We start from the raw sequence: 57,125 nt of genomic DNA on the forward strand, positions 1-57,125 counted from the left end.
TGATCAGAAAGGCCCTCGCGCTCCAAATGGGTCGCTACTTTCTGCGCCCGCAACACGTTGTTTTTCCACAGAATCGGCGAAAGCGGAAGTTCGCTGCAGGTGCAAGTTCGCGAGGCCGATTTCGCAAAAGCTGCCGTTCCTTGATGAATTGGCCTCAGGAATTTTGCATTCGATCCGATTTCGCAAGGAGCTTGGTGTGTCGGATAACACGCCAAAACTAGAAACCAGCTTTTTCCGGGAAGCGAATGTGCGCTGCGGTGGCTAAAAAAGCAATGCAACCGAATTTGATATGCCTCGTCAGATGCCTTTGGCCATCTCTGACCAAAGATCGGCATATGCCATGAGCCGCTCCAATGGCAATGTTGTACCAAATCGGTCAAGCTCAGGTGAAAACGGTTTATCGCCCAGCAACATAGCTGCGCCGATGCCTGTGCCTGTGACGGCTGCGTTCGTAAATACTGGCCTGGCCGTTACAGCGTGCAACATGGCGAGGTATTCGGGGTTTCTTGCGAAAGGGCCTTCCACGATTGTGGAGCCGGAACTGTCGACCAGTTTCAGACAGGTGCCTGTCATCAAAGCCAGATAGAACGAAAGCGCGGCAGAGCGCTTGCCCGTTCCGATCTTGGGTTCACTGCCGTGCCATTGCATCTGCCGGCCCTGAAACGGTCCCGAGCTGGGTTCGACTGAGGGCAAGAGCATGCAGGCCTCATCCAGCACCGCCGATACGTCCGTCTTTGTTGGATCGACTTGCTTGCCTTGCTGGATCAGTTCGAACTCTCGTCCGCCCATAAAGCGTGCGCTGGCCACGGCTTGTTCGTGCGCGTTGACGTTGACGAGGGTGTCGCGAGCGGGATCCAACGAAACTGCCTTTCCGCTCAAAGACATAGCAATGACCCAAGTGCCGGTTGAGACGACAGACAAAGGCGCGTCTAGCGATGTGACGTAAGGATAAAGAGACGCGTTTGAATCGTGGATGCCGACGCACACCGGCGTGCCAGGTGCAAGGCCGGTGGCCTCTGCGATCTGGGGCAAAATTGGCCCTAAGATGTCGCTGGGGCGACGCACGGGTGCCAGTTTGCCGCGAATGCCGAGCTTGGCTGTCAGGTCGGAGTACGTCCCTTCATAAGGATTCCAAAGATCAGTGTGGCAGCCGATGGATGTCACGTCCGTCGCGGCCACGCCCGTCAGGCGGTGCCCCCAATATTGCGGGTAGGTCACGATCCGGGTCGTGCGGTCCTTGAGGCTCGGATCATTGGCAAAGAGCCAATGCAGTTGCGCGCCGATGTTCAGGCCACCTGCAAGCTTGGGCGATCCGGTTTGGGCAAAGTCGGGCTTGAGGGCGTCGTAAGCGGCGACGATTTCGGCAGGGTAAGTGTGCTCGTAGTCCAGTATGGGTGCTGCCAGTGCGTCAGTGGCATCCAGCAATGCAGCACAGGCCCCGTGGGTGGTTACCGAAATCGCATCGATACCGTGCTCTTTGTGGAATTGCGCCAGAGCATTCAAAAGAAATGCCCAGTGCCCCTCCACGTCATAATGCGGGTATGGCGGGCCGGGTTGGACGATGTTGGGGCGCGTGACGACCGCGATTTCTGTCAGGCGCTCCAAATCCACAAGCGCGAGTTTCGCGTTGGTCTTGCCGATGTCGATGACAGCGATGTGGCGCGGTGCGGTCATGGCATGTGAAACAGCGGCGTCAGCGGCACGGCAACGGGCGAGCTATCGTCGTTCGTTTCCATGATGTCGCCCATATAGGCCCACCATTTTTGCATGACAGGATGGTCTGGCAGCGCGTCCATGCCGTGATCGTCCTCGCGGGTCAGAACGCCAATCAGGTGGCCTGTTTCCTCATCCAGATGGATCGAATAGTCGCTGACACCCGCGTCGTGCACTAGATCAACAAGCTCCGGCCAGATCGCATCATGGCGGAGTTTGTATTCATCGGCCATCCCATCGTTCAGCCGCATACGAAAGACGTAACGCGCGCTCATGACTTGCGCCCTGCGGCGGCCATTGACCAAAGGCGTGGCAGGGCGATCACCCCGATCAGCAAAAGGCCGATGAAGATCGACATCACGATACCAGGCACGTTCAGCAGACCCAGTCCGAATGTCACAAGTCCCATCACGAAGGCTGCGATCACGACACCGGGGATCGTGCCGGATCCGCCAAGGATATTAACGCCGCCAAGGACAACCATTGTGACCACCTCAAGCTCCATCCCCGTTGCGATGCTGGGCCGTGTCGATCCAAGCCGCGACGTAAGGCACACCGCCGCGATGCCAGACATCAGGCCTGTTAACAGAAACAGGATGAACTTGACGCGGGCCACGCGAATGCCGCTGAACAAGGCGCCTGTCGGATTGTTGCCGATGGCATAGACGGCGCGGCCGAAGTTGGTTTTGTGCAGCAGCACGCCGTAGATGATTGCGATGATCACGAAGAGCAGCATCTCGACCGTGAAAACCCAATAAATGTAGCCCTGTCCGAACCACGAAAAGCTGGCCGGATATCCGCGGAAGGCGTCATCGCCAAGGATGATGAAGCTGATCCCGCGGAAAAGGCTCATGGTGCCGATGGTGACCACGATAGACGGCAGGCCAAGCCCGGTGACGAAGAACCCGTTGAAGGCTCCGCACAGCACGCCGACCGTAAGGCCGATGATGACGAGTTCGGGCGTGCCAGCCCCGTATTGCAGGGCAAGTCCCATCGCCGTGCTGGCCAGCGCGATGATTGATGCGACAGACAGGTCGATTTCACCCGAAATGATCAGCAGCGCCATCGCGAAGGCGATCATCGCTTTTTCGGTGAAATTGAATGTCGCATCGCTAAGGTTCCAAGCGCTCAGGAAATAGGGCGAGGCGAAGCTGTTGATCACGAAGATTGCGATGGCCACGGCCAACAACAGGGCCTCCCAGCTTTTGAAGATTCGCGCCGCGCGGCTGTTCAGGCGGTCGGGGACATGGCGGGTTTGGGTTGCGTCCGTCATTGTGTGGCCTCCGCCTCTTTGAGAATAATTCGGCCTTTGTTGCGGCCCGCACGGGCGTTAAAGGCCACGGCAATCAGGATCGCGCTGCCCGAAATAGCGAGCTGCCAGAAGGGCGAGATATTCACGACCGGAAGCGCATTTTTGACGACCCCGAGGAAGATAGCGCCCAGCACTGCGCCGCCGACAGAGCCGACTCCGCCAGCGATGGAAATGCCACCGATGACACAGGCGGCCACAACCTCAAGCTCAAAGCCGCCCGCGATATCCACGTAGGCCACGGCAAATCGCGACACCCAAAGGTATCCGGTCAGTCCGGCCAATGCGCCCGATACCACGAAGGCCCAAAACTGCGTCTTACCCACGTCGATGCCGGTGTAGATGGCCGCATGCGGGTTACCGCCCACCGCAAAAATGGACCGTCCGAATTGTGTCCGCGCCATCATGATCCCGAACAGGATGATCGTGATGATCGCGGCCCATGACAACACGGGCAGACCCAATAGAACCATGCGTGGGTAGTCGGTGAAGGCTGGCGACATCTCGTGAGAGTTCACCCATTTTCCGTCTGAAATCAGGAAGATAATGCCCCGAAAGATGGTCATGGTGCCAAGGGTCACAACGATCGGTGGGATTGCCAATTTCCAGACCAGCACCCCGTTGATCGCCCCCATGATCGCCCCCAGAAGGATGGCAATTGCAATGATCACAGGGATCGGCAGGCCCGGCATCGCGACGTTGATCATCGCCACCGCCATGCCCGTCAAAGCAAGGTTCGCGGCCACAGACAGATCAATGCAGCGGGTCAGGATCACGACCATCTGCCCCAGCGCAAGGATGATCAGCGGGGCTGTATCGTTGAAGACATTAGCCAGATTTGTCGGCGTAACGAAGCCGGAGAAGCGCGACGAGATCAGAAGGAGAAGCACCAAGATGGCGCCGCCCAAAATCGTTTCGCGTACGGGGATTAAACGGGTCATGCTGCCGCTCCGTCAGTTGTGATGCCCGCGGCGTGGCGCACAAGGGTTTCAGGGGACAACTCGTCCGTTGTCAGTTCGGCGGCGATACGCCCGTCACGCATGACGATCACGCGGTCTGACATGCCGATGATTTCGGGGATTTCAGAGCTGACCATGATGACGGACAGGCCCTGCGCGGCCAGCTCGGACATGAATTCATGCACGGCGGCCTTAGAGCCGATGTCGATCCCCTTGGTGGGTTCATCCAGAATGATCACCTGAGGCTGGGTCGCCAGCCATTTGGCGATGACAACCTTTTGTTGATTGCCGCCTGACAGATTGCCGACGTCTTGATCAAGGGCTGCGGCCCGAAGGTCCAATCGCCGCGAATACTCGCGCGCCAGCTTGAATTCTTCGGCGAGCTTCAAAAAACCACTTCGCGACGTCTTACCCAAGGATGGCAGAGTGATGTTCTGGAAGATCGGCAAACCAATGATCGCGCCCTGTTTGCCACGATCCTCGGGTACATAGACGATCCCGTTGGACACGGCATCCGCAGGCGAGCGGATCACCTTGATATCGCCGTTGACCTGACAAACGCCTTTGGAGGGTTTGGTGATCCCGAACAAGGCCTGCATAAACTCGGATCGGCCAGCGCCAACGAGGCCATAGAAGCCGAGGATTTCGCCCTTGTTGAGGCTGAAGTTGATGTCGGCGAATTCTGTCGGGTGTTCATATCCCACGACTTTCAGAACTTCGTCGCCGATGACATGGTCGCTTTGCGGGAAGATTTGATCGACGGAACGCCCGACCATCATCTTCACCAACTCCCCTTCGGAGATGTCGGCGATCCGGCCATCGCCCACGAAGGCGCCATCGCGGAAAACCGTGTAGCGGTCGGCAATGCGGAAAATCTCATCGAACTTGTGGCTGATGAACAAGATCGCTTTGCCCTGCGATTTCAGGGTTTCGACCAGCTCATACAGCTCTTCGATTTCTTTGTGGGACAGTGCCGCGGTCGGCTCGTCCATGATGACCACGCGGGCATCGACGGATAGCGCTCGGGCAATCGCGACAAGGTGTTTGTTCGCAATGCCAAGTTCACGCAATTGAGTGTGAGAGCTGAACGGCGCGCCAATGTCGGTCAGCAACTTGGCGGCAGAGCGGTGCATTTGCGCGGTATCAATCAGGCCGAACCGTGTGCAGGGGGCATGGCCGATGTAGATATTCTCTGCCACGGACAGCTCATCGAAGAGTACGGTCTCTTGGTGGATAGCGGTGATGCCCGCTTTTGCCGCGTCATTGGGGGAGCCAAAGGCAATAGGGTCGCCATCAATTCGGATCGTGCCACCGTTGGGCTGGTAGATGCCTGTGAGAATTTTTACGGTCGTGGATTTACCTGCGCCGTTCTCGCCGACGAGGGCGGTCACTTGGCCGGGGTAGAGGTCCATCTTGACCTCATCCAGCGCTTTCACACCGGGGAATGTTTTGGTGATCATGTCCATCGAGACCATGGGGGACACGTCAGGCGATATGGAAGGCGCGGTGCGGGTCGACATGCCGATACTCTCTCAGGATTGGGAATTGGGGATATGGGGGAATTCGGCCCAGCGCTCGTTATGCGCCAGACCGAACCAGGGAGACGACTTAGAAGATCGACTTGAACTGGTCGATGTTGCTGGCGTCATAAACAAACGGGTCGGCCATCGCGCCTTCGTTGTTTTCATCCAGCGTCAGGCTGCCCATGCGGCCCATCGGGATTTCAGCGCCGGGGGCGGCTTCGACGCCATTTTGGCTCAGCTCATAAGCGAGCATAGTGGCCGAGTAGCCCAGATCGATCGGGTTCCAGATCGCAAAGGACTGCGAGGCACCGGACTCGATGGCACCAGCCATTTCAGATGGCAGGCCAAGGCCCGTCACGTTCACTTCGCCGACTTTGCCAGCGTCCACGACAGCCTGCGCTGCGGCCACGATACCAACGGAAGTAGGTGCGATGATCGCGTCCAGATCAGGATAGGACTGCATCAGGCCTGTCGCTTCGCGGTAGGATTTGTCGGCAAGGTCGTCACCGTAAACCGTCGTGACAACTTCGATGCCGGGATAGTCGCCCATCACCTTGTTCATCTCTTCCATCCAGATGTTCTGGTTGGTCGAAGTGGTGGTCGCAGACAGCAAGGCCACATCACCGCCATCGGGCAGATGATCTGCCGCGAGTTTGATGATCATGTTGCCGATCAACGCGTTGGACGATGGGTTCAGGTGCAACTGACGGCCCTCGGGCGCGACACCGGAGTCCCAGCTAATGACCGTAATGCCACGCTGCATGGCGCGTTTCAGGGCAGGCACCAACGCGTCGGTGTCGTTCGCGGAAATCGCAATTGCGTCAACCTGCTGGGCGATCAGGGCGTTGATAACCTCGATCTGGCCTTCGGCGGTTGTATCAGTTGGACCCGTGTAGATGATCTCAACATTGCCAAGCTCTTCTGCAGCTTCCTGTGCGCCCTCATTGGCAGCTTCAAAGAACCCGATGCCGAGCGCCTTGACGACCAGCGCAATGCGAACATCGTCTTGCGCAAATGCCGGCGTTGCGATCATCGCGGCGGCCATTGCAGCGGATGCTGCCAGTTTCTTTAGTACACTCATGGTATCCTCCCTGGAGTGGTTGCGGTCAGGCTGGCAGTTGCGCCACCCCCTCTTTCTGCGCGGCGCCAGAGGGCACCACGATCAGTGTCACATCTGCCGATTCCAACATGGCCGCGGTGCGGTCATCGATCTTGTCGTCGGTGATGATTGTGTCGATCCGCTCAAGTGGGCACAGAACCAAGCTGGAGCGTTGTTCAAATTTGGAGCTGTCCACCAGAACGATCAGTTCCTCGGCTTGCCCGATTAGCTTTTGTTCGGCCTGGATCAGCAATGGATCGCCTTCCATGAGGCCCAGCGGGCCAATACCTTGTGCGCCCATGAACATCCGCTTGGCGTAGAAGTTGCGGGTCACGTCGTTGTCGAACGGCGAAAGGATGATGTTTTGTTCGCGGTAAATGATCCCGCCTGACAACATCACTGTGTTTTGGGTGTTCTTCAGAAGGTGCTCGGCGATCGGGAATGAATTGGTGAACACCTGCATCCGGCGCGATGCCAATGGGTGAACCATTTGGAACGTTGTGGTTCCGCCATTGATGATGATCGGCTCACCATCTTTGCACAGCTCAACAGCGGCAGCGGCAATCGCCTGCTTTTCAGCGCTATTCAGCGTTTCGTTGACAGAAAAAGGCCGTCCTGCAAGGCCAACGAAAGGTGTTGTCGTCAGAGCCTCAGCACCACCGCGCACCCGGCGCAGCAGCTTTTTCTCGTCCAGCGTATTGATGTCACGACGTACGGTCGCTTCGGACGCGCCAGTCAACGTGCACAGATCAATGACGGTCACAAGTGAACGGTCTTGAACGGCAGATAGCATGACTCTGTGGCGATCGTTTTCGTGCATGGGGTGTCCCTTTGATTGCTTTGAACGTGGGGCGAATCGCGACAGTTTGTCAATCATTATTTGTCATATGCAATCATTCTGCACTGCAGCGTGATTGTTTGTGATTGAAAATGATTGACTTGCTTGCCGCCTGCCGTCACGTTGATTTCGAATAGTTAGTTCTAACCCGTCGTCCACGGAGACACACATGACCTCTTCCAAAAACAGCCAACGTCTTGAAAATAAATGGGATGCCCCCCGCGCAAACAAGATGAGCGAGCCGGAGAAACTGCTGTATCGCTCCAACCTGTTGGGGTCGGACAAGAGAATCACGAACTACGGCGGCGGGAATACATCCGCAAAAGTGATGCAAGATGATCCGCTGACGGGTGACGTGACCGAGGTGCTGTGGGTCAAAGGGTCTGGCGGAGACGTTGGATCGATCAAAATGGACGGGTTCTCAACCCTTTACATGAACAAACTGAATGCCCTGCGCGGGCTTTATCGCGGGGTCGAATTTGAGGACGAGATGGTCGCCTATCTCCCCCACTGCACGTTCAACCTGAACCCGCGTGCGGCCTCGATCGATACGCCGCTCCATGCCTATGTGCCCGCAAAACACGTGGATCACATGCACCCCGATGCGATCATCGCGATCGCCGCCGCCAAGGACAGCAAGGCACTGACGCAACAAATCTTTGGTGACAGCATCGGCTGGCTGCCTTGGAAGAAGCCGGGCTACGAATTGGGCCTTTGGCTGTCTGATTTTTGTGAAAAGAACCCAGATGCCAAAGGCGTCGTCCTTGAAAGCCACGGGTTGTTCACCTGGGCCGATGACGCGAAAGACTGTTATGAGCTGACTCTGGACGTCATCCAGACTGCGATGGATTGGTTCGCCAAGGAAACCGCTAACAAAGATGCCTTCGGCGGGGCGGTTCACACCAGCCTAAATGCAGATGCCCGCCGCGCCACCGCCGCGCGCCTGATGCCTGCGATCCGCGGATATGTGTCTGGCCAACAGCATATGGTCGGCCACTTCACAGACAGTGACGCTGTTCTGGAGTTCGTCAACGCCAAAGACATGAAACGTCTTGCCGCCTTGGGCACGTCTTGCCCCGACCACTTCCTGCGGACCAAAATCTGCCCGCTCGTGGTTGATTTCGACCCTGTCAAGCCGGACGTAGATGCCACTATCGCTGGCCTCGATGAGGCTATCGCTGACTATCGCGTCGGCTATCAGGCCTATTATGATCGCTGCAAACACGACGACAGCCCTGCCATCCGCGACCCCAACGCGGTGGTTTACCTGATTCCGGGCGTTGGCATGATCACCTTTGCCAAAGACAAAGCGACGGCCCGCATTTCAGGCGAATTTTACGTCAACGCCATCAACGTAATGCGCGGTGCGGACGCCGTATCTGAATATCAGGGCCTGCCCGAACAAGAAGCCTTCGACATCGAATACTGGCTTCTGGAAGAGGCCAAACTGCAACGCATGCCCGCGCCAAAATCTATGGCAGGCCGCGTGGCTTTGGTCACTGGCGGGGCTGGCGGCATTGGCGCTGCCACAGCAGACCGTTACCTGCGCGAAGGCGCCTGTGTGATGCTGGCCGACATTGATGATGCTGCCCTTGCCGAAACCCTCGAAGGTCTCAGCACGAAATACTCCGCAGACGTTGTGCGCACCGTGAACATGAACGTCACCGATGAGTCCGCTGTGGCATCTTCCTACAGCGATATCGCCGCAGAGTTTGGCGGCGTGGACATCCTTGTCTCCAACGCTGGCATCGCCAGTTCCGCCCCCATTGAAGAGACCAGTCTTGATCTGTGGAACAAGAACATGTCGATCCTGTCCACCGGCTATTTCCTTGTCAGCCGTGAGGCCTTCAAGCTGTTCAAGGTTCAAGACATGGGCGGCGCGGTGGTCTTTGTCGCGTCCAAGAATGGCCTCGCAGCTTCGCCCAACGCCTCTGCCTATTGCACCGCCAAAGCATCCGAAATTCACCTCGCGCGCTGTCTGGCGCTTGAAGGTGCGCCCATGGGTGTGCGGGTGAACGTTGTGAACCCCGATGCGGTGTTGAAAGGGTCCAAGATCTGGCAAGGTGAATGGCTCGACCAACGCGCGGGCACTTACGGCACCGACAAGGACGGGTTGGAGGAAATGTATCGCGATCGCTCCATGCTGAAACGCTCCGTTCTGCCCGAGGACATCGCGGAGGCGGCCTATTTCCTTGCGTCCGATCTGTCGGCCAAATCTACGGGCAACATCATCAACGTCGATGCAGGCAATAAAGAAGCGTTCACGCGCTAAGCGTCCGAGGGAGGACACAACATGAGCTATGACAGCGCAAAAGCCGCTTTCGCCGATTGGGGCGTGGACACTGAAACGGCCCTAAGCAAACTTGCGACCATCCCGATATCTATGCACTGCTGGCAAGGGGACGACGTTGTCGGGTTTGAGACCAAGACCGGCAGTTCTGGCGGCGGCATTCAAGCCACGGGCAACCACCCCGGCCGCGCCCGCACACCAGATGAGCTGCGTGCCGATCTTGAGTTCTCCTACAGCCTGATCCCAGGCAAGCACCGGCTCAACCTGCATGCGTGTTACCTCGATACCGACCAGAACCCTGACAGGGACGAGATTGAATACAGCCACTTCGCCCCTTGGGTGGATTGGGCGAAAGACCACGGCCTCGGCCTTGATTTCAATCCGACGTTCTTTGCGCATGAGAAGGCCGATGACAACCTGACGCTCAGCCATCCCGATCAGGGTATCCGCGATTTCTGGATCGAACATGGCAAACGGTCACGCGATATCGCAGCCCAAATGGGCGCGGCTCTTGGCACGCCTTGCGTGAACAACATCTGGGTGCCCGATGGCTATAAGGATACGCCTGTTGACCGCATGGCGCCACGTAGGCGGCTCGAAGTCTCGCTTGACGCTATGATGGCCGCGAAACAAGACAAAGCGCAGATGCTGGACGCCGTCGAAAGCAAGCTGTTCGGGATCGGGGTCGAGGCCTGCACCGTTGGCAGCCACGAATTCTACATGGGTTACGCGATCCGCAAAGGCATCCTGCTGTGCCTGGATATGGGACATTTCCATCCGACCGAGAATGTCGCCGACAAGCTCAGCTCTGTGGCCTTGTCCGTCGATGAGATCCTGCTCCACGTCAGCCGCCCGATGCGATGGGACAGCGATCATGTAATCCTATTGGATGACGCGATCCTGCAAATGGCACAGGAGTTGGTGAGCTCTGATCTACTGGGGCGTACCCACATCGGGCTCGATTTCTTCGACGCCACAATCAGCCGAACAGCGGCCTGGGTTATTGGGACACGTAACATGCAAAAAGCCCTGCTGCGCGCGTTGCTGGCCCCGTGGGGTAATCTGAAGTCAGCAGAAACCACCCTCGACTACACATCGCGTCTGGTTGTCACCGAAGAGGTCAAAGACTTGCCCTACGCGGCCGTCTGGGCTGAGTTCAGCGAACGGATGGGCGTTGCGAACGGACAGTCACTTGTTTCGGACCTTAACCGGTACCAAGCAAGTGTTGCCGGTCGCGGCTGAGTGCGCGGCAATTCAATGGGCTTGGCGGTTTCGCGAGCGAGCTTTGGGTCGAGGAGTCGACAGTCGAGATGAATCGTTCTTCGGCAGTAATTTCCCGCGGACTTTGAAATCTCTGACGCGTAGATTGCAGCAATGCGGCGAAAGTCCGCTATGCGGGCTGCAGCTGCAGCATCAAGCGGTAGTGTCGGATGTCCGCTAATGGGATGTACCGGCTGCTTCACCCAGCAGGTTAGGCTTGGCCTATTTCACCTGCAGATAGGAGAAGTAGCATGGCGAAGAACGATTTTGATGAGCTGATGTCTGTTGGCGTCGATATCGGCAAAGACACATTCCACATCGTGGCATTCGACCCTGACGGGCGGTTGGTGATGCGCAAACAGATCAAACGGCTGGCGCTGGTTCAGACGTTTGAGAAGCTGCCCCGGTGCGTGGTCGGCATGGAAGCGTGTCTGAGCGCTCATTTTGTGAGCCGGACGCTCCGCAAGATGGGCTTTGAGCCTCGGATCATTCCGGCGATCTATGTGAAGCCATTCATCAAAGGACAGAAGAATGACTACAACGACGCGGAGGCGATAGCTGAAGCGGCACTGCGACCCAATCTGCCGGTTGTCCCCGAGAAGAGCCAGGAACAGCTCGACCTGCAGGCGCTGCATCGCGTTCGGTCACGGCTGGTGTCGCGTCGGACGGCGACGATCAACCAGATCCGCGCCTTCCTGATCGAGCAGGGGATCACGGTGCGCAAAGGTTTGCGAGCTCTGAAAAACTCATTCGAGGCGATCCTGGAAGAGCGCAAGGACGAGATATCACCCCGCATGCGGAAGATCCTGATTGGTCTCTACGGCGACTGGCTGTGGTTGGATGAGTGGATCCACACTGTTTCGAAGGAGATTGAGCAAATCAGCCGAACCGAAGAGAACTGCGTGAACGTCATGACGATCCCTGGCATCGGCCCGATGATCTCGACTGCGATGGTAGCAGCAATTGGAACGGGCGAGGCCTTTGGTCGAGGGCGCGATTTTGCGGCCTGGGTTGGCCTCGTACCGCGACAGTACAGTACAGGCGGTCGCACAGTGCTGGGCCGGATATCAAAGCGTGGCAGCCGATACCTGCGAATGCTCTTCGTTCAGGCCGCCAAGGTTATCTTGATGCGAACCAACCGTTGGCCGGACTTCAGCTTTGGAGAATGGCTGGCGCGAGCCGCAGAGCGTATGAACCGCAACAAGCTTGCCGTCGCACTGGCCAACAAGCTGGCTCGGATGGCGTGGAGCATCTTGAGATACAAAACGGCGTTTGACGCGCCCAGAGACGAGGTGGCTATCGGCGTGTAAGCCGGATCGACCCAGAGGAGTTCGCGACTGAAAGGATGCATGGAACGGAACAATTGCGCCCCCAGAGTCTGACGGCCCATTCGGTCAAATTGGACCTTGCCGCTAATTAGACCACGGCGCGTGCGTAACCCCAACAAGGCCACGACCCGCGTGTCGATCAGTAGGCCGGATACATATGAGCGACTTCCGAGAACATGCGAGAAATCATTTGCGAACAGCAGCCGGTACATACATAATAGGTCGTCCTTGCAGGCGGTCTATAGTTCTAGATTTCAATGGCTTCCGCGATAGCCAATGCATCTTCAAGCTCAACGCCGAGATAACGGACTGTGCTGTCCATCTTGGTGTGACCAAGCAGTAGCTGCACGGCTCGGAGATTTCCCGTCGCTTTATAGATCTGCGTAACCTTGGTGCGACGCATTGAATGGGTGCCATAGGCCGTCGCTTCAAGGCCAATCGAAGTCACCCAGTCGCACACAATCCGCGCGTACTGACGGGTAGAAATGTGGAGTCGTTCGTGAAAACGGCCTGGCCAAAGATATTCTGACCCGACCATCAAATCGTCTTCCATCCATTTCTCAACTGACGCTTGGGTCCCTTCTGATATCTCGAACCGCACAGGCTTTTGCGTCTTGCTCTGCAAAACCGACGCCCACCCCTTGATTTGACCAGACGCCATGACGTCGACGACTTTCATCTTCACCAGGTCACAGCCGCGCAGTTTGCTGTCGATCGCCATGTTGAAGAGAGCGAGGTCGCGATGGTTTTCGGCCAGTTCGAGGCGAACCCGGATCGCCCAAACGTGCTTTGGCTTCAATGGTCGCTTCTGGCCGACCATGCGGCCCTTGTTCTAGGCGGGGCGAAGTGCGCGAATGGTTGGTAGGTTTGGTGTTTTCATGACTGATCCTCCGATCCACCATGCCTTCCACAACGACAACCAGACGTTGACAGTTCACCATATCACGAGATGCTGCGGTGCATCCGAAGTCGGCAAAGAGCCCAAACCTTACAAGTGGTGCCATCAGCGTCTTTTTCGCCGAACTCTGCTCGCGCAAGTAAACCGAGCTTTAGCCGTCATCCTTTCGGCCGGTCGCGTGATCAGCCAAGAAATCGGCAATACAGGACCCGACTTCTTCCCAGTCCGTGAACTCGTGGTCACGCACCGACGGATCGAACTCATGACCTGCCAACACAACCTGCCGCAAGACCTGGGATGCGTAGTAGTCGTAGCTATCCGAGTGAATGGCCCCTGCCACAAGAAGTTCCATTTTGGGGGTGAGGCCGGTGCGAAGTTTCATTTCGTCTGCAAAATCCTGAGCTTCTTGCTGCCCCTCTGGAAATGCCGCTTTCAGACTTATCGACAGAAAAAGCGTGGATTTTGAGGCCAGCTCTTCCCGACTGGCGGCAACGAAAGCTTCGAAAGGCTTTGGGTGGCGTCTCTCATGAACTGGAGCAGCAAGTATGACCCTGCCAATGCCGTCAAAAGTCGGTTTTTCGATCGGTTCAGACGTATCAAAAAGAATTATCTCTTCTCCCGCAGCGCGAACGTGCTTCTCCACAAATTCTGCGACCTTCCGAGTTTGTCCCTCGACAGTTCCGAATGCGATCAAAGTGGTCATTGTCTTGCCTCCGCAGGAGTTCTACACCGCCGCACGCAAAAATGGATTGTTCCAGATCAAATGTGCGGCGCAGGCCCGGCGGGCAGAAAAATCCCGCTCAGACATCCTTGGCGCCATCAATCCACATCCCATCGCAAGAAAACGTGCCAACTCGAAAATTGAGACTGCCATTTCTTTGGATATGGCCGCAGCCGTATCACAACTGCAATCCAGCTCGATCGGTTTAAACTGCAACAACGTCTTTTACGTACTGGACCGCAATCCAACCGCCTGACGCAACTCGTTGGCCAGCAGTTTTTGGACCAGCGCAAATCTTGGTGTGAGCGCGAATTCCTTAAGGCAGGCGACCCAAACCGGGACTGCAAAGTCAGCCCCCTCGACGTCCAGGCGGTTCAGTCGGTGATCCGCGTCGCCAACCAGTCTGGGCAACAAGGCGTTGCCGATGCCCTCTGCCACAAGGCGTTGCACCACCAGAAAACTGTCGGCACCGCCGATCATTTGATCAGCCGGCACATTATCTGTCATCCATTTCGCGGCGAGCGAGCCGCTCAACGCGCCTTCCAGTTTCAACCATTTTCTGTCGGGGTTTCCGTCACCATATGCAGCAAAGGCCAGATCGCCGACGTGCTGTCCGACAAGATTGTCCCCCAGATCCACGGTCGGGCGGACAACGATATCGGCGGACAAGCGGCTGAGGTCATGATGCACATTCGCGCTTAGTAACGACAATTCGATCCGTGGATACCGATCGGCAATCATGGCGACGATGGAAGGCAATACCCTTTGGCAAATACTGTCGGTCGACGCGATGCGCACGGGACCGGACGGCGACTGGTCTGCCCCGACGATGGTGCGTTCGGTGGCCAGAACGGCGTCCGCAACATTTGACATGGCACGCAGGATCGGAATGGCTTCGGGCAGGACACGGTATCCGGATTGCGACTTTTCAAATAGCGGCCGCTCGCAACGCGCTTCGCACGCAGCAACCCGGCGCATGACCGTGGCGTGCGTGACGCCAAGAACCGTGGCCGCCGCATTCAGCGATCCATGTTCTGCAACGGCCAGAACGTATCTGATATCATCCCAGTTTTGATTGTTCATTAATTCACAATAAGCAATCAAAGTCGACCAATTACAACGATTAATGTTCAAGCTATAGTGGGCCAAACAACACGGAGGTGAAACATGAACAAGACTGTCACACTCGCCATCGCCGGTTTCGCGACCGCAGCGGCCATCGGCACAGCCATCGCACAACAAAGCGGCAATCCAGCTGTCAAAGCCCGAACTTCGATCATGCAACTCTACGCCTTCAACCTTGGAGCTCTTGGCGCCATGGCCAAGGGTGACGTGGAATATGACGCTCAGGCAGCAAGCAGCGCAGCCAACAACCTTGTGACGCTGACGCAGATTGACCAGTCGCGTATGTGGCCTGCCGGGTCCGACAATTCCGCCGATGCGTCGTCCCGCGCTCTGCCTGCGCTGTGGCAGAACTTTCCCGATGTGATGGCCAAAGGCGCGGCATTGTCTGAAGCCGCGGTTGTCATGCAGGCAGCCGCTGGCCAGGATCTGGACTCGCTAAGAGCGGCAATGGGGGGCGTTGGTAACGCCTGCTCGGCCTGCCACAAGGCCTATCGCGCCCCGCAAAACTGATCTCGTCGGTCATGGGGCATGTGTCCCATGACCAGCCCCGCGCCACCAAGCGGCGCTGACCGTCGGCTATTCGTCGCGGCGACGTTCCAAGGCGCTTGCATTGACACCGCCAACAAATGCCGCAATCCGTCGAAATGCGTCGTCAGTTTCAGGCAATCCGGCCGTCATTGGCCAAACATGCCACATCCCTTGGTAGATGCGCATTTCGCTATCGCTCGAAGCCGATTGCAGCGCTTGATGCATTCGCTCGGTATCATCGCGCCATACCTCGTCTTCACCTACCAGAAGAAGTGCCGGTGGAAGGTTCGACAGGTCAGCAAAGAGCGGAGAAATGATTGGGTTTTCGAAATCAAAGCCTTCCGGAAAATGCGACTGCCAGTGCCTCAGGACCGGATAGGAGAGGATTGGATCACTTTGAATATGCATGCTGCAGCCGGACAAGCTGGCATCAAACGCTCCCGAGAGTGATATCCATCCTGCTGGGCGCGTGTGGCCGCCGTCTCGCAATCTCACCAAGCTTGCCGCGACCAAACCGGCGCCCGAACTGTCACCCGCAAAGAACACCGGGTGTCGGCTGTCGTCTAAGGCCCGACTGAAATTCAGAAACACCGACACAAAGTCGTCGCTTGGCGCGGTAAGCGGTGCTTCTGGCAAGAGACGATAGCCCGCCATAATGACCTGTAGTTTTGTGGCGGCGGCAAGCCGAGAACAAAACGCCTTGTGTGTCGTGATCGATCCGCTGGTTAGGCCGCCGCCATGGGCGTACAAAAGCGTGGCAACGGGGTCTTGATTGGACGGACGAAGTCGCAAGCACGGAACTCCACCAAATTCTTCATCGGTAGCAAGAACATCTGCAGCCAGCGGAATCGACGCCGCGAATTGATCCCAACCTCGGCGTTCGTCGGCAAGCGTCACGCTTGGATCGACCTGTTCTTTCTGAAGTGCGCGCCTTGCGGTTGCGGCTTCAACGCTGGGCATACTTAACTTTTGTCCATGGTTACTGTTTTCACAATGGTCGAAGACTGCATTCCAACGCTGTACATAGCAGGCCTCGCCTAGCTCGCGGCACAACTCAGTCGCGCAAACAACACAAGGTCTGCCAACTTGTTGGTCCAGCCATCGGCATGGATTGCCGAAACGGTTTCAGTGGGTTGTCTTTCGTGAACCACATTCACCCGGGTGAGGTTGTCCGAGATGGATTCAAATGTGACCGTTACAAGTGTGTCTTTGACACTTGGGGAGTCGCCGCCCCAGTTCCACGTATAAACGAGCTTCTTGTAGGGCTCGACAGCAAGATATTTTCCATTTGCCGCCTCTTCGACAGATGTCTCGCCTGATTTGGCCATGCCATAGCGGTAGGTGCCCCCGACACGCACATCCATTTCGCACAGAACCAATTTCAGATTCTCGGTCTTTCCCCACCATGTTTTCTTGATATCGGGCACCGTCCAGGCTTCCCAGACATCCTTGACGTTTGCAGGTATCGTTTCGCTCACCTCAACAACATCAATATCAGGATCGGTCATCTTTTCCTCCTTCAGTCCTCTTCTCTTCAAAATGTGCCTTCAGGTCGCCGAGGGCGGCGTCCCAAAGCCGCTGATGTCGGTTGGCCCACTCGGACACTTTGCCCAAGGCGTCAGGCCGCAATTCATAGAGCTTTTCGCGCCCGACCCGCTTTGCATTCACAAGCCCTGCCTGGTCCAGGATGTTCAGGTGTTTCGAAATCGCGGGTCTTGTCATCTCAAACTGGCCCGCGATGTCGCTTACCCGCATCGATCGGGTCTTGGACAAAAGCGAGACAATCTCCAACCGCGTCGCGTCGCCCAAGGCGCTGAACATGAGATGCGTGTTCTCTAAGGAAACCATTTGGTATCCTTTTAGGGTATGACCACACTCCAGGTCAACCCCAGAATTTTGCTTGGCCGTAGCGCATCAACCTGCGGCCATCGTTATCCCGGTGACCCATTCAACAGAATTCCACACGTTCAATGTGTGGCTGACCCTAAACGGCTGCGCCCAGGAGATGGTTCTTACAGTCCGCATCCCCGACGGACCGGCCCAACATTGAAACACGCCATTGAGAACTATTCGCAGCGCTGACGCCCAAAAGTGCACAGGCGCACAACTTGGCGGTTTTTTCATCACGGCAGATGTCCGCTGAGCCAGTCATCTTGCATCCGTGCAACTACACTGCAATCTTTCCACCAAATTTATGAAGCTGGAACAGAGTCGTGCGTCTTGTCATCAATGGGATTAAGCAAGGTCTCCTGGCACTGGCTAAGGCCGAGGAGCTTCTCGCATCGTCAACTGCCAAAGATGACCTCGAAATCTGGGCTTCCCATGAGAATGAGGCATCACTTTGTGCGCCGATGAACTCGCGCTGCGGTTGGCTGATGTTCCTGAGATTTAATGGAGATGTAGGTTTCAGATCGCGAAGTCGCACCAAGGGCGAAAACGAAAGCGATGTGGAGCAGTTCGTTTTGGCGAATGGTCAGGCGGACAGCTACCCGAAGTCACGGACCTTTGAGCGCAAACCTATAATTGATGCCATTCTGGAATTTGTCCTTAGCGGAAAGAAGCCTTCATCGGTCGATTGGCACGATGATAGTGCGACATAACTAAGGTCGACTATGTCCCGCACAGTCGCCGACTGCGGCCTAGATCGAGTGTCTCCTTAGCGCTGGCCCCTTTCGTTGGAAGAGCATGCGGCGAAGGTCAGAAAAGAGCCCGGACCTAACAAGATGCTGCGTGATGGCGAATGTCGACTAACGCCGTCGCGCCAGTTCACGATAGAGCGCAGGTGCTGATACGCCAATTTGCTCGGCGACCTTGACCCAGTCTCCTTTTGAACTTCCCCATGAATATCGAGGCACGCGTCCAACCGATCCGAAACCCGCCGCAGGCGCAAGATTTCTATCCGAGCTCGTTGCGATTGAACGGCTTTCGCGTGGGTCTCGATCAAACTCATCGCAGCATCTGACGACCGGCGAAGCGCTGCTTCGAAGTCGTCTCGTCTAACAAAGGCCACTGAAGCATCAGAACGCGCGGCCGCATCGCAGCGATAGGTCTTCGCGAACATCGATGCCTCAGCGAGTGCCGTTCCTGAACCCGTGAGATGCAGTGTCAGAAGCCCGCCATCCGAGAGCGGGCGTTCCAACGCAATCAAGCCTTTCTTGACCAGAAACATCGACTGCACAGGGTCATCGCGGCGGAACAGAAGGTCTCTCTTTGCGAGGTCTTGCACCGGCGCATTCTCAATAATTTTTATCCACGCTGACATGATAGAGATCATACGCAATTCAACAGTTACCCGATAGTGAGGAACGAAAGGAAATGGATAAACATGCGACTTGGTATCAGTATAGCAGTTCTCACTTTGGTCGGTGCGGGGGCTGCCGAATGGATTGCGGGCTATGGCCACGGGCGATGCAGATACGGTTGGGACACTCGGGCGAATGGTCCCGGCACACGCTAGGCAACTTGCACGCGATGACCGTTGGTCCGCCTCGGTGTCCGGGACGGCTGAAGGTATCGCGTTGCAAGTGACGAGTGATGATCCGGCGGTCGTCGCTCGCATTCGTGGTCTCGGTTTCTTGGGTCTGATGGCAAGCCAAGATCACCACCGTGAGCATCATCTGATGATGGCGCTTGGGGTAGATGCCCACGCCCATTGAAGCGATCTGCAGGCAGTCGTAAATGACGCCGCCGCAAACGGCAGGATGGTCATGCAGACTGTGAGTTTGCTTGTGCTGAGATTTTGCAGCCGCAACGAATGACCGGTAAGCGGGCTGCTTCCGCAGCATCTGGGTTGGCCACTGGATGTCTCCTAAGGGCTGTCTGGTTTTTGCTCTGATTTGGTGGACACCTAGAACAGGCGCAGATTGCGCCGGGAGGTGTCGAATGACGAAACCGAAGCGATACAAACGCTACAGCGCGGAGTTCAAACGGGAAGCTCTGCGCAGGGCTGCTGACGAAGGGATGACGGACAAGGCTGTCTGCGACGAACTTGGGATCAGCACGCGGCAGTTCCGACGCTGGCACGGTGAGACGGCGATGCTGGGTCAGGATGCGTTCCCCGGTCAGGGTCGTCCGCGCGATGAGGAGGTGGCTACGCTGAAGTGTGAGCTGGCTCACGTGAACAAGGAGCGTGATTTTCTAAAGGAAGCGGCGGCGTACTTCGCTAGGCTGTCGAATTGAAGTACGCCTACTTTGATCTTCGGCGAGGCCACTATCCGGTGCGCATGATGTGCTGCCCGCTGCGCGTTTCAGCCAGCGGGTACTACGCCTGGCGCACGCGTCCGGAGAGTGCTCGCACCCGGCAGGATAGAGAATTGATGCCGAAGATCAGGCGGGTCTTCGATGCCAGCAACGGTGTCTACGGCAGCCCGCGAGTGCATGCCGAACTGGCGGCCGAGGGCGTCACAGTCGGGCGCAACAAGATTGCTCGCCTGATGCGCCTGGAACGGCTACGAGGCTGTCCCAAACGTCGTTTCCGGGTCACACCACAACGCGACCCGACGCATCCGGTTGCCAAGAACCTGTTGAAGCAGGACTTCAAGACGCGGGAGCCGAACCAGCGATGGGCGGCCGACATGACCTACATCTCGACAAAGCAGGGCTGGCTCTACCTTCCGGTTGTTATGGATCTCTTCTCACGTCGCATCGTGGGCTGGTCCATGAGCCAGCGGAAGGGACGGCACCTTGTGGTCGGGGCTTTGAGAATGGCCATTGATGCGCGCCGACCGGACGGACCTCTTGTCCATCATTCGGATCGTGGCGCCCAATACACCAGCGAAGACTTCCGAAAGGAACTTGCCCGTAATGGCATCGAATGCAGCATGAGTGCGGCCGCTAACTGTTATGACAACGCCGTTGTTGAAAGCTTCTTCGGGGTGCTCAAACGCGAACGTGTGAACCGTGTTCGGTACAGGACTAGGGAGGAGGCACGAGCTGATCTGTTCGAACTCCTCGAGGTGTTCTACAATCGAAACCGTCGCCATGGCTATCTTGGCAACGTAAGTCCGGTTGAATTCGAAGAGCGGTCAAACGGATTTTTTGAAACTGTCCACTGAAACGGGGCAAGACGAGTCAGTTCGGTAACGAGGCAAGTCCTATCTCTGATGCCACGCAGTATTCGAAATCTGGAACGAGCTCCGAATGGCCGATGCTGCGACCTTCGCGAGTATCCGCTTTGGCGGCAGATTGCGCTTGCATAGAAATTAAGAAACTTACCTGCGATTTTTTCAAATATGAAAACTTTGTGCTGAACGGTCGATGTAATCCACTCTTGTTGGCCCTCCGTTTGGCCAGTCATATCTTCTGTATCTCTCCCCCTGAAGAGGCTCGCCGCCATATTTGAGGAAACGGCAGATAGCGCCAAGCCCAGGACAACGAAAAACGCTTCAAAAGATAAAATCGTTTGCGTCGAGGTCTGACAGGTTCGTATCAGACAAAACAATCCAGTTGCTGTCCCCGGTCGCAATCAGAACATCTGATCCGGACTGGGTCGCAGCACCAGTCGTGCTGCTGGACAAATCCAGATCGTTCAATTCAGAGATTGCACTGACGTCGCGCAAATCGATGCGCTCAAAGTCGTTGCGTGCTGCGAAATCGCCAATCGTGTCCTGGCCATGGCCATCGGCAAATACGAAGACGTCAGCGTTGAAGCGCCCGAAGAGAAGGTCATTGCCGGTGCCGCCCTCGATTGTATCAAAGCCGGAGCCTCCGTTGATTGTATCATTGTCCGCCCCGCCAAAGATGAGGTCATTGCCGCTGCCTCCGAAAAAGCGATCATCTCCTGCGTCACCAAACAGCGTGTCATTGCCCGCCTCGCCAAACAGGCCATCGTTGCCATCGCCCCCATGGCCCAGATCGTCGCCCGTACCACCAAACAACCGATCCAGACCCTGACCGCCTCGCAACTCGTCGTTGCCATCACGACCATAGAGGTTGTCTGCCTGGTGTCCGCCGTCCAGCAGGTCATCTCCGTCGCCGCCGTCCAGCATATCGAAGCCGCCATCACCGAAAATCGTGTCGTTTCCCGCTTCGCCCCACAAACCGTCAACGGTCATTCCCAAATTCGAGCCACCGCTGATCCAGTCGTTGCCATCGCCGCCATAGACGCGATCAGCCGACCCGCCAGCCAGAATCCTGTCGTAACCTGAACCGCCCCAAATATGGTCAAAGCCCTGACCACCATCGAGCAGGTCCCAGCCATCGCCCCCCTCCAGAGTATCCGCCCCGTCACCTCCAAAAAGGCTGTCGACGCCATAGCCACCTCTTATCAGGTCAGCACCACCACCGCCGTACACGACGTCATTGCCCGTCCCGCCAAAAACATGCTCGACGCGACCAGAACCCCGAATAAAATCATCTCCGGATTCACCAAAAATTCGAAGTGTATCTACCCCAGTAGAATAGTCTTCACTGTGAAGGTCCAAGACATCGTTCCCGGCACCCAGATTAATCTCTTCGAGACCTGACAAACGGGCGCGTCCCGCATTGCCGCTTGAGTCTCCGGTTTGTTGGACTGAGTTATGGAAGGCGGAGATGTTGTCATGAAGGAAGAACGCATCGTTCGCGTCACCAAAGTTAACGACATCAAATCCATTTCCTCCGTCAATTACGGTCGTGTAGACGACGTGATCTGCTGTGAGCGCCTCTAGCAGAGCTTCGTCAGACATGGATGCTCGGAGAATTTCAAGGTTCTCAGTCGATTGAAGACTGTCGCCGTTCTCAATGAAAATAGTGTCGTCTCCGACGCCCGCGTCAATGTAGTCAGAGCCCAACCCGTCAACCAGAACATCGTTGCCGTCGCCACCAAGCAGACGGTCATCTCCGGCAGAGCCAACCAGACTGTCTGCGCCGTTCCAACCTTGCAAATCGTCGTTGCCATCGCCACCGATGAGAGTGTCATTGCCTCCCCAACCGCGAAGCGAGTCAGATCCTTGACCGCCCTCGACACTGTCGGCATCGGCACCTGAGTTCAGATAGTCATCACCATCGCCACCAAATATTGTATCGGAACCTCCACCGGTTGTGACACTGTCGTCTCCGCCCAACGCCTGAACAAGATCGTCGTCGTCACCAGTTGCCAGCACGTCGCGCACGTCTGTCCCGGTACTTTGGATGTACGCGGGTATCTCGTAGACCAATTGCACGACCTCATAAGGAAGCAGAGTGATCTCAAACGGTGTGTTGAATTGATCTGGTATGACACTCAGTTCGGTGACAGTTGCACGCACATCATGTTCGTTGACGTAATAGACTTCGCCATTGACGATCAGGGATTGAGATTGGTCCCAAACGTCTGTTTCATAATTGTAATGGCGACCATCCGAGCTCTCTCGATCGTATCCGATTTGGGTTGCTGAAACCAACGCAGTGTCTCCAAACCAGTCACCCAAAGAGAATGAGATACTCTCTGTTTCGTCAGACCGGGACGCCACGTAGACAACGACTCTGTCGTCGTTTGCAAAAATTGTATGAAACATCTCATACCCGAACGACCAACTCGCAGGGACCAGTTCAAGTCCTGGCAATTGGGTCGACATCAAATCAAACATCGCGCCGCCAACACTGTTGATGACAACACCCGTGGCCGGATCGGTCAGAACCTCCCCCGAGCCGGCAAGATCGGCTGCGGTGTTAAGATGTGGGGGCCAAACATACGCTTCATCGGCACCCAGATCCACAATATGCGTGAAATGAGCGAGGAGGCTGGAAGCCGCCTTCATTCCCAAATTATCGAGGTTCGCTACTCTTACGTTCCACTCTGTGATTGCAAAGGTAATGTCTTCGCCAAGTGTTGTCCTCCAAATGGCGAGGTCGAGACTGAGCATCTGATCCCACTGGGAAAATGGGTCAATTTCGCCTGCCATTCCTCGCAAGTAGAAGTGTTCCACGACGCCATCAATCTCGGCCCGGGCTTCCTCGCTGATTTGGTCCAATATTGTCTGGTTCGACTCAATGGTTCTTGTCAGATACCCTCTTTCATCGTTGGTCCAATGAAACTCGCTATAAGAGCCACTGGCTTGCCCCATTTGCACCCAAATTGGAACATCTACACCTACGGCATCAATTGCATCCGAAATAGCAAGCACTGAATCGTTTGCCACCTGTCCATAAGATGTTTCAGTTTGATGCCGATAGTATTCGTTCCCGATTTCAAATGCATGCACAGTATCTGGGAATTGTTCAACCAAAAGACCGGCAAACTCTCCGACTTCTGCCGCATCGGAATAGGCGGCATGTGATGGCGTAACAATTAGTACTCTATGACCAGTCGCTTGAGCGGTTTCCATAAAGTTTACAAGGTGTTCTGGCAATTGTCCGTCAATGACCATACCGTCGATGTAAGCAACGTCCGGATGCCCAGCCGGATACCGCAGATAGCCGACATCCAGTTCCTCAACCGCCGTCATATAGTTCTCGTCTGGTATACCGTTGTCTGTATTGCGCGTGTAAAGTGTATTTCCCCCGAAATGCACGTCAGAAACGAAACGACCAGTGTCGCTCTGAATACCAGTTACCGTTACACTCTCCACCTGTCCGTGCTCCCTTACCAAACTACTTGGCTGTATAAGGGCAGGATCGACGCGAAAATAAACTCTGCATTGCTTCGCATCTATTGCACTTTAAAGCCTGAATGGAGTGGATGTCATTTCGAGGTCAGGCGGCCGCCATAAGGCTGACAAAATCCCCTTTTGGGGTGCTCAAAAGCACGTCGCTTGGTCAGGTTTTGTCAACGAGATAGGCGCGATTAAGACACGCATTTAAAACGGTATCTATTTTAACGCGGTCACCAGGCCTCCTAACCCATCCGTTTGAACCAGGCGCATTGCCACCGCTCCAAATCAGAGTGTCGTGTGAACCGCGCTGTCTCAGAATCGGATGTACTGTGCCAAGCTTTGCACGATTGAGTGCTGCGGGTGAGATGCGTGCGACGGCTCGCCGATACACCTTGGCTCGCCAGCATCTCAAATCCTCCAATCGAAAAACTTGGGAACACCGTGGTTTTCCCCAGCGTCAGCGCGGTGTTTGTGATCAATCGCCCTGCACTCTCTTTTTGTCACAACTAACTTGTATGTACAAATATTGACTTTCAGGCTCTTTCGAGGTTGGATGTGAGACATGCGTATGACTCAAAGCTGTGGCTGAACGTCATGCTGGCCGAAGCGAAGCATAGATTAGGGGGAACTATGAAACATTTTGCTCGAGCACTTCTCTTGGCGTCAGCGGTGACACTTGGTGCACCGTCGTCCTTTGCCGACACTGCGGACGGAGACGCCCTGATTGGCAAGCCTTAGGAGGACGTCTTGGCGCTGGCGAAAGGCGGTACGGTCAATTGGTTCATGTGGGGCGGATCGGATTCCATCAACGCATATGTCAGCGAATGGGTCGGTGGTGTCCTGAGGGATGAGTACGACATCACGCTCAACCGGGTTGGCATCTCCGACACTGTCGAAGCCGTTAATATTGTTCTCGGCGAAAAGGAAGCTGGGGTCCTCGACAATGGTTCGGTCGATATGATCTGGATCAACGGCGAGAATTTCAAAACCGTGATGCAGGCGGATATGGCCTTTTGCGGCTACTTCGAGACTCTGCCCAACAACAGGCTGATCGACTGGGAAAACCCGTCCGTCGCAAATGACTTTGGTCTGCCGGTGAACGGGTGCGAGGCGCCCTGGACGCGCGGCAAAGGGTTCATCTATGCCTACGATCCGGGCGTGACACCAAATCCACCGCGCTCCATTCCCGAACTGATCGAATGGGTCAAAGAGAACCCGAGCGCTTTCACCTACACCGCTCCCCCGGACTTTCAGGGGTCGGCCTTTGTGCGGCACGTGTTTTACCATGCAGCCGGTGGTGTGGAGAATCTGATGGGTGATTTCGACCAGGCCAAGTTTGACGAGGTTGCCGAAAAAGCGTGGAAGATCCTCAACGACATGGAGCCGTATCTGTGGCGGGAAGGGAAAACCTATCCCACGAGCCAGGCGGCCTTGGACAACTTGCTGGCGAACCAGGAGATCGTCCTCTACCCCAACTACGATGCCGAAAATGTCGCCAGAGCGATCGCCGACGGCAAGTTTCCTGATTCAATGCGAACTTACATGATGAAGGATGGCGGGATCGCGAACACAAGCTACACGCTGATCCCGTTCAACTCGCCGAACAAGGCAGCGGCCATGGTCCTGCAGAATGTTCTGCTGTCAGGTGAAGCGCATTATCAAAAGGCGCTGCCGGAGGTGTGGGGATCCAATCCCGGCATCGAAATGGATCGCACGTCCGAAGAGATTCAGGCCAAGTTCAATGCGATCGAACGGCATCCATCCATGGATTCAGAAGTTGATCCGGATGGTGTGGGAACCCTGCCGGAACTGCCCGGCGCCTGGACAACGGCCATCGAAAAAGGCTGGCTTGAACACGTCGGCAAATAGGGCTCTCTCTTGAGTTACCGAGGTCCCTGCGACAGTAAGAACTGTTGCAGGGACTTTGCGTTGTCCGTCGCGAATTGCGCGGCGCGCAGGCGCAACCAGATGATCCGCCTGCGATTTACCGCAGCGTTCCGACCAGCCTCGAACCTTCCGCACCCCAGCACCCCACACACAATTCATGGGGCTCGGTACATCGGTTCGTGACCAAGACACGCGCGCCAAACAAACCTGTCCACGGAATGTCGCTTCACCCCCCTTCGCCAAATTATGCAAGGTTCGAGCGTGAAGGACCCGAAGGGCCGGCAACCAGTAAGCGACACCCAGCACACAAGGCGAGACAGCACCAAGCAGAACGCGCGGCCAAGCGACTAGTCGCAGATGTACAACCTTGGGGGGTGACACAGACAGGTCACATCCGCATGCTGAGAGCAATCAGATCAACCATGGGGACCCAGAATCATGTCATTCACACTCGACCGCCGCAGTTTTCTCGCCAGCACCGCAGGGTTTGTCGCTCTGCACCCCTTTTCCGCGAATGCGGCCACCAATCAGGCGCATTTGCGCATCATGGAAACGACCGACCTGCATGTGCACGTGTTCCCCTATGACTACTACGCTGACAAACCGCGCGATACCGTGGGACTGGCCCGTACCGCATCGCTGATCAAGGCGGTCCGCGATGAGGCTGCAAACTCACTGCTGATCGACAATGGTGACTTTTTGCAGGGCAATCCAATGGGCGATTACATCGCCTATGAACGGGGCATGAAAGACGGGGACACGCATCCCATCATCCAGGCGATGAACATGCTTGGCTATGATGCCTCGACCTTGGGCAACCATGAGTTCAATTACGGCCTCGATTTCCTGATGAAGTCACTGGCGGGCGCGGATTTCCCGGTGGTCAATGCCAACGTGGCTCTGGAGCTTGGCAGTGACCCGACCAAGGACAAGACTCTGATCCCGCCTTACGTCATCCTGGACCACAAAGTGACCGACGGGTCCGGCGCAGAGCAGCCGATCAAGGTCGGCCTTATCGGTTTCACGCCGCCGCAAGTCATGAATTGGGATCGGCGTCACCTGGAGGGCAAGGTGCAGGCGCGTGACATCCTTGAGACCGCCAAGGCCTATATCCCGCAGATGAAGGAAGAGGGGGCAGACATCATCGTCGTGCTCTCGCATTCGGGTATCGGGTCGGCGGATGCCAGTGACGGTATGGAAAACGCGTCCGTTCCCTTGGCGGGGCTCGACGGTGTGGATGCCATCCTGACCGGGCACAGCCACCTCGTGTTCCCGTCGCCCGGCTATGCTGATTTCGCGGGAGCGGATGTGGATGCGGGCACGCTGATGGGCACGCCTGCAACGATGGGCGGTTTCTGGGGCAGCCATATGGGTCTGATTGACCTGCTTGTCGAAAAAAGCGGCAATGAATGGCGTGTCGTGTCTGCAGTGTCCGAAGCGCGTCCTATCTCGAAACGCAACGAGGATCGCTCCACGTCGGCACTGGTCGAAAGTGATGCGACTGTTCTGGCGTCCGCGCAGGCCGAACATGACGAGACTCTGACCTATGTGCGCCGGGCCGTGGGCAAGACTGACGCGCCGCTGCACAGCTATTTTGCGCTGGTCGCGGACGATCCTTCGGTTCAGATCGTGTCCATCGCGCAGCTTTGGTACATCGAGCAGATGATGAAAGGGACAGAGCATGAAGGTCTGCCCATTCTGTCGGCCGCCGCCCCCTTCAAGGCCGGTGGGCGCGGGGGACCTGAGTATTTCACCGATGTTCCCAAAGGAGATGTAGCGATCAAGAATGTCTCTGATCTGTATCTCTATCCGAACACCGCACGCGCTGTGCGTGTGACAGGACAGCAGGTCAAGGACTGGCTGGAACGCTCTGCCGGAATCTTCAATCAGGTCACGCCCGGCGCGCAGGACGTTGTGCTGCTGAACCCGGAATTTCCGAGCTACAACTTCGATGTGATTGACGGCGTCGCGTACCAGATCGACCTGTCACAGCCCTCGAAATATGATCCAAAAGGCGTGTTGCTGGACGAGAATGCCAGCCGGATTGTCAACCTGACCTACAATGGCGCGCCGCTGGACATGAATGCGGAATTCATCATCGCAACAAATAACTACCGCGCCGGCGGCGGCGGCAGTTTCCCGGGGGCCAGCCCCGACACGACCGTCTTCGAGGGACCGGACACCAACCGCGATGTGATTGTGCGCTACATCGTCGAAAAGGGCACAATCAGCCCGCGTGCGGACAGCAACTGGTCATTTGCTCCGATGGAGGGCACGACTGTCCTCTTCGACACAGGGCCCGCCGCCAAAGCCTATCTTGATCAGGTCGACGCGGACATCGAAGCAGCCGGCGAAGGCCCGGACGGTTTTGCCCGCTTCCGTATCGCTTTGTGAGGAGAGACCGGTAACAGGGATTTCTCGGCGCTCAGGCTCTGAGCGGATTTAGAACAGCAAGCGGCCATTCTTGGAGTGACGTTGAGTGGCCGCCTTGCGCGCATCTGTGCGCACTCCTACCTCGAGACTGTGCTTTTTCAGCGTGTGAGGTTCGTGCTCAAAGCTCCCTGTAGGCTTTGGTTTAATAGTGTTCTTAGTGGGTATTGGTTCCGGATTTCGGGCGTGTTCCAAAGCCTCATAAAAATTTCCAATAGATCGTTGGCATCGGTGAAAACTTAGGCTGGAACCGGAACACATCCTCGCATACCCTAGCGATGCTTCGGGGTAAGTATCCAGGTCCGCGGAAAGCCGTCATCGGCAGCCCAATCAGAAACTGACACGCCTTTTTCGGTTGTCTCATGCTCGACCCAGCGGACCTGCGAGCCAGAAGTGAGAGATCCGATGACAAAATCCCTGAAACAACTCCGCCGTGACGCCAAAGCTCTGCGCAAAGCGCATCAGGAGGGCGAACTCCGCGCAGAACAACGCGTCGCCACCTATCGACCCCGGCCGGTTGGAACGGCCCTGAAATACGCCGACTACCTTCACGTCATTGCCCGAGAGAACAGTTTTCCCTCATGGCCCGCGCTTAAACTCGCCGCGGATATGTTCGGCATGGATATGGCGGCCAAGCGTCAGCGTTTGAAAATGGCGCTTTGCCATGGTCAGTTCACAGTCGCCGATCGATTGCTGGAAGATACGCCTGATCTTGCACAGGGCGACTTTGGGCTTTGCCTTGGTCTCTATCTCAAATCGGACGTGATCGAGGCGCTGAACGATGCACCGGACCGCGCAACGCAGCTCATCGGGAACCAAGCACCGCCTTTGACGGTCCTCGCAAGATCCAAGTGGATTCATCACAAACCCGATTTGACCGAAGACATGCTGCACATCGCGCGCGCGCTGCTCGAACACGGCGCAGATATCAACCTTGGCGCACTGATCTATGACGGGAACGACTACAGGCTTTCTCCACTCTACTTTGCCATCGGGCACGCCAACAACATGTCGCTGGGGCGTTGGATGCTGGAGAACGGCGCAGACCCGAATGACGGAGAAAGCCTTTATCACGCAACCGAGTTGGGCCATCATGACGGGTTGGAAATGCTGCTGTCCCATGGCGCCGATCCCAAGGGAACCAATGCGCTTTTGCGCGCGATGGACTTCCACGACACGGCGGCGGTTCAAATGCTGCTGGAGCACGGCGCGCGGGTTGATGAGTTTGATGGGACCCATGTGGGCGGCGAGGCGCCCTGGGTCGTTCCAGCGTTGCACCAGGCCGCGCGGCGGATGTCCAAGATGGATATGGTCGACCTGCTACTCGACAATGGTGCCGACCCCAATCGTCGTTATGAGGGCACAACGCCCTATGCCTACGCACGGGTGTTTGGACACCACGCTCTGGCTCAAAGACTTGCAGAAGCGGGCGCTGACACCACGCTCAGCGACATGGAAGCTCTGCTTGCCAGTGCCGCAGAGGGTGCCTCATCCGGCCTCATCGCGGTTCCAGAGAAGATACCTGAGGCATACCGCAACATCATCCGGATGATCCTGCACATCCCGGGCAAACTCGAGCACGTTCAACGTCTTGTTTCGATTGGCGTTGAATATGATCGACCGGATACCGAAGGGCTGACCCCGGTTCAGGTCGCCGGGTGGGAGGGCCTTCCCGAAGTGATGGCCTATTTCCTGTCCCTGAAACCTGATCTGACGCACATGAACAGCTATGGCGGCACGCTGTTGTCCACAATTCTGCATGGATCAGAGAACTGCCCACAGCGACATGAGCGGAACTACGTCGATTGCTTGCATCTTGCATTGGAGGAAGGCGTGCCGTTGCCGCGTCGGGCCATCGAACTTGCGGGTGAAGACGATATTGCAGAGTTCCTGTCAGACTGGGCCGAGCAACACCCCGATCAAGTTGTTGAAAGCGGTGTTGGCTAGGGCAATTCGCAAACTGGTTCGTCAAAGATCGGACCACATCTTAGCGGTTCTGGCGGTCCCCCGGTAATGTCGATCAGAAGCACGCGCAGCTTTTCGATGACTGCCGGAGGAGTGTCATTCATTCGGTCTCCTTCATCACGGCGCGCGAAGCGTTCACGCGGTCGGAAGAATACGCCCGTCACAGGGGCCAAAGCCGATGCGATACCCGTCGCCCATTGCCGCACCGTTCAACGAGAGGATATCGCCATCTTCGATAAAGCTCCGCTGTTCGCCTGTCTCCAGCGTGATCGGTTCTTTCCCACCCCAGCTGATTTCCAGAAACGAGCCGCGATTATCCTTTTCCGGTCCCGAAATCGTGCCAGAGCCAAGCAAGTCACCAACCCGCATCGGACAGCCGCAGCTTGTGTGATGCGCAAGCTGTTGGGCGGCCGAGTAATACATTTCTTTGTAATTGGTGCGCGCCACGATGGTCTCGCGACCGCCATCCGGTGTCAGGCCGACCTCAAGGTTGATGTCATAAAGCATGGGGCCGGTATCACGCAGGTAAGGCAGCAGTTCCTTTTCACGCGCGGGGGTGGATGCGCGGAATGGTTCGAGCGCGGCGGCGGTGACAATCCAGGGGCTGATCGTTGTGGCCGTTGCCTTGGCCTGAAACGGGCCAAGCGGCTGGTATTCCCACGCCTGAATGTCGCGCGCGGACCAGTCGTTCAGCAACACGTAGCCAAAGATATTGGCAAAGGCCGTATCGACGCTGATCGGGCCTGATGAGGGCTGGCCAATAATCGCTCCCATTTCCAACTCGATGTCGAACCGCTGGGATGGACCGAAACGCGGTGCGTCGTCATCTGGCCCTTTAAGTTGCCCGCAAGGGCGGGTGATTTCTGTGCCGGACACCACCACAGATGACGCACGTCCGTTATATCCGATCGGTATATGCAACCAGTTGGGCGGCAGAGCGTTTTCGGCCCCGCGGAACATCGTCCCTACATTTGTCGCGTGGTGCCTCCCGGCGTAAAAATCGGTGTATTCGATGACCTCGAACGGCATGTGCAGCGTCGCGTGCGATTGCGGAACAAGATGGGCCTCGACCACGGACCGGTTTGGCGCGCCGTCTTCCAGTAACGTGGTCAATTCTTGCCGCAAACGCGCCCAGCTGTCCTGTCCCAGTGCCATGAAGGCATTCCAGGAACTGCCGCTGAGGCTGCCGCCGAAAGAGAGCAAACCGTTCGCCTCCAGTGCGCTGACATCGAGGATCTGATCGCCGATTGCAACGCCGCATCTGGGGGCGGTGTCGCTGGTCGAAAACACGCCATAAGGTAGGTTGTTCAGCGGGAAAGGGGTCTCGGGGCTGTTGGCGCTCTCGACCCAGCTTTTCATTAGTTCACTCATCGGTGTTTCCTCAATTGGTGCTTGGCTTGCTCTGGGGGACGTCCATTTGATGGCCGACATCCCCGAGCAGCGATTTGATTTCGGTCAGAACCGCGGCATGGAACAGGCCCAAAACTCGAAAGACCGTCGCCTCAGGCGCGATAGGCTGGCAATGGCGCGCGGTCCTGCAACTCGATCATGCGGCGCAGCATGATTTCGGTGAGGGCGGCCCTCGTGCCATGCGCCTCAGGTACATCGTAAAGGTTATCCAGCTCGTCCGGATCGGCCTTCAGATCATAAAGCTCGCCCCAATCCTCACCCTGCCTGAGCGACATGCGATAACGGTCGGTCACCAGGGTGCGCACGCGCTGCGGACGCTCAAATCCCGTCATGATGCGCTGGCTGTCTTCCTCGACAACAATCGCTTCGGGGGCTTCGTCACCGAACATGTCGCGCCCCTGTATCCCGTTGAAAGGCTGGATGCCCGCACGCGCAAGGATCGTCGCAGAGATGTCGATGGAGGATGCCAGATCGGGTCGCCGCACCGAGGTCACGGGCCGTGTCGGATCATGCCACAGAAAGGGGACACGGATGATGCTTTGATAGTGCAGCAGCAGCTTTAGCATCAGACCATGATCGCCCATGTAATCGCCGTGATCAGAGGTGAAGATGACAATCGTATTGTCCGCCAGTCCCAGCGTTTCGAGCTGTTTCAGCACCCGACCAACCGCGTCATCGATCATCGTGATCATGCCATAGGTCAGCGCAATGATCGCGCGCGCCTCGTCTTCAGTCACGGCAAACGGATTTTGATTGTCACGCGGGTCCGTACCGTTCTCCATCGCGGCGTGCATGGCCTTGATGGGGGGAAGTGCTCCCTTCCCGAAAGACGCAGGGAGGCGGATCGCCTCGGGATCGTACATGTCCCAATATTTGCCCGGCGGGGTGAACGGATGGTGCGGGTCCGGAAAGGACATTTGCAAAAAGAACGGCGCATCCGATCTGGCTTGCTCGGCCAACCACGCCTCGGATCGGTCGGCGATCCAGGTTGTCGAATAGAGCTCTTCGGGAACTGCCGTCCGCCAGGCTTGCGGTGCGTCGATGCGATTGTCAGGGAGCGCATTTTCCGGGCCGACAAGCGTGTCGAAATCCGCGCGCTGTTCGCGTGCCCACAAAAGGTAGTCGCCAGAGGCCTGATCCGCATGGTCCGCCGCCACTTCGACATGGGAAAATCCGTAGAAATCGCCCTCCAGCCGATCGGCGAGGGGGCGGTCCCATTTGGGGGTCAGCTCAAGGTCATAGTCCGATGAGTGGCGGTTGTTCTTGTAGGCATCGCGCAGGTGTTCAGACGGTACGGTCAGCCCGTCCTTGGGCGCGAACTTGGTGGTGGCTGGCAGGCCCGTAAAGCTTTGAAGATGCGATTTGCCGATCAGCCCGGTCGAATACCCGGCGTCGCGCAGAAGTTCGACAAAGGTCGTATGGTCCTTGGACAGAGGAATGCCGTTGTGCCGCGCGCCATGTGCCGAACACATCCGACCCGTCATGATCGACGCCCGGTTGGGCATGCAGATGGGGTTGGCCACATAAAACCGGTCCCATTGCGTGCCCTTTTCCGCCAGGCTGTCGATATGCGGCGTCTTCACGACCGGGTTGCCATAACAGCCCAGATGATCTGCCCTGTGCTGATCGGTGATGATGAAGAGGAAGTTGGGGCGATCTGTCATGTGACCGCTCCTTTATCCGGGCTGATGGGCCGCGCGGCGCGCAGATCGAACAGGATCAGCGCAATGCCCACGGCGATGGCCGGCAGGTGGATCATCGGTGCCGTCGCCAGACAGGTGAAGGCAATGCCGAAGCGCAGCACAATCTCGGGCAGGGACAGCTTGCGTCGGTCAAAGCCAGACAAGGCCGAAGAAAAGAGCCAGATACAGAAACATGTCCGCGCCACGATCCAAAGGAACGGGAACAGGCTGAATTCCTCGATGATCAGGATCGTCGGGTAGAAGGCGAAGATGAAAGGAATGATGAACTTGGCCATGCCCAGCCGGAACGACATGAACGCGGTCATCAACGGGTTTGCCCCGGCGATGGGGGCCGCCGCATATGCCGCAATGGCCACCGGCGGTGTGAGGGACGAGGCCACGCCATAGTAAAAGACGAACATGTGGGCCGTCAGCATCGAAACCCCCAGGGCCTGAATCGCCGGCCCCATCACCAGAATGATGATCAGGTATGCAGGCAATGTCGGCATGCCCATACCCAGAACCAACGCGCCAGCCATGGCAACTAGAAGTGCCGAGAACAGGCTTTCCCCGCGGATGTCCGCAATGACATTGGCCAGTTTCAAGCCGAGACCCGTGGAGTCGAGTGAGCCGACGAGAATGCCGATTGCAGCAATCGCGATCAAGAGCGTCGCACCGGACTCTGCCCCTTTCAAAAAGGAGCGCCACAAGCGCATCGGGTCATTCCGGACCTCGGCGTTGACGATGGACAGTGCCAAAAGCACCACAACCGCATAGAAACCCGCCGCCGATGTAGACAGCCCGGCAAGAAGCGAGCCGATGACCACGGCAATGGGCCCTGCAAACATCACGGAATTGATGATGTCCGTGCGCGTGATGCGGTCGTCCATGGTCAGAGGTTGGACTTCGATGCCCTGCCGCCGCGCTTCGACCGTGACAGCCGAGAACAGGCTGAAATAATAAAACAGCGCCGGGAAAAGGGCTGCGACGATGATATTCAGGTATCCAACCCCGGTGAGGTCGGCCATGACAAGGGCTGCAGCGCCCATAATGGGCGGCATGATTTGCCCGCCCGAAGACGCGGTCGCCTCGATTCCGGCGGCAAACGTGGGTGAAAAGCCGCGTTTCTTGATCATCGGAATGGTGAAGGTTCCGGTGCCGACAATGTTGGCAACCGTCGAGCCGGACATCGTGCCAAACATGGACGAGGCGAGGATCGCTGCATGCGCCGGGCCACCACGTGTGCGTCGGGTGGCGAGAAAGGCGAATTTCAACAGGGTATCACCCGCGCCCGTGCCCTCAAGCAACACACCGAAAATGATGAAAATGAAAACCGTGCTCAGAACGATATTGGTGATTGAGCCGAAGACGCCCTTGTTTGTGTTATACCACAGCGCCTCGGCGACCTCTTTCAGTGAAAAGCCGGAATGCGCCATGATGCCCGGCAGGTTTTGCCCAAAGAGCAGGTACAAAACGCCAAAGGTTCCGACCCCAAACAGCCCCCAGCCCCAAAGCCTTCGGCACAATTCCAGAAAGACAACGAGGCCGGCAAGTGACGGCCAGGCATCCCGCGTCGTCACGTCATACAGTGCCGTTTCCATTTCGGTCTGCACAAAATGGAACGACCAGATCGACCAAAACCCGGCCAAGAGCAGAACCGTATCAACAGCAAGCTGAACCGCGCCCAATGGCTTGCCAGCGGCAAGGCGGCGTCTTTGCGAGGCCACGATGCCGACAACAAGCGCCAGCGCGAAACCTCCGGCCCGGTGGAATTTGGGATCAATCAGTCCAACGCCCGAACTGTATAGGGTGATCATTCCCAGGGCGAGGCAAGCAAAGGCGGACGCCAGCGCAAACACGCGGGTTGGGACGCTGGCAGGTGAGGCCGCATCGGTCATGACGGTGTCTTTCTGTTGAGATGAGAGAAACAGAGGCGCTAGTAGTGCGCCTCTGTCAGGCGGATTGCCTTCAGGAGCCCGGACGCAGTGCGTCGGGGATCGAGAATCCGGCCTCTTCGTAGTAGCGGATGGCCCCGGGGTGCAGAGGGACATTGACCGAGGTGAATGCGCTCTCGGGCGTCACTTCCTTGAGGAAGAAAGCCGTGGCGTGCACCTCATCGAGATTCTCCCAAAATGCCTTGGTCGCGGCATAAACGATGTCATCAGAGACGCCCGCATGGGTGCCCACGAACTGCGTGAACCCCAGTGCTGTGATCTCGCCCCCTGTCAACTGACCCTTGTAGACGCCGCCGTCAAAGGTCATCATCCCGCGTCCCGGACGTCCGAAAAGTGCCTGCATTTCCTGATCTTCGACCTTGTCGCCTGGGATCGACAACACGCGAAACTCGCCCGACAGACCAAAGCGTTCGATGTTGGCAGACCCGATTTCGGCGGGGCGCACCATCATGTCGATCTTGCCGTCCGCGAGGGCCGCATAGCCCTCGCCCCAGCTCAGTCGGACTGCCTGATAGTCTTCGCCAGCCACATAGCCGGTGATAATCTTGATCAGCGCCTCAGAGGTCGCCGAAGCCGATCCCGCCGGTGGACCCGTAAAGACGGTCTTGCCCTTGATGTCTTCCCAGTTTTCGATGCCTGATCCGGCCAGTGTGACCGGGTGATAGGCGCCTGCCTTGAAGCCCAGAACTGCGCGGATGTTCTTGGCCAGTTCGGGCGCGCCCTCGACCTTTTCATACATGCGCTTTTGACCTGCCATGAGGTTCACAAGCGATGGCACGCTTGAGAAAAAGGCGATCTCTCCCTTGGCCCCTTTCAGCATGGATTTTGTCAGCGTTTGACCGGCGTTGACCTGAATTTCAACGTCCGACTTGCCTGCCTGGTTGGCAAAGGCCACGAACATGGTGTGAACGGGATCGCCCACGCCTGCTGTCTCACCCTTGAAAATCTCGGCCGAGCCGAGTGATGGCATGGCAATCGCGACCGAAGCTGCGACGGCCAACCGCTTTAGATTTATCATTTTCACGACGAAGTCCTCCCTCTTGTCGAGAATAGCTTAACAAGTGCATTTCATCGCGTATAATCAAAATTGAACGATCAATCATAACGAAATGATATGAAACTAGATCCACGGCACCTCGCGCAACTCTCTCTTATTGTCGAAACCGGTTCGTTTCAGGGGGCGGCGGACCGGTTGGCGCTGACACAACCAGCGCTCAGCCGGAACATGCGTGCGTTGGAGGATCGTCTGGGTGCCCCGATCTTTGTCCGGGACGGGCGCAGGTCGGTGCCCAATGATCTGGGTCTCCATCTCGCCCGCAATGGACTCGCCATCCGCGTGGCGGAAGAACAGGCCGAAAACCTCGCATCGCTCGCGGCGGGGGGCTCTGCCGGTCAATTGCGGATTGGTGCGCCGCCCATTGTTTCGGGTCGATTTCTGACGGATACGCTTTCGGACTTCCTCACCATGCATCCAAAATGCGTCGTCGAACTGCGCACCGGCCTTGTGAACGAGTTGCGCAGCATGCTCGAACGGGGTCAGGTCGACATGGTGTTCGGCCCGCAAAGCGCGGCTGACCCGGTGGCCGAGCTGGACTTTGTTCCGCTGATTGATGACCGCGTTGCCATCATTTGCCGGGCCGACCATCCGCTGACCAGGGCCGTTCCCCTGAAGCCTTCTGACCTGATGCAACATCGCTGGTTGGCCCATTCCCGTGGCAGCCTTTTGCGCCAACAGACCGAGGCCGCCATGATTGCATCCGGCGTGCATCACATGCGCATCGCTTGTGAAACAGACTCGATCCGTTCCGCGCTGGAAATCGTGGCCTCGACAGACCTGATCTCGACCATGCCGGTCGCCACAACCGGCCCCTATCTCGAGGACAAGCTGGTCTTTCTCCAATATGAGAATTCGCAGTTTCACCGACCACTTGGCGCCATCCAGCGCGCCAATATGCCAACCAATCCGGTTGTGAAAACCTTTCTGGCGTTGCTCAAGGCAAGAGTCGCGGTGTCCTGAGCAAAGATGCCAATGTGGGGAGGGAGATGACTGTCGGCGCTCAGTCCGCGCTTTCCCAAAAGTCGCTTGGCATATCGTGCAGCAGCTCTGCCGCCTTGTCATCGATCCAGTCGTGGCGATCATCTTTTGACCACGACGCCGCATCTTCAATGTGGTGCAACATCTCGACGGCCTTGGCGCGCGCATGCTTGTATTTCATGTCGTCAATGCGGCCATTGGGGACAATCGCATAGACAAACGTCCCACCCATCGCGCTTGCCAGTTGTTCCATCTGCTTGAGCGAAACAGCCCCTTCCTGCTCGCTGCGCTCTGCCTGGTACACCGCATTTCGGCTGACACCCTTGCGCTGCGCCACATATTCCGCCGACATCCCAAGGGCTTGGCGCATACCTGCGATCCAGCCCTTTCGCGGCGCTTCAACCTCAGCAAACTGCTTTGCCGCCCGATCAAGCAATCGGGTGAGACGTCTTTGTTCCATGAAGTCGGGCATTTTGGGTGCTCGCCGGTCATTTATGTATGGGTTTACCTACCATATCGAAAATAAAAAAATTCGCAAACAGAAAAAAATGCATAGAAATACTTCAAATCTACGTCAAGATATGTTAGATAATTGGTGAAAGGCTGAATATGTACGAACTTCTTACTTCTTCGGGCAACTTTCCGTTTTCCATCGCGCTTGCGGTCGTGGCGGGCTTGTTCGTTCTCGAAATAATTACTGCGCTGCTTGGCGGATCAATCCTTGGTGTCGGAACAGATGCCCCGGACATTGATGTCGATATGGATTTTGATTTTTCAGCAGAAATCGACGCCGGAGCCGATCTGGCTGATGGCTTTGACAGCGTGGATATGCCGGAAACCGAGGTCTCCTCCGGGGGGATCTTTACATGGATTGGCGCCCGCGACGTGCCCATCCTGATCTGGCTGGTTTCCTTTTTGACGATGTTCGGTCTGTCCGGCCTTATCCTGCAATCTGCGATGCAGAGCACCCTGGGCTTTCAATTGCCCGCGCTCATCGCGAGCGCAATTGCCTTTGTCCCTGCCTTGGCCGTGACACGCGTCATTGCAAACTGGGTGGCGCTGCTGATGCCAAAGACGCAGACGACTGCGCTGCGGGCCCGCAATCTTGGCGGATATCACGGGACGATCACCCAAGGTACGGCCTCGCGCGGCAAACCTGCCGAGGTGAAGATCAAGGACAGACACGGCAATATTCATTACTTGCGGGTCGAACCACTGCATGATGATGACAGCTTTGCGCAAGGCACTGATGTCACCCTGATCCGTAAGCGCGGCGACAAGTTCTTTGTGATCTGACGCCTGTTTTCTGACCACTGTACTATGTAATAATTCAAGGAGACTCCCAATGGATCTGATTTCCATCGTAACTGTTGCTGCTGTCATTGTAGGCCTTCTGGTCTTTATCGGCCTGATCATGGCTCGCCTTTACAAGCGGGCGACGCGTGAAACCAGCTTGGTGAAAACCGGGTCGGGCGGGCGCAAGGTCATCATGGATGGGGGGACGATTGTCGTGCCTTTCCTGCATGAGATTTCCAAGGTGAACATGAAAACGCTGCGCCTCGAAGTGTCGCGCGTGAACGAACAGTCCCTGATCACCAAAGACCGGATGCGCGTTGATGTGGGCGTGGAATTCTACGTCTCGGTAAATGCGACCGAAGATGGGATTTCCCGTGCGGCCCAAACGCTTGGCGATCGCACCTTTCATGTCGATCAATTGCGCGAGATGATCGAGGGTAAGCTGGTCGATGGTCTGCGCGCCGTGGCTGCCCAGATGACAATGGACGAGTTGCATGAGAACCGCGCCAGCTTTGTTCAGGAAGTGCAAAATGCGATCTCGGAAGATCTGTTGAAAAACGGGTTGGAGCTGGAGGCAGTTTCATTGACGGCATTGGACCAGACGCCATTTGAATCTTTGGATGAAAACAACGCCTTTAACGCGGTCGGTATGCAGAAACTGGCCGCCGTGATTGCGACATCACGCAAGGAACGGGCCGAGATCACCGCCGAGGCGGATGTCTCTGTCGCGCAGTCCGAGATGGAGGCCGAAAAGCGGAAATACCAGATCGAGCGCGAGCAGAAGCAGGCCGAGATCAAGCAAATCGAGGAAATCCAAACCCTGCAGGCCCAGCAGGAAGCACAGATCGCGCGCAATCAGGAAGCGTCCGACCGTGCCAAAGACGAGGCGCGTATTGAGCGCGAAAAGGCGGTGCGCGAGGCCGAGATTGCCCGCGAGCGTTCCATTCGCGAGGCCGAAATCGCCAAGGAACGCGAATTGGAGGTCGCTGATCAAGAACGTCAGATCATCGTGGCCCGCAAATCCGAAGAGGAAAGCCAGGCCCGCGCATCTGCCGACAACGCCCGCGCCGAGGCCAAGAAAGCGTCCGAAGCCATCGAAACGGCCCGCGCCGTTGCCGAGGCCGAGCGTATCAAACGGATCGCCCTGATCGAGGCCGAAAAAGAGGCCGAGCGCCAAGCCACAGCCATTCGTCTGTCTGCGCAGGCGGAAAAAGATGCAGCAAGTGACTATGCCGCCGCCAAGATGGAAGAGGCGCAAGCCGATGCCAACGCCATCACCGTGCGCGCTGAGGCCAAGAAAGCGGACATGCTTGCAACCGCCGAGGGTCAGACGGCTATCGCGAATTCCGAGAACGAGCTGAGCGCCGAGATTGTGGCCATGAAGATCCGGCTTGCCCAGTTGGAAGCGATGCCAGCGATCATTGCCGAAATGGTCAAACCTGCTGAGAAGATCGACTCGATCAAGATCCATCAGGTGACTGGCATGGGCGGTATGGGCGGCTCTGATAAAGGTGGATCGGGTGGAACTCCGGTGAACCAGGCCCTGGACTCGGTCCTTGGCATGGCTCTTCAGATGCCCGCCATGCAGGCGCTTGGCAAAGAGCTGGGCGTGAGCCTCGAAAACGGTCTGAGCGGCGTCGTGAATGACGTGATGGATGTTCCCCCGGCCAATGACGACAGCGAAACACCTGCCGCTGATACGAAAGACGCCTAAGGCGGAAACGCCGTGCCCCGCTGTCGAAAGGCGGGGCAGATGTCAAAAGGATTGCAGTGGCTCTTACGAAAGTGAGGGCCATTTTTCCTTTTGGGTCCGGGGGTTTTGACCTTGTGAGCATTGGTGTGTGTCAAGACTTTCACATTCAGCCAAAGTAGGTTTCTGATCGGTAACTGGTGCACCGTCACCACACTGATTTACAGGGCGGAGACTCCGACGACATCGGGATGCAGCCACATAAGCGCTGCGAACACTGCGAGGCCAACAGCAAGGCGCAGTGCAAAGCCACTCCAGGACGTGGGCCTTGCCATCAACGGCGCATTGGCAACCGCGCTATTCAGATCATTCCACACATCGTCACCCATTTCACGGCGCTTGCGGCGGTTGATCAGACCGCGACCCAAAAGGGCAAAACCGCCCAGAACACCAAACAGCAGGACATGCGCCACATTCCCATTTGGTAACAGATGCAGCCCCGCCCAGATCGCGAGAGCGGCCAGAACGGGATGGCGAAAGACCCGGACGATACCCGGATGGGCGGGATCAAAGCTTTGGTTACGTGCGCCGCCAAAGGAAAACCGGTTGGGGCGGCCAAGGCTGAAAGCAAGGATGAGACAAGCCCCGAACATGCCCAGATGCACGGCATGGCGATGCCAGGGCATTTGCGCCCACAGCTCGACATATGGCGCGTGCCCGGCCACCCAGATCAGCAGTGCCAGCAAGCCAAGCGACAGGGTGGAATAGCCCACAGCAAAGCCGCGCTGACCGAACCGGGCCACCATCCGCGCCTTGATGGCAGGACGCACAGGCACCGAATGCGTGAGGAAAAACGCGACAAAGACCGCGGCGAACCCTGCCCACGTCATTCGGTGGCCTTACGTTTGGGCCGACACAAGGCCGGTCCGTACGCCAACAAGAACCCGGCAAAGGCTGCCAACCACAGAATACCAGCGAAATGGCTTGCTTCCGGCCAAACGGATGTGAACAGCCGCGCAAGGGTCGCTCCGATCACGCATAGAAAAATCGCGACAGTCGCGCGGTCCGCGGCCACTTCGCGCCCCGTATGTCCGAGGGTCGCGCGTGTCATCACCGCAAGTGTCATGGTTCCGATGGCTCCGGCCATCCACAGGTGTTGCGCGCCAGCGGTGCCCGGGCTGCCCATGACCTGATCCAAACCAAGCGCAAATGCACCCAAGGGCAGGAACGCATAGGCGACATGCAGCACCCAGACCAGCGGCTCGGCCAACGTGCGATGACCCTGCCAGCGCAGGAGCCGCGCAAGGTGCAGGGAGCCCATCGCGAGCAACCCGGCACCGGTCATCTTGGCGAATGGCTGCAGCACCCAGAGCGCCAGAATGGCGATGCTGAACAGAAGTACCAGCTTGTCAAAGCCCTGCATCGACGGTGCGGGCCGCGCGGCCTTGTCCATGCGCGCCAGCCAGTTTCGGGTGAATGAGGGAATGATCCGCCCGCCGATCACGGAGATCATCATGATGGCCGTCGCAACGCCCAACCGCAGCCCGTAACCTTGCGCAGCATAACCGCCGCTCAGCGCCTCCAGATGGAACAACCCATTGGCCAGCGTGAACATGGCCAACAGTGCCAGAACGACCAGATTGCGCCAGTTCTTTCCCGCCACGATCTCGCGCAGGATCACCACGCCAAGGACCAGCGGAAAGGCGAGGTCGAGCGCAGGCATCACAGCGAAAGGCAGTATCGCTGAGAACAGAACAGCAATTCGCCCGGCGATCCAAAGCGCAAGAAGGGCAGCCAGCGGCCAGCCAACCATCGGCAATCGCCCGGTCCAGTTCGGCACAGCCGTCAGCAGAAACCCCGCCAGAACGGCCCCAAGATAGCCAAACAGAAACTCATGCGCATGCCATGACCCACGATCGAAATGCGTGGGCAGGTTGATGGCGTCAACGAGACTCGCCAACCACAAAAGCATCGCGACAACCGCCCACATCGCGCCAAACAGGAAGAACGGGCGGAACCCGAAACTGAAAAGCGCAGGCCCCGTCCAGGCACGTATTTGATCTGCCGATGAAAGGGCCATCAGGTATCTCCGTTGCCCGCGCGCATGCGGTTTTCAATGGTGTCGATCACGCACCGCTCCTCCATCTGCGACATCCATCAGTTGACGGATGTGCCGTGCAAAATACCATGTCGCGGGAAGCCCGATGATGCAGCCCAGAGCAATTGACAGGTTGGTTGACAGGACAGGGCCGCCGATCCAGCTCAGGATCAGTGAGGCAAAGAACACGTTCACCGCGGCCGCCCCGGCTCCGAACGGATAAAGGGTCAGGGCAATGCGGCGCGTTGACCACCCGGCGCGCATCATCTGCGCGACACCAGCCAGTGCACCAGCGCCATGGACGCCACCAAGCCAAGACAGGCCACGGCGTACCAGAATTCAGCCGTGGCGGATTGCGCCTGCGGGATGGGCCGGTTGTATGCCTCGGCGAGTGCGGGCGATGCGACCAGCAGGGCCAAAAGGGTGGTTGAAACGCGCATGTCAGGTCTCCTGGGTCAGGGTGCGATAAAGGTCCGGCAACGCCCTCAGCAGGCGCTCAGGATTGGGGAGTAGGGTGAACCCGCCGCGCCCGAAGATGCGGGCAAACCAGTCCTGCCCGTCTTCGTTGATAATGACGCCGTGCAGGCTCTGGCCCGCGGCGCGGGCCTCGCGGACGGCCATGTGACTGTCTTCGATTCCGTGCTGGCCTTCGTAGTGATCAAGGTCATTGGGCTTGCCATCAGTCAGCACAATCAACAGCTTGCGCGCGCTGGGTTCATCGGAAAGCTGGGCGCTGACATGCCGGATCGCGGCGCCAAGACGCGTGTAGTGCCCCGGCCGCAGCGCGCCGATATTCGCTGTGATCTCGGATGTCATCGGGGTGTCGAACGCCTTGCATCGGGTTAGGAACACGCGGTCGCGCCGCAGCGACGAGAACCCCCAGATGCCGCAGCGATCACCCGCTGCGTCGATGCCGCCTGCCAAAGCGGCCATTGTTTCACGCGCCACCTCGATCACGGATGTGTCGCCAATGGCCGCCTCGGTCGAGCGGGACGTGTCGATCAAAAAGGCCACCGACACATCGCGCTCGCTTTCGCGGGCGGATTGCCAGATGCGGTCACTCCCACGCCCCGTGGCTGCGAGGTCAGCACGCACGGTCAGCAACGCATCAAGGTCAAGCTCGGTCCCGTCAATCTGGCGTGGCTGCAGGATGCGGTGGGGGCGCAGAGCCTCGAATTGGCGGCGTACCGCGCGCACCCGGCGTTCATTTGGCACAAAGGTCCCGCTTGCCGGCACGGCAGGTGCGTCGAGTACACGGCAATGCGCATCCATATAGCTGCGCGATCGGTGGTTCCATTCGGGGTAGGTATGTTCACCGGCGATCGCCTCGTGGTCGGCATCGGCAGGGGACAGGTCGAGATGCAGGCGCAGACGGGTTGCCACCTTTCGATCCTGTTTTGACAGGGTGATCTGGTCCTGATCGTCGGCAGCCTTTTGGGCGTTCTCGTCATCGTCGTCATCCACGCTGCGATTGATGTTCATTGACTCGACCCAGGACAGGATCGCTTCAAAGCGGTGAATGATAAAGCTGTCCTTGCGATTGTGCTGATCCTGGTCCTTGCGCGCACCGAGCTTGCGTTTGGAATGGGCGGCATCGGGCGGCGGGGCAGGGGCCTCGCCCTCTTCATTGTCCAACGCGGCGGACCCCGCGCCCGGCGCGGCAAAGCGCAACCAGATCGGCACCGGGGCAAAGGGCATGAAACCGCGCGCCGGGGCGGTGTCCAACTCAAGCCTGTCGATCTCACCGCCAAGCTGGTCCCGGATCGCACGCTCAATCGCGGCCTCTTGCGTTGGGCGCACCACATCCGGGCGTGCGGACAGGCAGCGCGCAGCCATGTGGTCATAGGCATCGCGCAAGCCCGGGCAGATGCGATAAACGCGTGCCGCCGCCGTTGCATTGGCATGGATTTGTGCGCAATCGAAACGCGGTCCGGTGGCCGACCGGTCAATCTCGGCAGGATCAGACACAGCCGCCAAAGCGGTCAGCCAGAAATAGGCGGCCCGGTTCAACTCCGCTTCGGGAAAGGTGGCGATGACGGGTGGCAGCGCAAGTCGTTCGCCATCAAAGCGGGCGACCCATTCCTGATCCCGCTCGGCCCCCAGCTTGCGAAGCAGTGGGCGTCGGTGCTGCGCCAAGGTCACGGGCGCTTCGGCCAGTTCGACCCCGGCGGCTCCGCCAAGCGCGCGAAACAGCACGGCAAGACTTGGTCGGACCGAGGATAGCAATATCCCGGTCTCGGGATAGGTGATCGCCTGTCCCATCCCGCGGGCCATGTCATGCCAGAGGTTCCCTACGGTTTCCTCGGGTTCCATGAGGTCGAGAAGACGCATCGTGCCTATCCGTAGATTGTGGAGACAAGGTCGCGCAGCGCTTGCTGCACGTCTGCCTCGTCGCTGAGCGGTTCAATTACCGCCGCCTCAAGCGCCTGATCAACGCCCATGCCACCGGCCATCAAAGTGGCCGCGTAAATGAGCAGACGAGTCGACACGCCTTCTTCCAGATCCATGCCGGACAGCTTGCGGATGTGCCCGGCCAGCCGGACCAGCGGCGCAACACGGTCCGCGTCCAGTCGGCTTTCGCGGGCGACCACCGCGATCTCGGTCTCCGGCTTGGGGAAGTCGAAAGAGATCGACAGGAACCGTTGACGGGTCGAGGGTTTGAGCCGTTTCAGCACGTTCTGGTAGCCGGGGTTGTAGCTGGCCACCAACATGAAATCCTTGGGGGCAACCAGTTCTTCGCCCGTGCGGTCAATCATCAAGGTGCGGCGTGTATCCGTCAGTGGGTGCAGGACAACGGTGACGTCCTTGCGGGCCTCAACCACCTCGTCGAGATAGCAGATCCCGCCCTCGCGCACGGCGCGGGTCAGGGGGCCGTCCACCCAGATCGTCTCGCCCCCTTTCAGCAGGTATCGCCCGATCAGATCAGCCGCCGACAGATCGTCATGGCAGGCCACGGTATAAAGCGGCTGGCCCAGTTTTGCCGCCATATGCTCGACAAAGCGGGTCTTGCCGCAGCCGGTCGGCCCCTTCAGAAGAAGGGGCAAGCCGTTGTCGTGGGCCGTCTCGAACAGGTCGCACTCGCGCCCCGTTGCCTGATAGAACGGCAGTTTCGGTGTGGTGGCGATGTTCATGGCCTACTCTCCCGGAACCGAGGCTGCAGGGCCGGGGGTGATGACCTCGCTTTTGCGGACCACAAGCATGGAATAGATGAACAACAGCGCACCCAGCACAACCGCCGCCCCCGCGCCAAAGCGCATCAGGTAGAAGATCGACAGGCTTTCCTGCACCTCCATGTAGTAGTCGCCGATGACCCGCTGCATGTGCGTCTGGATGGTGCCTGCAAAGGTCAGCACAAAGGTCATGAAGGCCATGCCGCCCGTCATCAGCCAGAAGGATGCCATGTTCAGCACCTGGTTATAGGGAGCGCGTTCCCGCAGCATCGGCATCGCATAGGTGAACATCGCAAGGTTCAGCGCCACATAGGCCCCATAGAAGGCGAGGTGCCCGTGGGCCGCGGTGATCTGCGTGCCATGGCTGTAAAAGTTGACCCCGTGCAAGGTGTGCAGGAACCCCCAGACACCGGCGCCAAAGAGCGCAACCGTGCTGGACCCGAGCGACCACAAAAGTGCCGCCCGGTTGGGGTGGTTCTTGCGGCCCTTCCAGACCATGACAAAGGCAAAGGACATCATCAAAAAGAACGGGATTACTTCGAAGGTCGAAAAGATCGATCCGACCCACTGCCAGTATCCGGGCAGTCCGATCCAGTAGAAATGGTGACCGGTGCCAAGGATGCCCGAGAACAGCGCAGTGGCGACGATGACATAGAGCCACTTTTCAACCACCTCGCGGTCCACGCCTGTCAGCTTGAGCAACAGGAAGGCAAGGATGGCGGCCATCACCAACTCCCAGGTCGCTTCGACCCAGAGATGCACGACGAACCACCAATACATCTTGTCGAGGCTGAGGTTGTCCGGGTTGATAAAGGCAAAGACCCACAGCAGCGACAGCAGCCACAGACCCATCAGCAGCACCCCGGTGACGGCAGTCTTGCGCCCGGCCAGCACGGTCATTGACACGTTCAGCAGAAAGATCAGCGCGGCAACAAGAATGCCAAACTTGACCCAAAGCGGTTGTTCGAGAAACTCGCGCCCGCCGTGAATGCCGACAAGGTAGCTGCCAACGGCGCCCAACGTGCCCACCAGCAGGATGATCAACTGAAGATAGGCCAGTTTGGTCGACCAGATTTCACGCTCGGATTCCTCGGGGATGAGGAAATAGGCAGCACCAAAAAAGCCCAGCAGCAGCCAGACAATCAGCGCATTTGTGTGGATCATGCGGATCACGTTGAACGGCAGGATCTCGGACAGAAAATTGGGTGAGACGTAGATCCAACCGGCGAGCAGCCCGCCCAGCACCTGAATGCCGAACAGCGCCATCGCAGCAAGGAAGTACCAGTAAGCCACTTTTTGTGATTGATATTTCATGGTGTTCTCCTGTGTTGCGGTTCAGCCGGCATCATTGGGCGGCCAGCCCTGGGTGTCGGTTTGGTCGGCCCAACGCAAAAACTCCGCGAGACCGCGGATGTCCTCGTCTGTCATTTCGTATTTGGGCATTTGGCGACGGCCTTCGACGCCGGTGGGCTGGCTTTCGATCCAGGCCTTGAGAATCTCAAAGGCGTCTTCGGGCGCGTCCAGCACCCCCCAGCGCGTCATGACATTGCCAAGTTCGGGTGCGAAATATGCGCCTTCTCCGTGCAGGCTGTGACAGTTGATGCACGAGTGTCGCTCCCACACATGCTTGCCGTGGATCACCGCTTCGCTCAGCGGCATGCCTGCGGTCGAGACCTCGACCACGTATTTGTGCGAGTGGACGGTCATCCCCACAAAGACCACTACGAAAAATATGGAGCCTCCGTAGAAGATGTTTCGCGCCCGCGATTTTGTCAGAAATTCCGCCATGGATCGGCCTCCTTGGAATTCGGGATGCCAGAGGTCTAGCGATCCGCACGCCACAGGAGTTTGTGCCAGCGCAACGTTCAGACGTTTTGATGCCTTAGAGTGGATTCACGAGGAGAGAGCGATGCCACGACCCAGACTGGACGACCCCGAACTGCCCTTGTCTGAGCTGATGACCCAGTGGCCAGAAACCATCGCAGTGTTCAACCGCCACAAGCTGTTATGCGTCGGTTGTCTGATCAGCCCGTTTCATACGATCATGGATGCCTGTCACGAATATGATCTGGACGAGGCAGCCTTTCTGGCCGAACTGATGCGTTCGGCAGGGGTATAGCGCCTAGTGCCCCTGGCTGAGCACCACAAGGGCATGCGGGTTCAGCACCTTGATCCGCTTGCGGTGGCTTTCGACAAGGCCCTGCTTTTCCCACGCGCTCAACAGCCGGCTTGCCGTGTGCAGCGTGGTTCCTGTCAGTTCTGACAGATCCTGACGGGTGATGGGAAAATCGATTTCGATCCCGTCTGCCACCTTGCGCCCCGTCTGGTTGATCAGCCGCAACAAGGCATTTGCGACGCGCTGTTCGACCTGCTGTGTGGCCATCTCGATGATGCGGTCGTTCATTTCGCCGACACGGTTGCCGACGGTCTTGTAGGTCTCGCTGGCAAAGCCGTCATAGTCGGCCACGAAACTGTCCCAAAGCAGCATCGGCCAGCTGAGCACGATGGATTCAGCGGCCGTTATGGCTGTGGCGGGGTAGGTGTCGCGCCCCAGCGCGCGTGCGATCCCCAAGAGCTGACCGGCGGGGATATGCAGTGCCGTGACCTGCTCGCCCGTCGGGGTGACGCGCACCACGCGGACATACCCGTCCAGCAGCATAAAGAATCGACCCGCCTCCGCACCTTCATCGAAAATGGTGCGTCCGGCCTCGTATCTGCGCGACGTCGCCTGATCCAGCACCGCGCGAATCTGGCGCCGGTCCAGCTTTGAAAAGGGCGGCAGATGCTTCAGCAGGCTTTCATCAAGCTGCGGCAAGGTTTTGCGCACGGGTTGTTCGTTCATACCCAAGCTTGTCACAGCGCAATGTGTGAAAGCCACGAAAATCTATCCAAACAGATCGGTGCGGAACATCGCGCTTCTTTGTCCCAGCGCAACGTTGCGGCGCGGCAAAGCCTTATTCTCCGCGTCAACAACAATGGCGATCTGAAAGGAAGCACCAATGATCCGCACATTCACAGCAAGTCTCGCACTGGCCAGCCTCGTCGGCAGCGCCGGCTTTGCCGAAACCTTCGAGGTCCAGATGCTCAACAAGGGATCGGACGGCGAGCGCATGGTGTTCGAACCCGCCTTTATTCAGGCCGCACCCGGCGACACGATCAAGTTCATCGCCGCTGACAAGGGCCACAATGCCGAAATAAGCAAGGGAATGCTGCCCGACGGCGCGGACGCCTTCAAAGGCAAGATCAACGAAGAGATCGAAGTCACCCTGACCGAGGAAGGCGTATATGGCGTGATCTGCAAACCGCACTTTGCCATGGGCATGGTGATGACCATCGCCGTCGGCGACGCAGAAGTGCCCGACACCTTCTTTGAAGGCCGGGTGCCACCCCGAGCCAAGGCGCGTTTCGACGCCCAGCTTGAAAATCTCTGACCGCATTTCAATGACTGACGGGCGCCATGCCCGCAGCCGCACTCAATCCCTGGAGGAGGGAAAAATGACCAAACTGATCAATCCAGGTCTCATGAAGACCAGCCGTCGCAACGTGTTGCGGGGCAGCGTACTTGCAGGTGCCGCCGCAATGAGCGGTGCCGCCGCGATGTCGGCCACCCGCGCCCCGAAAATGGACGGGATCAACGCGGCATCGTCCAAGCTTTACAAGGCGGCCGACCCGCAAGCTGCGGACAGCAATGCCAAACCGGCGGACCTCAGCGGCTACACCCGGGTCAAGCAAGAGCTTGTCGCGCCCCCATTCGCGCCAGAGCATGAACAGGTCGCGACCGGTGGTCCGAAGATCGTCGAAATCACCATGGAGACCGAAGAGCGCCTGATGGTTGTCGACGAGGACAATGGCGCAAGCGTGTGGGCGCTGACCTACAATGGCTCGGTCCCCGGCCCGCTGATCATCGTGCACGAAGGCGACATGGTCGAATTGACCCTACGCAACCCCACCAGTTCGGTGATGGAACACAACATCGACTTTCACGCCTCCACAGGCGCGCTGGGCGGCGGGGGTCTGACCCACGTCTATCCCGGCGAGGAATGCATGCTGCGCTGGAAAGCGACAAAACCGGGATGCTTCACCTATCACTGCGCGCCCGGCGGCGACATGATCCCCTATCACGTCACCCACGGCATGAACGGCGCCATCATGGTGCTGCCGCGCGACGGGCTGAAGGACAAGGACGGCAATCCGCTGCGCTATGACCGCATCGCCTATTTCGGTGAGCAGGATTACTATCTGCCCCAGGATGAAAACGGTGACTTCAAGACCTATGAGGCGGCTGGCGACGACTATGCCGACAGTCTGGAGGTCATGCGTGGCCTGATCCCGACCCATTCGGTCTATAACGGCGCTGTCGGCGCCCTCACCGGCGAAGGCGCGATCAAGGCCAATGTGGGTGAGACCGTGTTGATGATCCACAATCAGGCCAACCGGGATTCGCGCCCACACCTGATTGGTGGTCACGGCAACTATGTCTGGGAATCGTCCTTCACCGATGCACCGCTGCAGGACATGGAAACATGGTTTGTGCGCGGGGGCAGCGCTGTGGCCGCGATGTACACTTTCGAACAGCCGGGCGTCTATGCCTACGTCAACCACAACCTGATCGAGGGTGTGATGCTTGGCGCAACCGCCCACGTCGTGGTCGAAGGCCAGTGGGACAATGCCTTGATGGAACAGGTCGTCGCACCCCGCGCCTTTGAGACCTGATCAGGGAGGGCAAGACCGTGACCGCCGCCGCGAAACGATCCTCATTCGACAAGCTTTCCTTTCGACTTGTTGTCGCGGTCCTCGCGGTGGCGGGCATACTCGGGGTCGTTCTGCTACAGCGCGACCCCGAGCCCGTTTTGCTGCCAGAAATGGCGGCAGAGCCGGTCATCCTGCCCGATGGCCGCGCCCTTTATGCCCAGCGTCACGAGGTGACAATCGCCGAGTGGAACACCTGTGCAGCGGACGGGGCCTGTGATTTGACCCTGCGCGCCCGGCCTGATCATAACCCTTCGATCACTCCGGCCACGGGCCTGAGTTATGTCGATGCCCAGCAATACGTTCGCTGGATCAACAACAAGACCGGGCGTGATTTCCGCCTGCCGACGGCCGGAGAATGGGCTGTCATGGCAGCCCCTGTCCTGCCAGAGGCGCCTGATCCGTTGTTCACCGACCCTTCGCTGACCTGGGCCTCAAGTTACCTAGTCGAAGGTTTGGCACCGCGCACGCTAAAGCCCCAGGGAAGCTTTTCGATCTCACCCGAGGGGATTGGCGATCTGGACGGAAGCGTCTGGGAATGGACGATGGAATGCTACAACGGAACCGCGCGCAGTGGCGCTCTTGACCGATGCCCCGCCTTTTTCGTGGGTGGAGAGCACGTGGCCGCAATGTCCTATCTTGTGCGCGACCCGGCCCGGGGCGGGTGCGCCGTCGGAACGCCTCCCGCACATTTAGGCATGCGCCTTGTGAGTGACCGGCCCGTTTGAGGATTGACGGACATGGGCGGTGTCGCGCGGGCGGAAGTACCCGTCACACGTTGACGATCCGGATGCCGTTCCACACATGCGCAAAACAGCAAAAGGCCTGACCGAATGAACGATCAGGCCTTTCTATTAACCGCTGCAAACCGAACGCTTATTGGCGGGCGATTTCAACCCAGTTGCCGTCCTTGATGACCGAAATCACGACCTCGTCCGCGCCCTGATGGTCGGTGTCGGAATAGGTTACGGTGTTGCCGGAAACCACGTCTTCGTAGCTCAGGCTTTCCATGCCCGCCTGAAACGTCTTGGCGTCCAGATCGGGGCCTGCGGCCTCAAGCGCCTTGACCATGGTCATGGCCGCAGAATGGCCCAAGAGCGCACCGGTGCCGGGCAGCTGTTCGCCCGTCGCCTCGGTGTAGCGTTTGAAGAACTTCTGCACCTCGGGCTGGTCCATGCGCGACAACAGGTCGGCCCAGCCCGCGGCGGCATACATGCCTTCGGTCACGCCGCCGGGCACTTTGGCCATCACGGTGTGAAATCCAGCGGACGAGTTCAGAAAGGACATGTCCGTCAGGCCCAGTTTCTTGGCCGTGCCAGACACGGTGATCGCCTGACGCACGCCAAGGGCAAGAGTGACGATGTCACAGCCATCCGCGCTCAGCTTTTGCAGGGCACCGACGAAATCGGAATCATCAGGCTTGTGCGTGGTTTCGGACACAAAGGTCAGCCCCTCGGTCTCGGCGGCGATGGATTCGGCACCCTCTTTGATGTCCTTGCCGAAGTCGGTGGGCAGATACATCGCACAGACCGTGTCCGCGCCCTTTTGCTCGGCCAGATAGGTCACGCCAATGCGGATCTGATCGTAATAGGTCGCGGTGCCCGCGTAATGCAGCGGGTGGAACGGTTCGGCCATCTGGCGTGCAGCGGACAGGGGCGAGACGTTGGGCACGTTCTTGGCGTCCTGCAGCTTGAAGGCGGCGATGTTCATCGGCGTACCAAGCGACAGCAGCATCGCAAAGACCTTGTCGCCATTGATCAGCTTGTTCATGCCCTGAATGGCCTTGGGCATCTGATAGGCATGATCCTCAACCACAAAGCGGATCTTGCGGCCATGAATTCCGCCTGCCTCGTTCACTTCGTCAAACACAAGTTGGGCTGCCTTGGTGGCAGGTGCGCCGAAGGCGGCAAAGGGGCCGGACAGATCGTTGTTGGACCCGATCAGGACTTCGGTGTCGGTGATGCCCTGTTCGGCCAGTGCCGGGGTCGCGGCCATGCTCGCGGCGAGCGCCGTGGTTGCCAGTCTTTTTGTCAGCTTTTTCATGTGTCTTCTCTCCCTTTTGGTTGTTTGTGTGAATTTGGTTCTGGTTGTTCAATACATCTGCTGGATCAGTGCGTCGTGCTTGGTTTCGACAAAGCTGCGTTTGAGTTTCATCGTCGGGGTCAGCTCATCGTCATCTGCCGTCAGCAACACATCGATCAGGCGGAAATCCTTGATCTGCTCGACGCGGGCAAATTCGGTGTTCACCTCGTCGATCGTGTCGCGGATCAAATCCTGCACCTCTTTGGCTGCACAAAGCGAGGCATAGTTCGAAAACGGCACCCGCCTATCTTGCGCGAATTTTTCCACGTTTTCCTGATCGATCATCACGAGACAGGTCAGGAACTTGCGCTTGTCCCCGATCACCACAACGTCCGAGATATAGGGCGAGAATTTCAGCTTGTTTTCGATCTCGGCCGGGGTCACGTTCTTGCCCCCTGTGGTGATGATGATGTCCTTGAGCCGTCCGGTGATCCGCAGGAACCCTTCGTTGTCGAGCATGCCCACATCGCCCGTGCGCAGCCAGCCGTCATCGGTAAAAGTCTCGGCCGTCTTTTCGGGGTTCTTCCAATAGCCCTGAAACACGTTGCCCGCTTTATAAAGGATCTCGCCCTCGGGACTGATGCGGATTTGCGCGCCGGGCAAGACGGGGCCAACTGTGCCGAACTTGTTGTCGTCTATGGCGTTGATGCACATGACGCCTGCACTTTCGGTCATCCCGTAACCTTCGAGCACGGGCACGCCGATGGCATGATACCAGCGCAGCAACTCGGGTGATATCGGCGCAGCACCCGACCCGCCGCGCCGCAGCCGGTCCATGCCGACCATGCGGCGCAGATTGCGCAATACCGCAAAATCCCAGAAGCCAAAGGCGAGCCGTGTGCCCGGTGGCACAGGCTTGTTTTCGGCCAGACGGTCGGCCCGCGCCTCGCCCGTTTTCAGCGCCATCGCATAGGCCCATTTTTGCAAGCCCGTCGCATCGCCGATGCGGATCGCCACCTGCGAATAGATCTTTTCCCACAGGCGCGGCACGGCGACAAAGGTCTGCGGGCTGACCTCTTGCAGGTTGTCGAAAATCGTCTCGGGGCTTTCGGCGAAATTGATGGTCGAGGCGGCGGCAATGGGCGCATTGACCGAAAACACCCGCTCAAGGATATGGCACAGCGGCAGGAAACAAATCTGGTCATCCGTGTCATAGACCGGCGCATTGTGCAGTCCGGCAGAGACGGAAAACATCAGGTTGGAATGGCTGATCATCGCCCCTTTGGGCTTGCCCGTCGTGCCGGAGGTGTAGACCAGAATGGCCGTATCCTCGGGGCGAGTTGCATCAATGGAGGCGTCAAATTCGCCTGGGTGTGCTTCATCATAGGCCGCCCCGAGCTCGTAGAGCTCGTCGACAAAGATGATCTGAGGGTCCGAAAACCCGTGCAGCCCGTCGCGTTCAATCACGATCACCTTGACCAGCCCCGGCAGCCGGTCGCGTACCTGCAGGAACTTGTCCAGTTGCTCGTCATTCTCGACGATCAGAAAGCGGCTGTCGGAGTTGGTGACGAGGTATTCCAATTGCACGGCCGAATCCGTCGTGTAAACGCCCGAGCAGATGCCGCCCACGCATTGCACGCCCATGTCGGTATACATCCATTCCTTGCAGTCCTCGGACAGGATCGACACGACCTCGCCACGTTTCAGGCCCAGCGACACAAGGCCGAGGCCCAGATGCTTGGCGTGGGTGAAATAGCTGTCCCATGAAAACGAGCGCCAGATTCCAAACGTCTTTTCGCGCATCGCAGTGCGTGTACCAAGCGCGGCGCAGCGCGCGCGGAAAAGTTTGGGCGTGGTGTCGTGACCGTCGATCAGGAACGGACCTTCTGACAGGTCCGCGTTGACCGTCATTCCGCGAATGCTTTGCTGAGGGGGGAGTGTCTCTGCCATGATCGCCCCTATCGCCACGTCTTGCGCTGTTTCCAGCGCCGTTGCCCGCGTTGGTTTTCGTCCTGGCTGACGCCCAGATAGAATTCCTGAATGTCTTTGGATGCGGCCAGCACCTCGGCGCGGTCATCCATCACGATGCGCCCCAACTCCATCACATAGCCATAATCGGCGGCCTCAAGAGCCACTTTGGCGTTCTGTTCTACCAGCATCATTGTCACCTTCTGCTCGGCGTTGAGCCGCACGATGATCTCAAAGATTTCGTGGGTGAGCAGGGGAGAGAGGCCAAGGCTCGGCTCGTCCAGCAGCATCAGTTTGGGTTTCGACATCAGCCCGCGCCCGATGGCCAGCATCTGTTGCTGGCCGCCCGACAGAGTGCCTGCGCGCTGGGTGCGACGGTCCTTGAGGATGGGAAAGTAGGAATAGACCATGTCCTCATCCGCTGCGATCCCGCCCCGGTCGCCGCGCGTATAGGCCCCCATGGCGATGTTTTCCGCCACGCTCATTAGCGGGAAAATCTCGCGCCCCTCGGGGACATGCACGATGCCGCGCCGCACGATGGCGTCCGGGTCGAGCGACTGGATTTCGTGGCCAGCCATCCGCACCGTGCCCTTTTCGGGGTCCATGACGCCGGAAATGGTCTTGAGCAGCGTGGTCTTGCCCGCCCCGTTGGCCCCGAGCACGGTCACGATCTGCCCCTCGCGCACGGTCAGGCTGACCCCGCGAATGGCCATGATCGGACCGTAGTAGCTTTCCAGATTGTCGATCTGCAAAACGATGTCAGATGCCGTGCTCATGCGCGCGATGTCCCCGTCTTGGAAATCTCACCCGTGCCCAGATATGCTTCGATCACGGCCGGGTGGGATTGCACCTCGGCTGCAGTGCCGGTGGCCAGTTCCTTGCCATCCGACAGGGCCATGACCCGGCCCGACACTGCCGACACCAGCCCCATATCATGTTCGACCATCATCACCGAAATGCCCATCTGCGTCTGGATGTCCTCGATCCAGAAGGCCATATCCTGCGTTTCCTCAACCGACAGACCCGAGGCGGGTTCATCGAGAAGCAGCAGCTTGGGTTCAGAGGCCAGCGCGCGGCCCAACTCGACCACCTTGCGCACGCCGTAGGGCAGCCCGCCGATCATCTTGTCGCGATAGGCCTGGAGGTTCAGAAAATCGATCACCTCTTCGACGGCCTCGCGGTGGCGCACCTCTTCGCGGTAGGCGTTTGGTGAGAACACGATGTTGGACAAGAGCCCCGTCTTGCGATGCCGATGGCGGCCCACCAGCAGGTTTTGCAAGACGCTGGCCTGTTCGAACAGCTCGATATTCTGAAAGGTACGCGCGATTCCGAACCCGGGCACCTGATCGGCGGTGCTTTGCAGCAGATCATGGCCGTCAAATCGGATGCTGCCCTCTGCCGGGTCGTAAAACCGCGAGATCATGTTGAAGATGGTGGACTTGCCCGCACCGTTCGGCCCGACAAGGGCAAACACCTCGCCCTCGTTGACGGTAAGGGACACCGCATCGACGGCAACCAGACCGCCAAAGCGCAAGGTGACATTATCGATCTCAAGCAGGCTCATTGCACACGATCCGTCTTGAGATATGATTTCTGCCGCTTGAACATGTCCTTGCGATAAAACGGGAACAGCTCGAAATAGGTGCGGATCTTGAGCCAGCGGCCATAAAGGCCCATCGGCTCGAACAGGATAAAGCCGACCAAGATCAGCGCAAACAGCGCGCTTTCAAGGCCGGGCACGTTGATGTTCACGTCAAATGTCGTGGCCAGAAAGGACCGCCCATTGGCGATGGCGACGGGGATGATGCCAACGACGATGGCCCCGAAAAACGCGCCGTGAATGAACCCGAGGCCGCCGATCACGATCATCAAAAGAAGGGTGATCGACATCACAAGATCGAAGGTTTCGTTGGTCACATAGCCTGCCGAATGCCCGAACAACGCGCCCGCCAGCCCCGCCGCTGTGGCCGACAGGAAGAACGAGGTCGCCTTGGTGCGGGTAAGGTTGATGCCCATGGCACGCGCCGAAATCTCGCTGTCGCGGATCGCGGTGAAACTGCGCCCTGTCGGCGTGCGCAAGAGGTTACGGTAGAACCAGACCAGCAGGATCGCAACGAACAGGACGAGGTAGTAGAACTTGTAAGGGGTGGAATACCGGTTGATTTCGATGCCGAAGATATTGATGTCGGGCACCGCCGCACCCGCGATACCGCCGGTCCAGGGTTCGGCAATCACCACGAAATCGCCGGTGAGGATCGACATAGCCAGTGTGGCCAGGGCCAGATACACACCGTGCAGGCGCAGAACGGGCAGGGCGATCATTGTGCCCAACACGCCTGCAATCAGCCCTGACAGTGGAAATGCGATCAACCACGGCACGCCCGCGCCAAGAAAGTTGATGTTGAGATAACAACCCAGCGCCATAAACGTGGCATGCCCAAGGCTGGGCAGGCCGGTGTGCCCGGTCAGCAGCATCAGCCCCATGCCCGCGATGGCGAGGATCAGAACGCCGGTGATTTCCCCCAGCAGATAGGCATCCCCGATGGCCACAAAGTAAAGCGGCGTGGCCAGCACCAAGAGCAGCAGCAAGGCGTACCACGTGGCCTGTGCACGATGTTTGAACAG

The 57,125-nt window shown here is 58.0% G+C and carries 51 protein-coding genes and 1 pseudogene (1 of these 52 running past the window's edge); 17 read left to right on the plus strand and 35 right to left on the minus strand.

The annotated features are described in order from the left end of the window. Positions 1-297: 297 nt before the first annotated feature. The 7 genes from Q1A89_RS02635 to Q1A89_RS02665 all read right to left on the minus strand — a co-directional run bounded on the left by Q1A89_RS02635 (position 298) and on the right by Q1A89_RS02665 (position 7,423). Entirely contained in the window at positions 298-1,674 is a 1,377-nt protein-coding gene (locus Q1A89_RS02635; protein WP_299723339.1) for an FGGY-family carbohydrate kinase, read from the minus strand. After that, the gene (locus Q1A89_RS02640) at positions 1,671-1,988 is read right to left on the minus strand and encodes an L-rhamnose mutarotase (RefSeq protein WP_299723342.1); all 318 of its coding nucleotides are present in this window, start codon (positions 1,986-1,988) and stop codon (positions 1,671-1,673) included. Before Q1A89_RS02640 ends, Q1A89_RS02635 begins: the two co-directional genes overlap by 4 nt. Next, on the minus strand, positions 1,985-2,986 hold the full coding sequence (locus Q1A89_RS02645) for an ABC transporter permease (RefSeq protein WP_299723345.1): 1,002 nt from the start codon (positions 2,984-2,986) through the stop codon (positions 1,985-1,987). The genes Q1A89_RS02640 and Q1A89_RS02645 overlap by 4 nt, the downstream gene beginning before the upstream one ends. Then, a complete protein-coding gene (locus tag Q1A89_RS02650; protein ID WP_299723348.1) occupies positions 2,983-3,963 on the minus strand; it encodes an ABC transporter permease in 981 nt (326 codons plus the stop codon). Before Q1A89_RS02650 ends, Q1A89_RS02645 begins: the two co-directional genes overlap by 4 nt. Next, on the minus strand, positions 3,960-5,501 hold the full coding sequence (locus Q1A89_RS02655; RefSeq protein WP_299723351.1) for a sugar ABC transporter ATP-binding protein: 1,542 nt from the start codon (positions 5,499-5,501) through the stop codon (positions 3,960-3,962). Before Q1A89_RS02655 ends, Q1A89_RS02650 begins: the two co-directional genes overlap by 4 nt. A gap of 88 nt (positions 5,502-5,589) precedes the next feature. Next, entirely contained in the window at positions 5,590-6,585 is a 996-nt protein-coding gene (rhaS, locus tag Q1A89_RS02660; protein ID WP_299723354.1) for a rhamnose ABC transporter substrate-binding protein, read from the minus strand. Positions 6,586-6,610: 25 nt separating this feature from the next. Then, positions 6,611-7,423: a DeoR/GlpR family DNA-binding transcription regulator gene (locus Q1A89_RS02665; RefSeq protein ID WP_299726051.1), complete on the minus strand. Its 813-nt coding sequence runs from the start codon at positions 7,421-7,423 to the stop codon at positions 6,611-6,613. A 187-nt stretch (positions 7,424-7,610) separates the two neighbouring features. On the opposite strand from Q1A89_RS02665, the gene Q1A89_RS02670 reads away from it, so the two are divergent. The 3 genes from Q1A89_RS02670 to Q1A89_RS02680 all read left to right on the plus strand — a co-directional run bounded on the left by Q1A89_RS02670 (position 7,611) and on the right by Q1A89_RS02680 (position 12,301). Beyond that, a complete protein-coding gene (locus Q1A89_RS02670) occupies positions 7,611-9,713 on the plus strand; it encodes a bifunctional rhamnulose-1-phosphate aldolase/short-chain dehydrogenase (RefSeq protein WP_299723356.1) in 2,103 nt (700 codons plus the stop codon). 21 nt (positions 9,714-9,734) lie between these two features. Next, complete coding sequence (locus Q1A89_RS02675; protein WP_299723359.1) at positions 9,735-10,973, plus strand: L-rhamnose isomerase; 1,239 nt, start codon at positions 9,735-9,737, stop codon at positions 10,971-10,973. 269 nt (positions 10,974-11,242) lie between these two features. Continuing rightward, positions 11,243-12,301, plus strand: a complete 1,059-nt coding sequence (locus tag Q1A89_RS02680) for an IS110 family transposase (protein ID WP_299723362.1) — start codon at positions 11,243-11,245, stop codon at positions 12,299-12,301. 265 nt (positions 12,302-12,566) lie between these two features. Here the strand turns inward: Q1A89_RS02680 and Q1A89_RS02685 are convergent, their stop codons facing one another. Together Q1A89_RS02685 and Q1A89_RS02690 are read right to left on the minus strand one after the other, a co-directional pair. Then, positions 12,567-13,139: a tyrosine-type recombinase/integrase gene (locus tag Q1A89_RS02685; RefSeq protein ID WP_299723365.1), complete on the minus strand. Its 573-nt coding sequence runs from the start codon at positions 13,137-13,139 to the stop codon at positions 12,567-12,569. A gap of 229 nt (positions 13,140-13,368) precedes the next feature. After that, complete coding sequence (locus Q1A89_RS02690) at positions 13,369-13,920, minus strand: flavodoxin domain-containing protein (protein ID WP_299723368.1); 552 nt, start codon at positions 13,918-13,920, stop codon at positions 13,369-13,371. Between Q1A89_RS02690 and Q1A89_RS02695 the strand changes: the two genes are divergently transcribed. After that, positions 13,913-14,194, plus strand: coding sequence for a hypothetical protein (locus Q1A89_RS02695; RefSeq protein ID WP_299723371.1), 282 nt, complete (start codon positions 13,913-13,915; stop codon positions 14,192-14,194). The two genes, Q1A89_RS02690 and Q1A89_RS02695, sit on opposite strands and share 8 nt — an antisense overlap. On the opposite strand, the gene Q1A89_RS02700 is transcribed toward Q1A89_RS02695, so the two are convergent. After that, positions 14,164-15,087 (minus strand): LysR family transcriptional regulator, encoded by a 924-nt coding sequence (locus Q1A89_RS02700; protein ID WP_299723374.1) that lies wholly within the window; start codon positions 15,085-15,087, stop codon positions 14,164-14,166. The genes Q1A89_RS02695 and Q1A89_RS02700 overlap by 31 nt on opposite strands. A gap of 18 nt (positions 15,088-15,105) precedes the next feature. Between Q1A89_RS02700 and Q1A89_RS02705 the strand changes: the two genes are divergently transcribed. Continuing rightward, entirely contained in the window at positions 15,106-15,573 is a 468-nt protein-coding gene (locus Q1A89_RS02705; protein WP_299723377.1) for a cytochrome c, read from the plus strand. Positions 15,574-15,639: 66 nt separating this feature from the next. Here Q1A89_RS02705 and Q1A89_RS02710 read toward each other — a convergent pair whose 3' ends face one another. From Q1A89_RS02710 to Q1A89_RS02720, 3 genes are all read right to left on the minus strand, one after another. Continuing rightward, positions 15,640-16,551 (minus strand): alpha/beta hydrolase, encoded by a 912-nt coding sequence (locus Q1A89_RS02710; RefSeq protein WP_299723380.1) that lies wholly within the window; start codon positions 16,549-16,551, stop codon positions 15,640-15,642. A gap of 77 nt (positions 16,552-16,628) precedes the next feature. Further along, entirely contained in the window at positions 16,629-17,099 is a 471-nt protein-coding gene (locus tag Q1A89_RS02715) for an SRPBCC domain-containing protein (RefSeq protein ID WP_299723383.1), read from the minus strand. Next, the gene (locus tag Q1A89_RS02720; RefSeq protein ID WP_299723386.1) at positions 17,086-17,439 is read right to left on the minus strand and encodes a metalloregulator ArsR/SmtB family transcription factor; all 354 of its coding nucleotides are present in this window, start codon (positions 17,437-17,439) and stop codon (positions 17,086-17,088) included. The genes Q1A89_RS02715 and Q1A89_RS02720 overlap by 14 nt, the downstream gene beginning before the upstream one ends. Before the next feature lie 365 nt (positions 17,440-17,804). Between Q1A89_RS02720 and Q1A89_RS02725 the strand changes: the two genes are divergently transcribed. Further along, positions 17,805-18,191 carry an Imm1 family immunity protein gene (locus tag Q1A89_RS02725; RefSeq protein WP_299723389.1) on the plus strand — a complete coding sequence of 129 codons (387 nt, stop codon included), beginning with the start codon at positions 17,805-17,807 and terminating at the stop codon, positions 18,189-18,191. Between the two features lie 56 nt (positions 18,192-18,247). On the opposite strand, the gene Q1A89_RS02730 is transcribed toward Q1A89_RS02725, so the two are convergent. Further along, entirely contained in the window at positions 18,248-18,994 is a 747-nt protein-coding gene (locus Q1A89_RS02730) for a cyclic nucleotide-binding domain-containing protein (RefSeq protein ID WP_299723392.1), read from the minus strand. A gap of 479 nt (positions 18,995-19,473) precedes the next feature. On the opposite strand from Q1A89_RS02730, the pseudogene Q1A89_RS02735 reads away from it, so the two are divergent. Further along, positions 19,474-20,645, plus strand: a pseudogene (locus tag Q1A89_RS02735) (IS3 family transposase). 330 nt (positions 20,646-20,975) lie between these two features. On the opposite strand, the gene Q1A89_RS02740 reads toward Q1A89_RS02735, so the two are convergent. Continuing rightward, the gene (locus tag Q1A89_RS02740) at positions 20,976-24,119 is read right to left on the minus strand and encodes a calcium-binding protein (RefSeq protein WP_299723395.1); all 3,144 of its coding nucleotides are present in this window, start codon (positions 24,117-24,119) and stop codon (positions 20,976-20,978) included. 771 nt (positions 24,120-24,890) lie between these two features. Between Q1A89_RS02740 and Q1A89_RS02745 the strand changes: the two genes are divergently transcribed. The 3 genes from Q1A89_RS02745 (at position 24,891) to Q1A89_RS02755 (ending at position 30,407) form a co-directional block, all read left to right on the plus strand. Beyond that, entirely contained in the window at positions 24,891-26,012 is a 1,122-nt protein-coding gene (locus Q1A89_RS02745) for an ABC transporter substrate-binding protein (RefSeq protein WP_299723398.1), read from the plus strand. A 456-nt stretch (positions 26,013-26,468) separates the two neighbouring features. Continuing rightward, the gene (locus Q1A89_RS02750) at positions 26,469-28,424 is read left to right on the plus strand and encodes a bifunctional 2',3'-cyclic-nucleotide 2'-phosphodiesterase/3'-nucleotidase (protein ID WP_299723401.1); all 1,956 of its coding nucleotides are present in this window, start codon (positions 26,469-26,471) and stop codon (positions 28,422-28,424) included. Between the two features lie 441 nt (positions 28,425-28,865). After that, complete coding sequence (locus tag Q1A89_RS02755) at positions 28,866-30,407, plus strand: ankyrin repeat domain-containing protein (RefSeq protein WP_299723404.1); 1,542 nt, start codon at positions 28,866-28,868, stop codon at positions 30,405-30,407. Here Q1A89_RS02755 and Q1A89_RS02760 read toward each other — a convergent pair. From Q1A89_RS02760 to Q1A89_RS02780, 5 genes are all read right to left on the minus strand, one after another. Beyond that, positions 30,404-30,529, minus strand: a complete 126-nt coding sequence (locus tag Q1A89_RS02760) for a hypothetical protein (protein WP_299723407.1) — start codon at positions 30,527-30,529, stop codon at positions 30,404-30,406. The two genes, Q1A89_RS02755 and Q1A89_RS02760, sit on opposite strands and share 4 nt — an antisense overlap. A 31-nt stretch (positions 30,530-30,560) precedes the next feature. Further along, on the minus strand, positions 30,561-31,796 hold the full coding sequence (fahA, locus tag Q1A89_RS02765; RefSeq protein ID WP_299723410.1) for a fumarylacetoacetase: 1,236 nt from the start codon (positions 31,794-31,796) through the stop codon (positions 30,561-30,563). A 131-nt stretch (positions 31,797-31,927) separates the two neighbouring features. Then, positions 31,928-33,499, minus strand: a complete 1,572-nt coding sequence (locus tag Q1A89_RS02770) for a sulfatase-like hydrolase/transferase (protein WP_299723413.1) — start codon at positions 33,497-33,499, stop codon at positions 31,928-31,930. Beyond that, positions 33,496-35,415, minus strand: coding sequence for a TRAP transporter fused permease subunit (locus Q1A89_RS02775; protein WP_299723416.1), 1,920 nt, complete (start codon positions 35,413-35,415; stop codon positions 33,496-33,498). The genes Q1A89_RS02770 and Q1A89_RS02775 overlap by 4 nt, the downstream gene beginning before the upstream one ends. A 70-nt stretch (positions 35,416-35,485) precedes the next feature. Next, positions 35,486-36,490, minus strand: coding sequence for a TAXI family TRAP transporter solute-binding subunit (locus Q1A89_RS02780; RefSeq protein ID WP_299726054.1), 1,005 nt, complete (start codon positions 36,488-36,490; stop codon positions 35,486-35,488). A gap of 96 nt (positions 36,491-36,586) precedes the next feature. Here Q1A89_RS02780 and Q1A89_RS02785 point away from each other — a divergent pair, with 96 nt between their 5' ends. Then, positions 36,587-37,489 (plus strand): LysR family transcriptional regulator, encoded by a 903-nt coding sequence (locus Q1A89_RS02785; protein ID WP_299723419.1) that lies wholly within the window; start codon positions 36,587-36,589, stop codon positions 37,487-37,489. A 40-nt stretch (positions 37,490-37,529) separates the two neighbouring features. Here Q1A89_RS02785 and Q1A89_RS02790 read toward each other — a convergent pair whose 3' ends face one another. Next, positions 37,530-37,967, minus strand: a complete 438-nt coding sequence (locus Q1A89_RS02790) for a helix-turn-helix domain-containing protein (protein ID WP_299723422.1) — start codon at positions 37,965-37,967, stop codon at positions 37,530-37,532. A gap of 149 nt (positions 37,968-38,116) precedes the next feature. Between Q1A89_RS02790 and Q1A89_RS02795 the strand changes: the two genes are divergently transcribed. Beyond that, on the plus strand, positions 38,117-38,803 hold the full coding sequence (locus tag Q1A89_RS02795) for a YqiJ family protein (protein ID WP_299723425.1): 687 nt from the start codon (positions 38,117-38,119) through the stop codon (positions 38,801-38,803). Between the two features lie 49 nt (positions 38,804-38,852). Beyond that, the gene (locus Q1A89_RS02800; protein ID WP_299723428.1) at positions 38,853-40,517 is read left to right on the plus strand and encodes a flotillin domain-containing protein; all 1,665 of its coding nucleotides are present in this window, start codon (positions 38,853-38,855) and stop codon (positions 40,515-40,517) included. Between the two features lie 197 nt (positions 40,518-40,714). On the opposite strand, the gene Q1A89_RS02805 is transcribed toward Q1A89_RS02800, so the two are convergent. The 8 genes from Q1A89_RS02805 to Q1A89_RS02840 are packed head-to-tail and all read right to left on the minus strand — an operon-like array spanning position 40,715 to position 47,549. Beyond that, complete coding sequence (locus Q1A89_RS02805; RefSeq protein WP_299723431.1) at positions 40,715-41,383, minus strand: NnrU family protein; 669 nt, start codon at positions 41,381-41,383, stop codon at positions 40,715-40,717. Next, positions 41,380-42,573: an NnrS family protein gene (locus Q1A89_RS02810; RefSeq protein WP_299723434.1), complete on the minus strand. Its 1,194-nt coding sequence runs from the start codon at positions 42,571-42,573 to the stop codon at positions 41,380-41,382. Before Q1A89_RS02810 ends, Q1A89_RS02805 begins: the two co-directional genes overlap by 4 nt. Positions 42,574-42,606: 33 nt before the next feature. After that, the gene (locus tag Q1A89_RS02815; RefSeq protein ID WP_299723437.1) at positions 42,607-42,858 is read right to left on the minus strand and encodes an NnrT protein; all 252 of its coding nucleotides are present in this window, start codon (positions 42,856-42,858) and stop codon (positions 42,607-42,609) included. Next, the gene (locus Q1A89_RS02820; protein WP_299723439.1) at positions 42,855-43,031 is read right to left on the minus strand and encodes a hypothetical protein; all 177 of its coding nucleotides are present in this window, start codon (positions 43,029-43,031) and stop codon (positions 42,855-42,857) included. Before Q1A89_RS02820 ends, Q1A89_RS02815 begins: the two co-directional genes overlap by 4 nt. Before the next feature lies 1 nt (position 43,032). Continuing rightward, on the minus strand, positions 43,033-44,922 hold the full coding sequence (locus tag Q1A89_RS02825; RefSeq protein ID WP_299723442.1) for a VWA domain-containing protein: 1,890 nt from the start codon (positions 44,920-44,922) through the stop codon (positions 43,033-43,035). Between the two features lie 5 nt (positions 44,923-44,927). Continuing rightward, the gene (locus tag Q1A89_RS02830) at positions 44,928-45,722 is read right to left on the minus strand and encodes a CbbQ/NirQ/NorQ/GpvN family protein (RefSeq protein ID WP_299723445.1); all 795 of its coding nucleotides are present in this window, start codon (positions 45,720-45,722) and stop codon (positions 44,928-44,930) included. Positions 45,723-45,725: 3 nt separating this feature from the next. Beyond that, positions 45,726-47,075, minus strand: coding sequence for a cbb3-type cytochrome c oxidase subunit I (locus tag Q1A89_RS02835; RefSeq protein WP_299723448.1), 1,350 nt, complete (start codon positions 47,073-47,075; stop codon positions 45,726-45,728). A 21-nt stretch (positions 47,076-47,096) separates the two neighbouring features. Next, positions 47,097-47,549: a cytochrome c gene (locus Q1A89_RS02840; RefSeq protein WP_299723451.1), complete on the minus strand. Its 453-nt coding sequence runs from the start codon at positions 47,547-47,549 to the stop codon at positions 47,097-47,099. 121 nt (positions 47,550-47,670) lie between these two features. Between Q1A89_RS02840 and Q1A89_RS02845 the strand changes: the two genes are divergently transcribed. Continuing rightward, positions 47,671-47,880 carry a DUF1858 domain-containing protein gene (locus Q1A89_RS02845; protein ID WP_299723454.1) on the plus strand — a complete coding sequence of 70 codons (210 nt, stop codon included), beginning with the start codon at positions 47,671-47,673 and terminating at the stop codon, positions 47,878-47,880. Between the two features lie 3 nt (positions 47,881-47,883). Here the strand turns inward: Q1A89_RS02845 and Q1A89_RS02850 are convergent, their stop codons facing one another. Continuing rightward, positions 47,884-48,603, minus strand: a complete 720-nt coding sequence (locus Q1A89_RS02850; protein WP_299723457.1) for a Crp/Fnr family transcriptional regulator — start codon at positions 48,601-48,603, stop codon at positions 47,884-47,886. Positions 48,604-48,760: 157 nt separating this feature from the next. Here Q1A89_RS02850 and Q1A89_RS02855 point away from each other — a divergent pair, with 157 nt between their 5' ends. From Q1A89_RS02855 to Q1A89_RS02865, 3 genes are all read left to right on the plus strand, one after another. Then, entirely contained in the window at positions 48,761-49,192 is a 432-nt protein-coding gene (locus Q1A89_RS02855) for a pseudoazurin (protein ID WP_299723459.1), read from the plus strand. Between the two features lie 64 nt (positions 49,193-49,256). Beyond that, positions 49,257-50,474 carry a copper-containing nitrite reductase gene (gene nirK, locus Q1A89_RS02860; protein ID WP_299723462.1) on the plus strand — a complete coding sequence of 406 codons (1,218 nt, stop codon included), beginning with the start codon at positions 49,257-49,259 and terminating at the stop codon, positions 50,472-50,474. Positions 50,475-50,491: 17 nt separating this feature from the next. Continuing rightward, a complete protein-coding gene (locus Q1A89_RS02865) occupies positions 50,492-51,238 on the plus strand; it encodes an SUMF1/EgtB/PvdO family nonheme iron enzyme (RefSeq protein WP_299723465.1) in 747 nt (248 codons plus the stop codon). A 148-nt stretch (positions 51,239-51,386) separates the two neighbouring features. Here the strand turns inward: Q1A89_RS02865 and Q1A89_RS02870 are convergent, their stop codons facing one another. The 5 genes in view from Q1A89_RS02870 to Q1A89_RS02890 are tightly spaced (at most 48 nt apart) and all read right to left on the minus strand, a layout consistent with a single transcriptional unit that may run on beyond the window. After that, a complete protein-coding gene (locus Q1A89_RS02870) occupies positions 51,387-52,553 on the minus strand; it encodes an ABC transporter substrate-binding protein (protein ID WP_299723468.1) in 1,167 nt (388 codons plus the stop codon). 48 nt (positions 52,554-52,601) lie between these two features. Next, positions 52,602-54,482 (minus strand): AMP-binding protein, encoded by a 1,881-nt coding sequence (locus tag Q1A89_RS02875; protein ID WP_299723471.1) that lies wholly within the window; start codon positions 54,480-54,482, stop codon positions 52,602-52,604. An 8-nt stretch (positions 54,483-54,490) separates the two neighbouring features. Next, a complete protein-coding gene (locus tag Q1A89_RS02880; RefSeq protein WP_299723474.1) occupies positions 54,491-55,276 on the minus strand; it encodes an ABC transporter ATP-binding protein in 786 nt (261 codons plus the stop codon). Next, on the minus strand, positions 55,273-56,064 hold the full coding sequence (locus Q1A89_RS02885) for an ABC transporter ATP-binding protein (RefSeq protein ID WP_299723477.1): 792 nt from the start codon (positions 56,062-56,064) through the stop codon (positions 55,273-55,275). Before Q1A89_RS02885 ends, Q1A89_RS02880 begins: the two co-directional genes overlap by 4 nt. Next, positions 56,061-57,125, minus strand: partial view of a branched-chain amino acid ABC transporter permease gene (locus Q1A89_RS02890; RefSeq protein WP_299723480.1) — the 3' portion only. 42 nt of this gene lie beyond the right edge of the window; the window shows 1,065 of its 1,107 coding nt (coding positions 43-1,107); its start codon lies beyond the right edge, outside the window; it ends in the stop codon at positions 56,061-56,063. The genes Q1A89_RS02885 and Q1A89_RS02890 overlap by 4 nt, the downstream gene beginning before the upstream one ends.

Origin of the sequence: uncultured Tateyamaria sp., from assembly GCF_947503045.1 — a bacterium.
GTDB lineage: Bacteria > Pseudomonadota > Alphaproteobacteria > Rhodobacterales > Rhodobacteraceae > Tateyamaria.

Bases quoted from the DNA above. Each gene is read 5' to 3' on its own strand.
- Q1A89_RS02635 (WP_299723339.1), bottom strand. From the start codon at position 1,674: ATGACCGCACCGCGCCACATCGCTGTCATCGACATCGGCAAGACCAAC.
- Q1A89_RS02640 (WP_299723342.1), bottom strand. From the start codon at position 1,988: ATGAGCGCGCGTTACGTCTTTCGTATGCGGCTGAACGATGGGATGGCC.
- Q1A89_RS02645 (WP_299723345.1), bottom strand. From the start codon at position 2,986: ATGACGGACGCAACCCAAACCCGCCATGTCCCCGACCGCCTGAACAGC.
- Q1A89_RS02650 (WP_299723348.1), bottom strand. From the start codon at position 3,963: ATGACCCGTTTAATCCCCGTACGCGAAACGATTTTGGGCGGCGCCATC.
- Q1A89_RS02655 (WP_299723351.1), bottom strand. From the start codon at position 5,501: ATGTCGACCCGCACCGCGCCTTCCATATCGCCTGACGTGTCCCCCATG.
- rhaS (WP_299723354.1), bottom strand. From the start codon at position 6,585: ATGAGTGTACTAAAGAAACTGGCAGCATCCGCTGCAATGGCCGCCGCG.
- Q1A89_RS02665 (WP_299726051.1), bottom strand. From the start codon at position 7,423: ATGCACGAAAACGATCGCCACAGAGTCATGCTATCTGCCGTTCAAGAC.
- Q1A89_RS02670 (WP_299723356.1), top strand. From the start codon at position 7,611: ATGACCTCTTCCAAAAACAGCCAACGTCTTGAAAATAAATGGGATGCC.
- Q1A89_RS02675 (WP_299723359.1), top strand. From the start codon at position 9,735: ATGAGCTATGACAGCGCAAAAGCCGCTTTCGCCGATTGGGGCGTGGAC.
- Q1A89_RS02680 (WP_299723362.1), top strand. From the start codon at position 11,243: ATGGCGAAGAACGATTTTGATGAGCTGATGTCTGTTGGCGTCGATATC.
- Q1A89_RS02685 (WP_299723365.1), bottom strand. From the start codon at position 13,139: ATGGTCGGCCAGAAGCGACCATTGAAGCCAAAGCACGTTTGGGCGATC.
- Q1A89_RS02690 (WP_299723368.1), bottom strand. From the start codon at position 13,920: ATGACCACTTTGATCGCATTCGGAACTGTCGAGGGACAAACTCGGAAG.
- Q1A89_RS02705 (WP_299723377.1), top strand. From the start codon at position 15,106: ATGAACAAGACTGTCACACTCGCCATCGCCGGTTTCGCGACCGCAGCG.
- Q1A89_RS02710 (WP_299723380.1), bottom strand. From the start codon at position 16,551: ATGCCCAGCGTTGAAGCCGCAACCGCAAGGCGCGCACTTCAGAAAGAA.
- Q1A89_RS02715 (WP_299723383.1), bottom strand. From the start codon at position 17,099: ATGACCGATCCTGATATTGATGTTGTTGAGGTGAGCGAAACGATACCT.
- Q1A89_RS02720 (WP_299723386.1), bottom strand. From the start codon at position 17,439: ATGGTTTCCTTAGAGAACACGCATCTCATGTTCAGCGCCTTGGGCGAC.
- Q1A89_RS02750 (WP_299723401.1), top strand. From the start codon at position 26,469: ATGTCATTCACACTCGACCGCCGCAGTTTTCTCGCCAGCACCGCAGGG.
- Q1A89_RS02755 (WP_299723404.1), top strand. From the start codon at position 28,866: ATGACAAAATCCCTGAAACAACTCCGCCGTGACGCCAAAGCTCTGCGC.
- Q1A89_RS02760 (WP_299723407.1), bottom strand. From the start codon at position 30,529: ATGAATGACACTCCTCCGGCAGTCATCGAAAAGCTGCGCGTGCTTCTG.
- fahA (WP_299723410.1), bottom strand. From the start codon at position 31,796: ATGAGTGAACTAATGAAAAGCTGGGTCGAGAGCGCCAACAGCCCCGAG.
- Q1A89_RS02770 (WP_299723413.1), bottom strand. From the start codon at position 33,499: ATGACAGATCGCCCCAACTTCCTCTTCATCATCACCGATCAGCACAGG.
- Q1A89_RS02775 (WP_299723416.1), bottom strand. From the start codon at position 35,415: ATGACCGATGCGGCCTCACCTGCCAGCGTCCCAACCCGCGTGTTTGCG.
- Q1A89_RS02780 (WP_299726054.1), bottom strand. From the start codon at position 36,490: ATGATAAATCTAAAGCGGTTGGCCGTCGCAGCTTCGGTCGCGATTGCC.
- Q1A89_RS02785 (WP_299723419.1), top strand. From the start codon at position 36,587: ATGAAACTAGATCCACGGCACCTCGCGCAACTCTCTCTTATTGTCGAA.
- Q1A89_RS02790 (WP_299723422.1), bottom strand. From the start codon at position 37,967: ATGGAACAAAGACGTCTCACCCGATTGCTTGATCGGGCGGCAAAGCAG.
- Q1A89_RS02795 (WP_299723425.1), top strand. From the start codon at position 38,117: ATGTACGAACTTCTTACTTCTTCGGGCAACTTTCCGTTTTCCATCGCG.
- Q1A89_RS02800 (WP_299723428.1), top strand. From the start codon at position 38,853: ATGGATCTGATTTCCATCGTAACTGTTGCTGCTGTCATTGTAGGCCTT.
- Q1A89_RS02805 (WP_299723431.1), bottom strand. From the start codon at position 41,383: ATGACGTGGGCAGGGTTCGCCGCGGTCTTTGTCGCGTTTTTCCTCACG.
- Q1A89_RS02810 (WP_299723434.1), bottom strand. From the start codon at position 42,573: ATGGCCCTTTCATCGGCAGATCAAATACGTGCCTGGACGGGGCCTGCG.
- Q1A89_RS02815 (WP_299723437.1), bottom strand. From the start codon at position 42,858: ATGATGCGCGCCGGGTGGTCAACGCGCCGCATTGCCCTGACCCTTTAT.
- Q1A89_RS02820 (WP_299723439.1), bottom strand. From the start codon at position 43,031: ATGCGCGTTTCAACCACCCTTTTGGCCCTGCTGGTCGCATCGCCCGCA.
- Q1A89_RS02825 (WP_299723442.1), bottom strand. From the start codon at position 44,922: ATGCGTCTTCTCGACCTCATGGAACCCGAGGAAACCGTAGGGAACCTC.
- Q1A89_RS02830 (WP_299723445.1), bottom strand. From the start codon at position 45,722: ATGAACATCGCCACCACACCGAAACTGCCGTTCTATCAGGCAACGGGG.
- Q1A89_RS02835 (WP_299723448.1), bottom strand. From the start codon at position 47,075: ATGAAATATCAATCACAAAAAGTGGCTTACTGGTACTTCCTTGCTGCG.
- Q1A89_RS02840 (WP_299723451.1), bottom strand. From the start codon at position 47,549: ATGGCGGAATTTCTGACAAAATCGCGGGCGCGAAACATCTTCTACGGA.
- Q1A89_RS02845 (WP_299723454.1), top strand. From the start codon at position 47,671: ATGCCACGACCCAGACTGGACGACCCCGAACTGCCCTTGTCTGAGCTG.
- Q1A89_RS02850 (WP_299723457.1), bottom strand. From the start codon at position 48,603: ATGAACGAACAACCCGTGCGCAAAACCTTGCCGCAGCTTGATGAAAGC.
- Q1A89_RS02855 (WP_299723459.1), top strand. From the start codon at position 48,761: ATGATCCGCACATTCACAGCAAGTCTCGCACTGGCCAGCCTCGTCGGC.
- nirK (WP_299723462.1), top strand. From the start codon at position 49,257: ATGACCAAACTGATCAATCCAGGTCTCATGAAGACCAGCCGTCGCAAC.
- Q1A89_RS02870 (WP_299723468.1), bottom strand. From the start codon at position 52,553: ATGAAAAAGCTGACAAAAAGACTGGCAACCACGGCGCTCGCCGCGAGC.
- Q1A89_RS02875 (WP_299723471.1), bottom strand. From the start codon at position 54,482: ATGGCAGAGACACTCCCCCCTCAGCAAAGCATTCGCGGAATGACGGTC.
- Q1A89_RS02880 (WP_299723474.1), bottom strand. From the start codon at position 55,276: ATGAGCACGGCATCTGACATCGTTTTGCAGATCGACAATCTGGAAAGC.
- Q1A89_RS02885 (WP_299723477.1), bottom strand. From the start codon at position 56,064: ATGAGCCTGCTTGAGATCGATAATGTCACCTTGCGCTTTGGCGGTCTG.